Raw genomic sequence first — 57,014 nt, 5'->3', positions numbered from 1 at the left:
CAACTTAAATGTATCATGTGAAACACGGTACACGCTTCGCGGGCGGGTGTGTGGGGCCCTCGTGTGGCGGACAACTCGTAATTGTCTGGTCGTGGCGGCCCCGCCGGGATTTGAACCCGGGACCTCCGGCTCCGCAGGCCGGCGCCCTAGTCCAGGCTAGGCCACGGGGCCCTCGGTGAGCACTCTATGAAGCTAATAAATCATTTCACGCGCTCGCTGAGCTCGTACTCTGTACCCTCCGGCAGCTCCCCGGCTTTCCCGCCGGGACAGCCCTCGCCGACCCTTATCGGCTTCCCGATTCTAGACAAGAGGACAACCCTGCTGGACCTCTGTTCGTCGACGACGTCGTATCCTATTTTCTCTGCCAACCTCTCCGCGAAGCTCCTAACCTCCGCGTGGGTGGGCATGTTCTCCTTCGTGAGCCTGTACCTAGAGTAGCCCACGTTCATGTAGGCCTTAACTTCCACGTACGTCGGGTAGCCCCTCTCCACCAGCTTGGCCAAGCCCTCTAACGCCCTCTCGTGGTCATTAAAGCCCTTTACCAAGGTTATTCTAATTACTGTTGGGGAGGAGAAGCTCGGCAAGATGTCTAAGCTCTGAAGCACCGCGCTCCACAGACCCGGCAGTACCGGACGGTTGAACTCCTTGAAGCTCTTCTCGTCCCAAGCTTCCAAGCTTAGGTATAGCTGCGTGGGCTCCGGGTCCAGCTCAGCCAAGGCGTCGGGCCTCACGCCGTGGGTTACTAAGAACGTGGTCATGCCCCTCTTGTAATACTCTTCGATGAGTTCTGAGAGCCTCGGGTATAGCGTAGGTTCTCCAGATAAGCTTATGGCTACGTGTTTCGGGTTCATCGCTTCTTCGAACATCTTCGGATCTACCTTGGGATGGCCCTTGTAGCCGCTGATTATCTTCCTCTGCTCCTCGATGCTCTTCTCAGCTATGAAGGCCGGGTCGTCCACTGTGGGGAGCTTGGTGTCGTCCCACTGGAGGCCCAAGTCTCCGGGCTCGGCCCTCCAGCAGTGCAAGCAGCGGAGCCAGCACCATATGACGGCCGGGGTCATTTGTAGACAGCGATGGGAAGCGATGCCGTAGAACTTACACTTATAACAGAACCTCCTCTCGGTCAAGGCTACGTGAGTCCAGTGGCACTTCTTTACTGCGCTGTGCGAGCCGACTATGTGATAACCGGCCTTCCTCAACCGTTCTAATATCGTCGACACTACGTCAGCTCTTAACAATCTTCCGCGCCGTTGTAAGCCCACGCGTCCCTGGACTTTTTAGTTAATAGGCTCAACGGTACTTACTGTTCTCTTTATAATTTGTGCTAAAGGATACCTAATGGGCCCGAAGTTGACGGTCAAGTGTCCTTATGGCGAAAAGAAGGGTTTCGCCGTCTTCTGTAAGCTAATAAACAAGAAGGTGTCGCCGCTCAAGTACCCTTGTACTTCCGACCACTATCAGAAGTGTCCGATATATCGGCAGTACGCGGGAGCGAAGGAGGAGAAGGCCGAGGTCGCTGAGACGAGGAAGGAAGCAGAAGAAGCGCCCCCGCGTCGAGAGCCAGTTAGGGAAGAGGCGCCACCGCCCGCCGGAGGTTTTAAGAAACCTGAGGAGGCCCGGACGTGCCACGAGTGCATATTCTACTCGGAGTTGACCAAAATGTGCTTGAAGCTGAAAATAAAGGTAGATGATCCCAACAATCCGCCTTGTAAAAGAGGAGCTTAGATAGCGCTCCTCTTCACCTCTTCTGCCAACCTCTCGTACCTCAGTATGTCTTCTCTCTTCAAGCTTGGCCTTACCGCCTTCATCGCCCTCTCGAAGTGCTTCATGGTTACTGGGACCGGCTTCATGTTCTCCCTTAAGGCGATCAACGCCGCTTCCCTGCAGAGCGCCGCTATGTCGGCGCCAGTGTAGCCTTGGGTCATGTCCGCCAACTTCTCCAAGTCCACGTCGTCCGCCAGCGGCATCCTTCTGGTGTGGACCTTGAATATCTCCAACCTCGCCTTCTTATCTGGCGGCGGGACGTAGATCAGCCTGTCGAACCTCCCGGGCCTCAGCAGCGCAGGGTCCAAGAGGTCTGGCCTGTTGGTCGCGGCTATTACCGTAACCCTCTGGAGCGGCTCTATGCCGTCCATCTCGGTTAGCAGCTGGTTGACTATTCTGTCTATCACGCCGCTTACGTCTTTGCCCCTCCTGGCCGCGATGCTGTCTATCTCGTCGAAGAACACTATGGTCGGGGCCGCTTGCCTGGCCTTGCGGAAGATCTCCCTTATCGCCTTCTCGCTCTCGCCTACCCACTTGCTCAAGATCTCCGGTCCCCTGACCGCTATGAAGTTCGCTTGGCTCTCCGTGGCAGCCGCCTTGGCGAGCAAGGTCTTACCGGTGCCGGGAGGACCGAAGAGGAGTATCCCCTTCGGCGGCTCTATGCCCATCTCGGTGAAGAACTCGGGGTGCTTCAGCGGCCAGACGACGGCCTCCTTCAGCTGTTGCTTCACGTCCTCGAGGCCGCCTATGTCTTCCCAGTGTACCTCTGGCACCTCTATGTAAACCTCTCTCATGAGCGTCGGTTGCACAACCTTCATGGCGGCGAGGAAGTCGCGGAAGGTCACCTTCAGCTTCTCCAGTTCGCTCGCCGGCACCTTCTCAACCTTGGTCAAGTCTATTCCTTTCTCTTTGAAGAACCTCCTCAGCGCGTTCATTGCGGCCTCTTTTACTAACGCCGCCAAGTCCGCTCCGGTGTAACCGTGGGTCATCTCCGCTATCCGGTCTAGATCTACGTCCTCGGCCAGGGGGACGTTCCTCGTGTGAACTTCTAAGATGGCCTTCCTAGCCCTCTTGTCCGGCGGCGGGATCTCTATTTCTCTATCAAACCTCCCGGGCCTCCTGAGGGCGGGGTCTATGGCGTCCGGCCTGTTGGTCGCACCTATTACCACAACCCTGCCCCTCTCTTGGAGGCCGTCCATCAAGGTCAACAACTGAGCGACGACCCTCTTCTCGACCTCTCCGGTTACCTCCTCCCTCTTGGGGGCAATTGCGTCTATCTCGTCTATGAATATTATGCTCGGAGCGTTCTTGCGCGCCTCCTCGAAGATCTCCCTAAGCCTCTGCTCGCTCTCGCCGTAGTACTTGCTCATTATTTCTGGTCCATTTATCGCTATGAAGTATGCGCCTATCTCGTTGGCTAGGGCCTTGGCCAACATGGTCTTACCGGTGCCGGGGGGACCGTAGAGGAGCACTCCCTTCGGGGGCTCGATGCCCAAATGCCTGAAGATCTCCGGGTGTTTCATGGGCAGCTCGACTATCTCCCTCAGCCTTTCCTTAGCCTCCTCGAGGTCGCCTATGTCCTCCCAAGTTACCTTAGGCACGCCCCTGACGGCTTCCTCCTTGACCGGCTTCTTGCTTATCTCGATCTCGGTTTTGTCAGTTACGTAAACTCTCGGGCTGGGCTGGGTGGCGGTGACTATCAGTTCTATGGTGCTCCCGAAGAACGGTATCTGTACCTTCTCTCCCCTCATTAGGGGCTTGCCCATTAATATCCTCTTTACGTAGTCGACGAAGTCGGGGCCGAACTCCAAGGGCTCGGTGGGGGCCAACACCACTCTGGTAGCTTCTTCTACCTTAGTCTTCCTTACGGTCACGTAATCTCCCACGCTGACGCCTATCTGGTTCCTCGCGTAGCCGTCCATCCTGATTATGTCCTTATCTTCGTCTTGGGGGTAGGCGGGCCAGACTTGGAGTACTATGCTGCCCTTAGGACCCTCTACTTCGACGAAGTCTCCAGTGACTACGTCCAACTCCCTCATATTCTTCCTACTGATCCTAGCGATCTTTCTCCCGACGTCCCTCTGTTTTGCCTCAGCGACCCTCAGTCGGAGTTCCTTCGCCAAGACTCTTACCGGGAGCAGAGCCAAAAGGCGAAGTTAAGAGTTAGGACACTGCCGTAGCTCCTCTCTGACCACGACGAGGCGCGCTATCCTCGACATAGCACGTTCTATCTTGACGAACACGGGACCTAAGTTGCCGGGCGCCCCGGGAGCCTTCCTAAAGGTCAAAGCTCCCTTCTCAACTACCTTCCACTCGTCCCCCACGAGCCCCTCCGCGGCCCTCGCTAGGTCGTCGTTGTGCTCCTTCAAGGCCCTAGCAACAGTTGCGTAAGCGTCTCTGAAGGTCAATCCTTTGTTCTTGACTAGGTACTCGGCGAGGTCGGCCGCGAGCAGCGGGTACCTCAAGAATTCCTTCGCCCTTTCCTCGTTGACTTCCATCTTCCACAAGAAGTCTGTTATCACTATTACTGATTTCCTAAAGGTCTTGAAGGCTTGCCACAAGAGCGGCGTGAGTTGTTGTAAGTCTAGGTTGTAGCCGGACGTAAGTCCCTTTAGTATGCTGAACGCGGACACGTAATGGCCTAGGAGCTTTGACAGCTCTGCCCTAACCACTTCCAGCGTCGCCGGGTTCTTCTTGTGGGGCATTATCGAAGAGGTTCCGGCGTGGTCCAAGGGAACCCTTATCAAGCTGAAAGGTGGGGTGGCATAAACGAACACGTCTTCGACGAACCGGAGCAAGGGTATCGAAAGGCTAGCTAGAGCTCCCAAAGAGACTAGCGCGAAGTCCCTCGAAGTGGTGGCGTAAAGCGTGTTATATGCTAAGTCTTTGAAACACAGCTCTTCACACCTCCTCCGGCGGTCTAGGTCTACGGTGCTTCCCGCGGCGGCCGCGGCCCCTAAGGGGCACTTGTCAGTAATTTCTAACGCGACTTCCAATAGTCCGAAACTGTCTACTATTTCCTCAGCGAAGTTGGTTAAGAAGAGCCCGAAGTTGGCCGGCTGGGCGGGCTGTAGGTGAGTGAACGTCGGAAAGAAGACTTCTTCGTGGAGTTTGGCCTTCGCGTATAGAGCCTTTAAGAGGTGGTACAGCGCGGTCGCGGACTCCAGAAGCTCCTCCCTGACCCTTAACCTTATGGCGGTCGCAACTTGGTCGTTTCGGCTCTTACCGAGGTTTATCTGCTTGGCGGCGCCGGTCCTTTCAATTAAATAGTACTCTATGGCTTCGTGTATATCTTCGTAGCCGTCGAAGTCGGCCGAACAGTCGAACTGCTCCAGCAACTCCTTTAAGGTCTTTGCGTCTTCGGATGAGACGTAACCTTTCCTCTCCAACTCGTTGATGTGCACTATTAACACGTCTATAACGTAGGGACAGATATCTTTGTCAAAGTGGAGAGAGCTAATGAAGTCGGCGAGCCAGCGCGGCTGTGAGCCCAAGGCGTAGCCTCGGTACCCCAACCCCTCACTCCTCCGATCAGAGTTTTTGGGGTACCTAATGTTAGCAACCAAATGGAGGTGTTAGAGCGAGTGGACCCTTGGATCAAGGCAGCCGAAGACTTCTTGTGGACTGCTGAAATACTTATGACTATGGGGCGCTACGCGCAAGCGTTCATGTTGGCGTGCCACGCCTTGAACTTATGTAAGAGGGGAAAGGCTCCCTTTGAAAGGGCACCCAAGGAGTGCGTCGAGTTGATATTCCCACGAGGCGACCTTACGCCCGAAGACTTGGTAACCCAAGAGCTTGCGGAAAGAATAATAAAGGAGACAAAAGAGTGCTTGGGACTATGAAGAGGAATCCGGGAGCCGAGCGGCTTCGGCCGCTGTGAAGATTTGTGCTCGCAGCTGAGCGTGGAAGCCTTGGTATCAGGTATTATAATAGAAACGTCGTTCCTTATGTTTATACCTCTAGTTCTCTTCTTCGACTACTTGTACTTCGCCGGGCTTAGGGCGTGGCTAGAGGGGCTCAGCAAGGGGGCGCGGCTTGCCGTCCTAAGCGGGGTGGCGCTGTTCTGGATAGCATTCGTGCCGGGCCCACTTACCTTCGTGGGAGCCTTCGTTGTCTCAATGGCGTTGGGAGTGTTGGCGTTCTTCCAAAACGTTAAGGAAGGGATTAAGACGTTGTTAGTTGTGCTTTCGCCAACAAAGGCGCGCGCCCTCTTGGTAGAGGGTTGCGGGAGCGAGCGGGGTTGCTTCGTTAGGTACTTGTTCGCCTGGCCCGCCTTGGCGGCCTTGGCGGCAACGGCAGAGGCCTTAATGGGCCCCCTCACTATGTATATCATAGGTTTAATGACAAAACCCCCGTCTCTAAAGGGCAAACTCGCTGTACTAAATAAACTAATATCAATAGTCATCATAATTGTCGCTTGGGCCTTCGCGTTCATTAACATACTCAAAAACTTGATCTTACCCCACTGGTTGCTTCTTCAAGAGTACGCGGTCAGCGGGGAGGTGTCGAAGCTTCCCCTCACGGCGCGACTGTTGGCAAAGGTTCTCGGGAAGGAGGCGGCTTACGTTTACGTCACCATGCTGGTGATCCTCGCGGCTTATACTGCGATCAGAGTGCATACGGCCTTAGACCCCCGGCGCCGGAGGGAAATCATGGCGGCGATCTCCCCCTTCGTGGCCTACGCTGTTTCAATGAACAAGCTAGGGGAGCCGCTCACTTCAGTGGCTTACGCGGCAGGGGTCACCTCTGCCTACTTCATGAGGTCTAGGAACATAGATGTGCCCGCCACACTCGTCGACAAGGTTATGGCAGCCTTCGCCAAGCTCGGGAGGGCTATCCTTGAATACTCGGCGCCGCTGGGGCCTCTACGGAGGCTGTTGGCTTGAGTGACGACGAGGGGCTGAAGGCGCTAGAGAGGGTCGCAGAGATACTCAGAGACATAAGCTCGTGTCGAAACTCCTACTTGGCTAAGGCCCTCAGTTCCTTGACGCTGTCTTTAGGGGGAACCCTGACGGCCCTTACCGCTGCGCTCTTCCCAAGCGTTTTCGTTTCGGACTACAAGGTTGGCTCTGCATTACTCATGACGTTGTTGTTATTCTTTAGCATAATTATGTTTTACACGTTTAAGAAGACGTTTAAGTATACATTTAAGATCGCTAGCCTCAGGGAGGGCGACTCGCGGGCGCCGGACTTCTTGTTGTTCCCCGTGATGGCGGCGGTTACGCTGGCGGCGCCCGTTTGGCCCGGCCTACCCTACGCCACTATGGCGATCCCCTTCTTCTTGATCTCGCTCATCAAAATACTTATGATGAGGCGGGAAAAGGCAGTAAGCGGGGTAGTTTTGGCAAGCTTGAGCATGTTGAGCGTAGCCACCAACCCCATTGTAATTCCGGTTACTCTTTCTATCTCGTACAGCGTGAGTACCCTCTTCGAAGTGTTGATAAACTTAGAGGAGGCTGAAAAATGTGTCGAGAATAAAGGATATGGACATAATAAGGGAATTAGTAAATAAGAAGCTGAACTTGACGAAAATAGCTATAATGGTATACTTGCTCAGCAGGGGGTCGGTGACCTTTAAGGAACTTTACGAGGACTTGGGGCTCACGCCGGGCAACGCGTGGTCGCACTTGGAGAAGCTGAGGAAGGAGGGGCTGGTCAATATAAAGAAGGAGTTAGGGGAAGGGAGGCCCAGAGTAGTGGTGGAGCTCACGCAAAAGGGCTTGAATGAGGTGGAGTCCCTCCTAGAGGTTTTTGACATACTTTCCAAGTTTAGGGAGTTTCTCCCGGGCGCTGGCGAGGGTCCCGAAGGCTCTGAGTGAGATCAAGTTTACTTTAGTTCCACACGCCTCTTCCACGTACAAGAGGGACGAGGAGAGTAGTTTGACCCCTTCTAGAGTCGTCCTAAATATGGCCACCTTGAGGTCCGGGTCGAAGTAAGCCAACTTGGGGTCGGTCAGAGCCAAGCCGATGGTCCCATAGGCCCTCTTTAACGACTCTATCACTGCGCCCTCCACGCAGCCCTCCTCAACCTCCTCAGGTCTCTCGGATAACACGAGCACTAAAACGTACCTCCTTATCTTCTTGGCCCTCTTCTTGGCAAGTTTCTTTTCTATTACCTCTATCTCAACGTCGTTAGCCTTGTAGAGCGCTACGAGCGCCGTCACCAGTGCCGCGGCCGCTAAGACCTCACAAATCAAGGCTCTTCCTCGACGCATACTGGCTGAGGGGCTTCAAGACCTAGGAGCTCGCGGGCCTTCAAGAAATACTCCTCCGGCCTCCCCACTTTTTCGACACAGAACTTAACAAAGATGGCTTCTCCCATAATCGCTTGGACCTCTGCGCCTTCGAGCCTTTCGGAGAGGAGGTCCGGAGGTCCTTGGATTATCGGTTGACCGCGCGCCCCCCTCTTATAGACGTCTACTACCACTAAGTTACAGTCGTTCCCTTCTAGGACGAGGACCCTCCAGTGGTCGTTACATAAAAACTTCTTCAATGCTCTCACTCATTGAGGGAAATTACTGGAACGAGCTTGGTCCTGCAGTAGGGACACCTTCCGCCCAGCTCCCTGTACTCTTCGGCACAGAAGTAAACGTTGTACTTCGGAGTACACTTAGGACACTTGTACACGGGCTCCTTGCTCACGTCGGCGTAGCGGGCGTGTATAGCACACCTAACAGTAATCCAGCCCTTATGCCCTTGGGCGTTGACCCCGTACATCCCGCCGTACGACACTGTGCTCCCCGGCGCCGTGACCCTCAAAAGACTTTATAACAATTAGGATGGGGTTCTGAAGCCATGGCAAACCGCGTCCGATGTAAGGCCTCTCATTCAGACGAGAGGACTGTTGTGTGTTTGGTCGCTAAGAACTTCGACGATCCGAGGAGGCTACCTCTGTTGGCCGTGAAGGTCTCTACGGGGAAGGCTCAAGAGAAGGGTATTGAATACTACCTTAAGAGCGAGTGGAAAGAGGGTTGGAGCAACTGGCTCAAGGAGGCGAAGGACTCCTTCCCGAGCGTGTTGGAACATTCGGTCTTCACGTTTTTCATTGAGGGGTGTTCCAGGGTTTGCTCTCACCAGCTAGTGCGCCACCGGCTGCTGAGCGTGACCCAAGAGAGCCAGCGCTACTCGGAAGTCAGGATATTGAAAGCCTTCAAAAAAGCTTTCGGAAAAGAGTTGGGGTGGGACGAAATAATTAAGGTATTAAACGCGAGTTCGCAAGACTTAAGTGAGTTTGAAGAGAGGTTAATTATAAAGGATTTAGAAGAAAGAGGTATAGGCTGTAAAGAATTGTCTAAAAAGTTAGAGGAGATAGTAGGAGAGCTGTTCGTTATACCGGAGAGCGTAGAGAGGGCGACTGCCGTACTCTCAATGATGCACTCCCTCTACTCCTACGCCTTGTGTCGCTCCTCCGCTCCCATGGAGGACTGTCGCTTCTTGCTCCCTCAAGCTATAAGGACGTCAATGTTGGTTACCGCTAACTTGAGGGAGTGGCTCCACATAATAGAGCTGAGGGACCACCCTAAGGCCCAGTGGGAAATAAGGGGCGTCGCTAGGGCGGTGAAGGAGCTGCTAAAGGAAGAGGTCCCCGAGGTCTTAGCGTAGCGTTAAGGTAAAGCTAACGAAACCCAAGTTGACCGCTGCGAGGTAGACCGATATTAGCAACGATATTGTGGCCAACGGGAGTACCACTTTCCTGGGATCTACAACTTTACCCCGGTTAACTATGATGAATATCACCGTCGGCGCGGCGGCATATATCATCGCGTATGCACCCCACATAATCAAGTTGTTGCCTATTAGAGAGGCCGCGCTCAAGAAGGCTCCCAGCACGCAAGGCGAGGTCCCCACGCTCCCGGCCAGAAGGCCTAAGACTGCCGGCGAAGCCCTCTTGAGGACTAGAGAGTTGAGCGTTGACGACGCCCAAGCGGTCAACGACCTTATCTTCTTGTTCGGTTTAATTGAAGATACTATTACCATTAAGCTCACGATCGCCCCTATGACGGGGTAATACGGCGAGGCCGGCACGAGGGAGAGCGCGACGCCGAGCGCGACGTGTGTAAACGTATAGGCAACGACGAACGCCAAGGCGTCCCAAGAACACCTCTTCTTCACGTTCTTGCAAGCCAGGATATAGAACGTGAAGACCATGAGTCCCACGGGGTTTAGGGAGTCCACCAAAGCCAAGATGAGGACGGGGCCGTTAAGCGCGCGGGCGGAGGGCCTCCACGTGCCCAAGAGCTTCTGACCTTCGTAAACCCTAGTCACGTTCGTACACTTCATGACCTCCTCCAACCAGAACGTCGAGTTCTCTACGTCCCCCACTACGACCGCAACCAACTTTCTCCCGCAGTAAACCCCCGTTATCGGGACGTAAGGTAAGCCGAAGTCCTCGGCTACACTTACTGCCGTCGCGTTTTTCGGCACTCCTTTGCTCACGGAAACCCAAACAACTTTGAAGCCGTATAGCTCTGAGAGGTCGCTGAGGAACGTCCTCAACTTAATACAAGGAATGCCTTCATCAATGCCGTATATCACTAAAGTATAGTTGGAGTAGTCCTTCAGAACCGCTTGTACGAAGGGAGAAGGGAGACTTGCGCCGACGCTGACGTTGCTACACGCCAACGCGAAGAGGAGTTCTATCATACAGTTCCCTGGAGGCGTCTGAGCGCGTAGGTGATATAATTAACCGACCAGACAATAAAGTGGAGGTCAGCAAAGAGCGCTATGATAAAAGAAAGCGCGAACGATAAGTGTAATACTAATAACAAACCGTCCTTGATAAAGTAGTAAGCTACGCCCGAGAGGAAGGAGCCCAACATAAGCGCCTTTCTTAAGCTCCTACCGAAAACGAGAGATATGAACGCAAACGCGAGCGCAGTAAGGCCCCACACTACGTTTTCTCTCGCCATGTAGTTCGGCAGAGCGACGATCCAATTATTGAATGTTAATGAGGTCGTTAAGAAGTAGTAGAGCAGGAATACGAAATAGTAGTCCTTATATCGTCTCGGAATGAGGAGAGATAGGAGCGCGAGCGGGGCTAACTCTAACAAGTGTGTTCTGAGTACGTACGCGTTCGTCCGACACGTAACGTGAACTATTATGAATGCTACCACTATGAAATGCGCTATCGCCCAAGCCGCTAGCTTACTGACCAAACGGTACCCCTTAGGTCGTAGAACGTGGCGCCTTCAATTTTAACTACTATCTCTTCCCCTAAGGAGCTCTCCTCCCTTAGGACCACCGGCGTGTAGTTCCAGAGCCTCGCCACAAAGGTCCCGTGCTTCTGGTCGTACTCGTCCACAAATGCCTTAAACTTCCCGCCGACGTACCTCTTGTGAACCTCAACGCCTACGGCCTCTATCACGTTCATGGCCCTCTTAACGCGCCTGGACTTAACGTCCTCCCTTACTTGGGGCATCCGGGCCCCCAAGGTTAGGGGCCTCGGAGTATAGGCGGCTAGGTGAACCCTCTCGAAGGCCAACTCCCTCAACGCCTTAAGCGTCAACTCGAAATCGTCCTCTTCCTCGCCGGGGAAGCCGACCATGACGTCAGTGGCTATAGTGGGGTCGTTGAAGGCCTTTCTCACCTTGTTGACTATCTCTACAAACTCCGAGTACGTATACCTCCTTCCCATTAACCTCAACACCTTGTCGCTGGCGCTCTGGAGCGGTAAGTGAAAGAACTTGAAGACTCTTGGATCCCTCATGACGTCTATAGTTCTATCCATTACCTCGCGAAAGGTGTCTGGACTCATCATGCCTACCCTGACGTATACATTTTCCGGCAAGACTTTCAACAATTTCTCTAACAGATCTGGCAATTCTAAACCGATCTCCTTGCCGTAGGCCGCTACGTCCGGCGCCGTCAACCAGATCTCCTTGGCGCCCCTCTTGACGCCCTTGAGCGCGTATTCGATTATGGAGTCTGGCCTTTGGCTTACAAGCCGCGGCCTGGCCACTTTGGTTATACAGAAAGTACAATTGCCCAAGCAGCCGTCGGCGATGGGGATTACTACCCTAAAGCCGCCGGGCGTTACGCCCTTGAGCCAGTCCCTGGGCCTCTGCCCCTTGAGTAGGTACTTCTTCTCCCCCTTTAAGGCAAGCTCAATTTCGTGTAACGAAGAGTTAGAGACGATGGACGCCCTGGGACAGACCATCTTCACTAGTCCCGGTTGGGCGCTGGCGAGGCAGCCAGTCACGATCAACTTCTTGCTAGCCTTGCAAAGCTCCTTTATGCGCCATGCCATCCTCTGTTCGGTTTCTGACCTCACTGTGCAAGTAAATATTATGGACGCGTCCGCCTCCTCGGGCCTCCCTACAACTTCGTATCCTTTGCTCTTCAGCTCCTCTAGCACCCTCTCGGCTTCGCCGAGCATCACTGCGCAGCCGTAGGTCTCGTAGTATATCTTCATTGCAGGCTAGTAAAAACGAGACGCGTTTAAAAATTAGCGTACGGCGAGCTCCGGGCTTAGTTCGACGCTCACCCTCAACGGGACTTTTCCTCTCATAACCTCGACGTCCTCTGAGACTTCCAAGACTAGTTTGTAACCCTTAGTGTTCCACCTCTTTTCGGTAACGAAGCTCACACACTCTTTGAACGGCAACTTATCTATTACAAAGTTCTTTTTCGCTACTACCTCGTCCGGGGCGAAACTCAAGTCCTCCACAACCTTTAAGGAGGCTTCCAGCGGGGGAACCTCAGTTCTGGGCACCACTTCCGGCAACGACGCACAGCCCGTGACCACCTCTCCGGGCCCAACGGCCTTTAGCGCTCTGCCCCCGGAGCGCCATTCTGACTTGACGTTCTGCTTAACGTAGTAGGTGAAGTAGTCGTACACTGGGACGTAATACAGTGCAGTCCCGTTGATGGAGACGTAGAGACCTCGGACGGCTACGGCCGGCCCGCCCAAGGGGCCCAGCAAGTTTACTGCCACGAGTTTGGGAACCGTGACGTTTATCTCCCTCTTCTCGTTGGACGCTAGGACGAAGCTAGCGAGGTCGAAGTCGGCGAAGTTCTCAACGTCGACCTTAACGGTGACGTCCAACGGGGTTCCACAAGAGTTGGAGACCGCTAACTTCACGTGCTCCCCGATGAAGGGGTACGTAACGTTGGAGTTGACCTTCAGACAGCGCGTCAGCTCGGAACCTCCGAGCCTCAGAACCCTTAGGTAGCCAAGCCTCTCGAGTTTTACTCCGTTCACCTCTACGTCGGCATATATTCCGTTCACGTTGTTGGCATTTATAACCACGTCGTAGGACCTCTCAGTCGTGCTCGGCCTCTCGCCGAAGTAGAGTAAGACGTCCTTACAAGCCTTGCCGCGTTGGGTCTTCAAGATGGCTTCGTAATACTTCGGGGCCCCGAAGGCGTCGCCCCTTAAGGTTAAGTGGACGCTGACGTCCGAGGAGCTCACGACACATAACTTGAGCGAGTAGTAGCCCTTCGACCCGTCTACGAAGGTCATTACGTTGTTCTTCTCGTCCAGCCAGTAGACGCTAACCGTCGTGGCGGCGTTTAAAACCGCTGAGAATACTAGGAGGAACACCAAACTCCACTTCAAGCCCTTCATCTCCTAGTGCTCACCTTGAGGGAAGGCGTATTAACATAACGCAAAACTTTAAAAGGGTACCCGGTCCTGGCAGACCGGGGTTCGGGGCCGTCGTCTAGCCCGGAAGGACGCCGCCCTCACACGGCGGTAGTCCGGGGTTCAAATCCCCGCGGCCCCACCACGCGTTCCTCGCGCATTTGCTCAGCCTCCAAGCCTTGCCGTTCCCCTACGACGCCTATCTCTCGAGCTCCTCTCGAGAGCCCTCGCAGTTTTTATACCATAGAGGGCAGCTCCGCGGGGGCCAGAAAGGGCATGCCAATAGAGGTCGTTAACGTTTACGAACACCCTCAATACAAGAATGTGTACGTCGTAGAGCTGGAGGATGGCAGCGTGCGCTTGGCGACTAAGAACTTGACGCCCGGGCACAGAGTCTACGGCGAGAAGCTCTTCCAGTGGCAAGGCGAGGAGTACCGCGAGTGGAACGTCCAGCGTTCAAAGTTAGCAGCCGCTTTGGTCAAGGGATTGGAAGAGCTTCCGATAAAGCCCGGCGACTCCATACTCTACCTAGGGGCCGCGACCGGAACTACTCCCAGCCACATCTCCGACATTATAGGTGAAGAGGGAAGGCTCTACGGCGTAGAGTTCGCTCCTAGAGTTATGAGGGAGTTCGTAAACTTGGCCGAAATAAGGAAGAACATCTTCCCCATACTGGGCGACGCGAGGAAGCCGCGCGAGTACCGTCACTTGGCGGAGCTGGTCGACGGCCTGTACGCGGACGTGGCCCAGCCCAACCAAGCGGAGATAGTCGCCGATAACGCGGACTTCTTCCTAAAGGATGGAGGCTACATGTTAATGGCAATAAAGGCCAGAAGCGTTGACGTCACCAAGAGCCCGGAGGAGGTGTTCAAGAGGGAGATAGGAGTGCTGAAGTCCAGGGGCTTCGAGATCCTAGACATAGTGCACTTAGACCCCTTCGACAAAGACCACGCAATGATATACGCGAGGTTCCATAAGAAGTCGAGCGAAGGGTGAACTTCATAACCCAAAAGGAGGACCTTAACACTTAACCACTTTTAGGAACCCGGCGGCCCTCCTAACCCTCTCCAACGCCTCCTCCACCGTGGAGCCGGTCGCTAGTAACACTCCCATCCTCCTCTCCTTGTAACTGCGCGGCTTGGCGAACCACCTCAGCTGGACGCCCTTCACCTTAAGCGCTTCGCCGACCCCCTTCAAGCAGGGGGGCTCCAAGGCCTCCTCTGCCAGCACCACTCGAGAGGCCGCGGGAGTTAGTAACTTGGGCTCAGGGACGGGGAGGCCGAGGACCGCGCGGGCGTGAATTGCGAACTCACTCAGCTCCATGCTAGCTAAGGTGACCAGGCCGGTGTCGTGAGGGCGGGGAGAGACCTCGCTGAACAGTACCCTCCCGTCCTTGGTAACTAATATCTCAACCCCGAAGATGCCTAAGCCCCCTAACTCGTTTACCACCTTTACTGCTATGTCCTTAGCCTTCTTCACCACTTCGTCGTTGACGGTAGCGGGGTGCCAAGACTCGTAATAGTAGTAGATGCCCTTGGGCCTCTTGTGTTCTACTGGGGGAAGGGGGACTGTTTCTATTCCATTACCCGTGTCGTGCCTGTACGTTAGGGCGGTGAGTTCCCTATCTATTTCAACGAACTCTTCTACTATGGCCCTCTCGCTCTTGCCCCGGGCCTCCTTCAAGGCCCTCTTAAATCCCTCCCGGGCCTCCTCCGGCGAAGAGGCTAAGGTGTGTCCGTGGCCGGAGGAGCTCATCTCGGGCTTTATCAAGCACGGGTAGCCGACTTTCTCGCAAGCTTCTGCGGCCTCGTCTTCGTTGTGGGCGAACGCGTAACGAGTGGTGGGAACCCCTACCTTTTCTGCCGCTAGCCTCCTCAGCTCAATCCGGTTCATGGTTATCTTTACCGCCCTCGCGTTAGGGACTACGAAGTAACCTTCCTTTTCCAAGTCCACGAGGGCGTCCGTGTTAATCGCCTCCACTTCGGGTATTATGACGTCTGGGCGCTCCCTGCGAACCACGTCGACCACTTGGTCGTAGTCTAGCATGTCTATTACGTACCTCCGATGGGCTACGTGCATAGCTGGGGCGCGGTCGTAACGGTCTACTGCAACTACTTCCACGCCCAGCCTCTGAAGCTCTATAACTACCTCTTTGCCGAGCTCTCCCGAACCGAGCAATAGGGCTTTCTGGGAAGACGACGTGAGGGCAGTACCCAAAACTTCTCTCAAGGTTCCTCATGAAGGAAAGCGGCCGTGAGGATAATATTTTCCCTCAGCCCAGCCCCGCACTCACCTCACCCTCCTCGGACTTTTCGGGCTTCCTCATTGGGACAACTACCTTTACTATCTTACTTTTTCCCGGTATCCTTTCCATTATTTCCTCTTCTCTGAGCCCCTCTATCGCTCCCTTTAGCTCTGGCTCCTTCAGCTTGTTGGTCCAGAGCCTCTTCAGCTTCTGGGCGACCTTCCTCTTCTCCACGTCCCCAGGGACCAAGACGGCGTAGGCGAAGCTCCTCTCCCTCACTAGCTCTTCGGGCCCCACAATTACGCGCGGGCCCCCTTCGACCATTTCCACGCCTAGCGCCAGCCTCAAGGGAACGTCTCTGACGTATTCTCTCTTACCCTTTATTATGAAGGCTCCCTTGGCGACGTACTGTCCGGGAGGAGGACTCTTGCTCACTTGCGAGCCCTTGACGTAGAAGACGTCCACGGAGCCCCTTCCCTCTTTCCACGCCTTGGAATAACACGCGGTCAGGAAAGCGGCCTCCCTCAAGTCCTTCTCGGTCACCTCCTTTCCTTCAGTCTTTAGGACCACCGCCGGGGCTCCTTGGACCTCCGCGTGCATGAATATGTCGTCGTCTTCCAAGTACCTCCTCACCACCGCTTCGTTCTGGCTCGCGTCCTTGCCTCCTATCGCCAACAGCCCGGAGCTCGTTATCAACCAGTGGTACTTCTCGTACCACTCCCTCCTCCTCGACTTAGCTATCTCCTTAGCTATCTCTTCTTTTACCTTCTCTTCGACTTTGTCCATCTCTTCTTTGAGCTCTTCGTACGCCTTGAGGGCTCTCTTGTACTTCTTTTCATATTCCTTAGACTTAGAGAACAACGACCTAATGTATTCGTCGAGGTTCGTGTCGGGTTTCAACACGATCTCCTTGTCCTCGAACTTCATAATGTATTCCTTGCCGTCCTTTAATACCTCCTCTATTTCAGCGTAGTTGGCCGCCAACTGAGTGGCGAGCTTCTCGTAGTTTTCTGAAAGCTTCTTGTACTCTTCCGCCAAGCGGAGCTGCTCTTCCATAGCTTTCCTCAGTTTCTCTACTTCCTTTCTTACCCTCTCCTCTAAGGTTTCTTCCAGCTCTTCGCTCTTCACGTTCGCAAAGTACTCGTCTATTATTTGATCTAGGTCGCCTTCCGATGCGTGATAACCTTGGGAAATAAACAGCCGCGGCTCGAAGGGCTCGAAGGCCACTGGTTCGCTCTCGGCCCTAACGAGGTATGCCCTCCCTTTCAGCGCCTCTTCGTACACTTCCCTAATTTTTGCTTTAATCCTTTCCAATTCTTCTAGGCTTACCTCGCTGGGCTTTTTGTCCTTAGCGACCCCAGCTCTGAACAGCACTTCCTCGGCTACGTCTCCCGGCACCTTCTGACCTATTACCAGCCCCCTGACTACGTCCTTACCCTTCTTTATCCTTTCTCCTAACTCCTCCAAGTCGTTGAAGGGGTCGAAGGTCGGCCCTGGAGGTGGCTTGTATAACTCACCCCTCTTTATCGATCTATCCCTCATCTCTTTGTATTCGTTGGCGTAGAGTATTTTGTTCTCGGGGTCAAGAAGGGCAATAACCCCTCTGGGCACCAGCTCTATCATCAGTTTGTAGACCTCACCCCCCTTGGAGAAGTTCATCTCGACGACTCTGTCGTAACCTACGGTCTTGATCGAAGTCAACTTGGCGGATTTCAAGAACTTGCGTAGCCCCCCGGCGAAGGGGTGAAGCCTCTCCGGGGCTTCCGGAGGAGAGGGCGTTAGGTGGATCCTCCTCCCCGGCTCCGCGATCAACGCCTTAGTGCCGCTCCCCTTTCCCTTCAGCTTCATCCACATTAGGCCGTCCTTGTAGTAGACGTTTTGGACTGTCGACCCTATTAGATCTTCGTTCTTCCTTATCCAAGCTACGACGTCGAGATAGTTCATGCTTGCCTTCTTTTTCATCTCGAGAGGCCCGCGCCGGGCGAGGTTTTAGCTCAGATAGGCGTTTGCTGCGCCAGTAAGGCCTCTACTACGTCTCTCAAGCTCACCACTCCTAGGACTCTGCCTTCTGGCGACACTACGGGCAAGTGCCTAATCCCGTGTGCCAACATTTTCTGTAGTGCGCTCTCCAAGCTTTCCTCCGGGTTCACAACTATAGGGTTACGCGTCATGAAGTCGCTGACAAGGTCTTCGGGCTTAGCCCCCTCGTCGAAGGCCCTTACTAGGTCCCTTTCGGTGAAAATGCCCACGAGCTCGTCGCCGTTAAGTATCAAGACGCTGCCGACGTTGTGAGCCCTCATCTTGTGTACGACCTCTTTTAAGGTGCTATTAGGAGGACACCAAACTATCTCTCTCCCTACGAGGTCCAAGACCCTCAAGGCACTCGAGCCCGGGTTCTAAAGAGCGAATGGAGATTTTTGTGTGGAAGGGACAACAAAAGGTTAATAGACGTATGCGATAGCTATTCCGCCTACCCTCTTCTGTATGGCCTCCTTATGGGTCATCAGTCCTTGGGAGGTGCTTATTATCAGAATGCCCACGTCCTTGGACGGCAAGAACCTCCTCAAGTGCTCCGGCAAGACCAGTAGGTCTCTGTAGCTCACGGACACCCTGGGCTTTATTGCGCCACACTTGTTAATCCTGCCCAGCAGCCTCACCCTTATCTTGCCCCACCGTCCGTCGTCTATGTATTCGAACTCGCCCACGTAGCCTTCCTTCTGCATTATCCTTAGTACGTTGGCGATCAACTTGGAAGCGGGCATTATTATTGCTTCTTTGTTGCCCCTAACTTCGTTGTTGTATATTGTGGTGAGGGCGTTCGCGAGAGTGTCGAGCATCACCATTGCTCTCACCTGTACTTCTTAAAGCCTAGAGTAGGAGCTACCTCTCGGAAGCATTGCCTACAGAGGTACAATCCGTACTTAGTTATGACGGCGTCTTGGCTACCGCACCTCTGACATCTCCTTGCTCCACGCCCAAACCTCCTATACTTGGGAGGCCTAAACTTGGCCATTCTTCACACCCCCTCTTGCGCTCCCGCGTTCTTTTTTAACCCTCGATCTTTACGCCGAACTCCTTGGCCAAGAATACCATACTCTCCTCTTTGGTGACCCTGTGCCTCCGGGGGATCTTGGACCTAGCCCTCCTCCTCCTGGCCACCCTGTAGCCGGGTCTTTCTATTGTCAGAATCACGTCCATGCCGAATATACCTACTCTGGGGTCGTAGCGCGTGCCGGGTATCTGTATGTGCTCCCTTATGCCGAAGCCTACGTTGCCGAACTCGTCGAAGCTGGAGGCTTTGATCTTCCACCCGACAGCCTCTAAGGCCTTCTTTAGGAATTCCACAGCTCTTTGTCCCCTCAAGGTAACCATGACTGCTATGTTCTCCCCTCTCCTTATTCCGAATTGCCTTATGGTCTTCTTGGCTTTGCGCTTAACCGGCCTCTGGCCGGTTAGCTCCTCTAGCAAGTTGTAGGCCTTCTCTAAGCGTTCGCCGCTCTCGCCCAGGGCGATGTTGACCGTCACTTTGGCTAACCTGGGCTTCAGCATAGGCTGTTGTTCCCACCTCTTCAGTATCTCTTCAACCCTTTCGGGAGGGAGGGGAACCTCTAAGCGCTTAACTTCCAACTCCGCGCTCATTTCCAAGCACCCTCCGGCAACTTTATCAAGGGCTCTTCCTTCCCTATTGGGAATACGTACTCAGCGACGGTGTAAAACACTTCGTCGTGTACGTCCCTCATCTTAACTAGAGTCTTCTTCCGTCCCATCCCTTTCACGATTTCCTCTATCCTCCCGACCCTTCCTACGTTCCTCCCAGACTTCACTATTGCGATTACTCCCTCCTCGAAGGGGACGTAGTCCAAGATCTCTTGCTCGGGCACCGTTATGAGTAAGCCGCCCAAGGTCTTGTACTCTTGGGCCTCTACGGGGTTGCGCGGGTCTTCTACCCTTATCAACACGTTCCTGCCGTCGTGTAAGTTCAACTGGACGTGACCGCCCTTAACTGTCACCTTGTTTTCTATTCTACAGATCTTCTTCTTGGCCTCTTCTGCATCTATCCTCATGGGTACTAGGTACTTGACTGGGTACGGGATCATGCGGTAGTACTCGTCGGCCCCTACGATCTCTATTACGTCCATGGCGCCTACGGGGAACTTGTAGTCCTTCCTTACTCTTCCATCAACCTTTATTCTGCCCTCTGCTATCAACTTCCTCGCTTCCCTAGAGGTCTCGGCGTATCCGAGCACGTCCCTGACGAGTATCAGTAGCGGTATGCTCTCCTCTATGGGGTGGGGACCCGGCCGGGGCTTTACCGCCCAGACGGCCTCCTTTCTATGAATGGGCCAGAAGGCCGGGGCGGCGAGCCTCTTTAGGTGCCTTTTACCTCCACCTACCCTTGCCACTTTACTTCACCTCCTTCTTCCTCCTCTCTATTATCTTTTGCCTTACCTTGTCGACCTCACCTAGCTTGGTTATAATCACTTTCGAAGGGTGGATGGGGTAGAACCTCTGCTCGCCCCTCGAGTTCTCTATCGTTGCGCCGTCTACGTATATCCTCGCTTTCTTTAGGTCTACCTTGGCGACCGTTCCTTCGTGGCCCCTGAACTTCCCTCTGACGATCTTTACGGTGTCGCCCTTTCTCACCGGCAACCTCTTGACGCCGTACTTCTCCCTCAGCTCCTTGCTGAGGGGGGCGTTCATGAACTTATGCCTCAAGTGCAAGGGAGCGTTGTAGAGGAACTTCCTCTGCTTGCTGGGCTTCTTGGACTTGGGGATAGGCACGGCGCTCACCTCACACGACTATGCTGGCCACGTTGCCTATCCTGGGCCACCTTTCCACCGCTTCGCGGGCGACCGGTCCCCTTATCTCCGACCCCCTCGGCGTGCCGTCTTCGCTTACGATGACCACCGCGTTGTCCTCGAAAGCAACCCAAGTGCCGTCGGGCCTTCTGAAAGGCTTCCTCTGCCTAACGACTATCGCTCTAACTACCTGGTGCCTCATTTCGGGCGTTCCCTTCTTTACAGTCACTACCACCATGTCGCCCACGCCCGCCGGAGGAATCCTCCTTAGCCTGCCGTGGTAGCCGGGCACGCCGATAATCATGGCGACCTTTGCCCCGCTGTTGTCCGTAACCTTCACGTAGCTGCCCACTTGGAGGCCGGTTACTACCTTTCTACGCGACTTGTTCGCTGACGCCTTTACCATTACTCTTCACCCCCTGCCTTCTTGCCGAGGACTACGAAGCTTATACTCTTAGCCAGGGGACGCGTCTCTCCAATAACTACGACGTCGCCTTCCTTTATCTCGTCCGCGAGGCAGGGCGGCAAGCGGGCGTGGATGTTACTCTTCCTCCTCTCGTACCTCTGGTACTTCCTGTTGTAGTACAAGTACTCGTGGCGTACTACCACAGCCTTATTCATCTTCTTCTTGACTACTACACCCTCCAAAATGGTGCCCCTTACCTTTAGATGTCCGTGCCAAGGACACTCGGGGTCGTTGCACGTACCGATCGGGGGCTTGACCCCCCTTACTCCCACGTGCCTGAAGTTTACCGACAAGGCCTCCGCTCCCACCGCGGGGTCCCGTGGACCATAATAAAGCTCGCTTGAGGCTTTGTAGTTGTGGGAGGGAATGGATAAGTGGTAGCCGGGCGGGGATTCGAACCCCGGTCACGGGGGCCAAAGCCCCGCATCCTTGGCCGCTAGACGACCCGGCTCCGGGTTCTGCTCTCGCGAACATTATAAAAGCTTATCGCACGGTGTGCGTGCTACGCTTAAAATACCTTTCGTCGCGTGTTAAGGTTACGGTGCACCTCAATGGAACGCTATCCCGAGATAAAGGTGAAGAGAGTGGCGTCGTGGCTCGTCGACTCGGCCGAATTTACCGGGATAAACGACGACGTCTACCTTTGGTTAGACGTTCGCAAGGCAATTAGAATTAACGACTTTATTGATGGCAATATGTTGAAAGTTTCTGGCATTACGCTAAATTTCGGTAGGTTCTTCGAAGACATAAAGTGGCCCTTCGTCTCCGTTGCAGGAGACTACGAAGGGTACTTGAGGTGGTTGTCCGAGAAGGTCCCGCCCAACATTAAGGTAGTGTTGAACTTCTCTGGGGGTAAGGACAGCGTCGCGGCGGCCAAGGTCTTAAGCGACTTGGGCGCCGACGTCACGCTCCTCTATTCCCATGTAAGCTACCTAGAAAACCCACGAAACGTGGATTTCGTCGAGAAAGTTGCGAACCGACTAGGCGTCAAGTTAGTGGTGGTAGAAGCTGACAGGGAGATCATGAGAAACATGTTGAAGCAGGGGATGCCCTTCAGGGGGAACAGGTGGTGTACTACACAAAAAGTAAAGCCGATAAGGAAGGTATTGAAGGAGATGAAGGACTACGTGAGGGCTGACGGCGAACGCATGTTCGAGTCCATCAAGAGGTTCAAGAGGCTGTCTTTCCACTCTCCTACGACCCCTAAGGTGTTCGACTTCAAGAAGGTGAGGCCCATATTCCTACTGACCCTTATCGACGTGGTCAAGATAGTTAGGGAGGTCAACGCCGTCCACCCAGACTACCTAAAGGGCCTCCCCCGCGTGGCGTGTACTTTCTGCCCTTACAAAACCCTCCACGAGTTGGACGAGAGCGTTTGGAATGAGGTCGAGGACCCGGGTATAATAGAGGAAGCTATCAAGGCTTCTTACCGTCGCTTCGAGTACGATATGCCTTGGGAAGACTTCTTCGAGAGACACATGTGGAGGTTCTCGCCCAAGCTGGCGAACGTGCTATACAAAATTCAGCAAGAGTTGGAGCGCAAGCTCGGGGAACTAGAGATCGTCACGTCAGAGAGGGTAAGGAGCGCTTACTCGAGCGTGTGGACGGAAGAGCTGCCCGCAGTCCCCGAACTCCCCCCTGAGAGGGCTTACAAGATCTTCGTAAAAGTGATGATGAAAACCTACGAAAGGATGTTAGAGTCTTCAAGGGAAGGGGGATGACCCAAACTTAATAATCCTAGGTGTGACCCGCACTGTGGAGCGGGGGTGCCCGAGCCAGGTCGAAGGGGGCGGGCTCAAGACCCGCTGGCGTAGGCCGGCGTGGGTTCAAATCCCACCCCCCGCACCACGCCCCCGTTCTCCTTACACTGCCAATGAGGACTCATGCCCGGTAGCAGGACCTCAAATGACTGAGGAAAAGCCAGCCGAGGTTATACGCCCCGGGCGTAACCCCTTGGGGCACTCCAATGGACTTGTGGTTGTTGGACGTCTACAGAACAGCGTTGGCGTTGGTTGTTCTGAGTTACGCCTCGTACCTCGATTGGAAGACCAGAGAAATACCGCCGAAGCTCTGGGCGACCGCAGCGCTTCTCGCGCTCCCGGCATCCCTTTACGAGGCGGTTACCCTGAGTTCCGCCGGCTTGGGGGACTACGTAGTCTTTTCATTCTTGAGCGGAGCGATAATAATTCTGGTACTCGCCCTTCTAATGTTAAGGAACATGATGGGCGGGGCTGACGTACTCGCTTTCCTATTCATAACGGTAGACATGCCTTGGTACCCCTTCGCGTTGGGCGGCCCTAGGGCGCTGCTGCCAGTACCTCTGCTAACCTTGCTTTACTCAACGATCCTGGCCGCCTTGTGGGTCCCCTTGAGGTTGATTTCCAACCTGTTAAACGACGACTTCGTCTCACACGCGAAGGAATTAAACGTTACAGGCTTAAAGCTCTTGCGCCTAGCGACCTCAGCTAGAGTAGTCAAAGTGAAGGATTATTTTAAAATGAAATTCTGGTTCCCGCTGGAATTGGTACAATATAAAGACGATAAAGTAGAACGCCTCCTCCGAACCACTTTCTCTATAGACGAAGAGTACGAAGATCATCAAAGGAAGATTAAAGAGTTCGTGGATGCTGGCTTCTTGAGCGAGGACGAGAAGATATTCGTCACTTATGGTATACCTTTCATTATCTACATCACTGGGGGACTCCTAGTGGCGCTGCTCATAGGAGATATACCTATTCGTTGGTTGCTAACGAGGTGAGGCCAGGTGTTCGACGTACTGTGGACGCCGTGGAGGATGCAGTACGTAGAGAAGGCCGGCAAGGAGGAGGGGAAGTGCGTGTTCTGCGAGCTTCCGAACATGGACGACGAGGAAGCTCTAATACTATACAGAGGGAAATACAACTACGTGGTGTTGAATGCTTTTCCCTATAACACGGGTCATCTCATGATAGTCCCTTATCGACATGTAAGCGACGTAACTGAAATGGACGACGCCGAGATCCTCGAGATGGTGAAGCTATTCAAGCGTTCGGTCGAAGTCCTTAGAAGAGAGTACAGGCCAGAGGGCATCAACGCGGGTTGGAACTTAGGGAGGGCGGCCGGCGCGGGCATACCCGGTCACTTACACCTACACGTGGTCCCCCGGTGGTGCGGGGACGCGAACTTTATGACCATAATATCGAGGACGAAGGTGCTTCCCGAAGCTCTGAACGAGACGTGGAGAAGGTTGAGGAAGGGTTTCGAGGAGCTGGGTTCCTAGAGTTTGTTTCACGTACAAAAACTTGCCCCCGCGCGGTGGCCGCTTGATAAACTCATCTCTTAACCCTCTCGTAGACGTACTTCGCTATTTCGTCTCCCACATTAATACCCGTAGCCTTCATAAACCCTTTAAACTCCGGGACGCCGTTCACCTCGTTCACTAAGTATCCTTCCTTCCCTTCAAAGATATCTATCGATACCACTTCTCCCTTCAGAGCCTCCGCGGCCTTTACCGCCAGCTCGCACGGCTCCGTCGAGTCCTTCAAGGCCCTCACCTTCCCTCCGAGGGCTACGTTGGACCTCCACTCGCCCTCGCTGGGTACGCGGTAGATACAGCCCAAGCAGTTACCCCCAATTACGAAACACCTTATGTCTCTGTTCTCCGGCATTTTGACGTATTCTTGAACTATGTGTACCTTCATTTGGGGGCTGTTCATCATAGATCTATGTTCTATTACGATCTTGGCTTCGTGCCAGTCCCTTACTAAGCTCACCAGCCTCCCCCAGCTCCCTATAGGGGGCTTGTCCACGAGTGGGAACCCCACGCTGGCGTAAGCCTTTTCGGTAGAGTCCCCGTTGAGGGCTATCACGGTCTTGGGTATGGGTATCCCGTGAGATGCCAGGGCTGAGTACGTTAGAACCTTGTCTCCGGAGAACATGATTGTGTAAGCACTGTTTATGGGTTTCATGCCGTTTGCTTCGAGGACAGCCGAGGTGTAAGTAGATCTGAACATGCTTACGGCTCGTACTATTGGTACGTGTTCTTCTATGCCTTGTAGGGGCAACGGCTCCTTGGTTACGTTGACGGGAACCGTCTCAAGTCCGTGGGACTCTAACGACTTTATTATCAGCTTCTCTTCGACACGGGGCAAATCATAATAGACCTTCACAACGAGGTGGAACCACCTCACCTCCACCCCCTGCTCGCTACTGGCCCCAGTCCTCTCCCACTTCTTCGGCTACCTTCAGTTCCACCTTGTCCCCACTCTTCTTGACCTCCAGGGTGGCGCCGCATTGGGGACACTCCACTATCTCTCCGTCCATGACGTCGTCGGGGAGCTCTATCTCGGCGCCGCACACGGGACACTTCGCCTTCAAGGCTTCCCTCCCGCAGACGAGCGGGGCAATTCTATTTAAATACTTTATTTCCAGTAGTGAGGGATCCTCAGTCGAATAAGGCTTCTAATTGATGATCCTTTAACAAAGGACGTCGCGAGTCGGAGCCGGGCTTAAAACACTTCGATCGCTAGGGTGCTCCCCCCTCCAGTTCCGTGACAGAGGGTCGCGACCCCCCGGCTCTTGTTGTGGGTCTTTAGAGCGTTAATCAAGGTTACTACTATTCTGGCGCCGGAGGCGCCCAAGGGGTGGCCTATCGCTATGGCGCCGCCGTGTACGTTCATCCGCTCGTAAGGTATTCCTAAGAGGTGGTGAGGCAACCACAAGCTTATTGCAAACGCCTCGTTGACCTCGTAGAGGTCCCAGTCGTCTGGCTTAACGCCGACCTTTTCTGATATCCTCTTTATTCCGGGAACTGGCGCCTCCACGAAGTCTTCAGGCTTCAAACCCACTATGTCGTAGGCTAGGACCCTAGCTACGGGCTTGAGGCCGTACTCGTTCACGACTTCTTCTGGAGCCATTATCAGAGCGGCCGCGCCGTCGCTCAGTTGGGAGCTGTTGCCGGCTGTGTGTACCCCGTCGGGCGTGAAGGCCGGGGGAAGCTTGGCTAACTTCTCTGGGCTGGTGTCCCTCCTAATCCCCTCGTCGCTTTTTATCGTTACGACGCCTTTCTTAGTCTTAACCTCTATCGGCACAATCTCCTTCTCAAAAATTCCTTCGTCGGTCGCTTTGGCCGCCCTCATGTGGCTCTGATAAGCGATCCAGTCCAGTTCTTCCCTCTTCGCTCCGTACTTCTTAGCAGTCATGTCCGCTTCTACGCCCATTAGCTGCCAGTTCCAAGAGTCGGTTAGTCCGTCCAGTACCATGGTGTCTATGAGCTTTGCCTCCCTTCCTACCAAGTGCTTTATCCCGCTCCTAGCTTCGGGAGGCAGGCAGAGGGGAGCCCTGCTCATACTTTCCATGCCGCCTACGAGGGCTATTTTCGCGTCTCCGGCCTTGAAGGCCCTTATAGCGTCTATCATTGCCATCATTCCCGAAGAACAGACCAAGTTTACCGTATGGCCGTCCACTTCGTATGGGATGCCCGCTAACAACGCGGTTCTGCGGGCGGGGTTTTGACCTACAGCCGCCCCTATCACGTTACCGAACGCGTAGAAGTCTACGTCCTTGGGCTCTATTCCGGCCCTCTTTATTGCCTCTTTAGCGGCTATGGCGGCTAAGTCTGGAGCGGGGATTCCGCTCAGCGAGCCGAGGAACTTGCCTATCGGCGTCCTCACGGCCGAAATTATGTATATTTCGCTCACTGGAAGCCCACCCCAAGCCGGGGCGCCCGAGTGCATATATCGCTTATGCATGTTTAGACATGTGATTGAAGAAGCTTTAGTTATACTATATAAACCCCCTTTGAAGCCTTCAGACGCGGGTCCTATTGAGATGTCGAGGGGATAAGGCGTTCTTAGTGCTAGAGGACCTAAGCATATTCGAGGGCTGCGCGTTCGGTGCCCGGGCCGTTAGGGTCGGGGAGGTAGTCTTCACCACCACGATGAACGGCTACCCAGAAGCGCTCACGGACCCTTCCTACAAAGGTCAAATACTGATTATGACTCACCCCATGGTCGGCAACTACGGCGTGCCCGACCCCAACATTATTGATCCAAAGAGCAACTTACCTCTCCACTATGAATCTAACGGTATAAAGGTAGAGGGCTTCGTAATAGCTAGGTTGACCAAACCCAACCACTGGGCGTCGGTTAAGGATTTGGACGAGTGGTTCAAGGAAGAGGGCGTGCCGGGCATTCAAGGCGTGGACACTAGGATGTTGGTCAAAAAGATAAGGGAAAAAGGAGTGATGATGGGCGCCATTACCACTACCGGAGACGTGGAAGATGCGATAAGGGCACTGGAAAGCGCGCCGAGGTACGACGAGGTTGATTACGTCTCCTCAGTGCGCCCCCCTAAGGTGATGGAACACGGCTCGGGCGAGCCGGTCGCGCTCTTGGATTGTGGAGTCAAATACGGAATCGTAAGGGAGCTCGCTTCTCGAGGCCTCAAGGTGATCAGAGTCCCTTGCGGAGAAGGGCTAAAGATACTGGATGAAGTTAAAGGAGTTGTGCTCGCCAACGGCCCTGGAAACCCCACGATGGCGATGGAGAAGTATAACTTACACAAGTTCGTAGAGGCCGCATACGAACTCGGACTGCCCATCCTAGCCATATGCTTAGGTCATCAAATCCTAAACATGACCTTCGGAGGCCGGGTTTACAAAATGAAGTACGGTCATAGGGGGGTTAACAAGCCCGTCAAGGACTCAGAGGGGAGGTGCTTCATAGTTAGCGAGAACCACGGATACGCGGTGGACCCGAAAACTATAGACAACGTAAAGTTTAGGAAGTGGTTCGTGAACCCTGATGACAACACCCTCGAGGGGGTGATAAGCAAGGACCCGAAGAGGCCAGTTTTCAGCGTCCAGTTCCACCCAGAATCCTCCCCGGGTCCTCACGACACCTTGTGGATTTTCGACAAGTTCGCCTCTGAGGTGAAGGCTCAATGAACGACTTGAGGAGCGTTTTGATTATAGGCTCCGGCGCAATCAAGATAGGCGAGGCGGCCGAGTTCGATTATAGCACGAGCCAAGCGCTGAAGGCCCTCCGCGAGGAAGGTATAGAAACCATACTAGTAAACCCTAACGTGGCGACAGTTCAAACCACCAAAGAGATGAGCGACAAGTTGTACTTCGTTCCGCTGAGGAGGGACATACTAGAAAAAATAATTGAGGCCGAGAGGCCCGACGGCATACTCATAGGCTTCGGCGGACAGACGGCCCTCACGTTAGGGGTGGAGCTCTGGGAAAGCGGCGTCTTGCAGAAGTACGGCGTGAAGGTGATAGGAACGCCCATAGAGGGTATAAAGAAAGCCACCGACAAGACTCTGTTTGCCAAGACTATGAAGGAAAACGGAATCCCAATGCCCCCTAGCGAGGCGGCGAGTAATGTGGACGAAGCGTTGGAGATAGCGGAAAGGTTGGGATATCCGGTAATAGTGAGGATAGCGTTCACCTTGGGCGGTAAGGGCAGCTTCATTGCATGGAATAGAAGAGAACTCGAGAAGTGGGTCGTGAGGGCTTTCGCGCAGAGCGCGGTCGGGAGAGTGCTGGTAGAGAAGTACCTCCACCATTGGAAGGAGATAGAATTTGAGGTGGTTAGGGATGCATACAACAATTCGGTAGCTGTGGCGTGCTTAGAGAACTTAGATCCCATGGGGGTCCACACGGGCGACTCAGTGGTGATAGCGCCTTGTCAGACGTTAACCAACAGAGAGTACCAGATATTGAGAGATGCCTCAATTAGGGTGGCAGAAGTCATTGGATTAGTTGGGGAAGGGAACGTCCAGCTGGCCCTCGACCCGCGCGGCGAGACTTATTACGTTATAGAGACGAACCCCAGGATGAGTAGGTCGAGCGCCCTAGCGAGCAAGGCTACCGGATATCCGTTGGCGTACGTCGCTGCGAAACTGGCGCTGGGCTACAAACTTTGGGAAATCCTGAACAAAGTCACCGGTGCCACGTGTGCTTGCTTCGAACCCAGTTTAGACTACGTCGTGATTAAGGTTCCAAGGTGGGATTTGGATAAATTCGAAGGCGTTGAAAAAAGTCTCGACAGCGAGATGAAGAGTGTAGGGGAGGTAATGGCGATTGGTAGGAACGTTGCAGAGGCCCTCCAGAAGGCCTTTAGGATGTTAGACATAGGGGTGGAGGGGATAACAGACTTTGAGCCAATAAAGGTAAAGAGTAAGGAGGAGGCCTTAGAAAAGCTCCGGAAGAGGGAGCCGTATTGGCCCCTGTACGCTGCTAAGGCGATATACGAAGGGGCCACGCTGGACGAGGTACACGAGGCGTATGGGGTAGACAAGTACTTCTTACATTGGATAAAAGAAGTGGTAGAACAGAAGAAAGAGATCGAAAGAAGCGCTGCCGACTACGAGTATTCGAAGATACTTGGCTTCAGTGACAAGGAACTGAAGGTGGATATAAGGACTGGTCTATTACCTAAGGTTAAGAGGATAGACACCCTAGCGGCGGAGTGGCCCGCGGTAACTAACTACTTGTACTTGACTTATGACGGCACTGAGGATGACGTGAAATTCACAGACAAGAGGTACAAGACTATGGTACTCGGAGCGGGAGTCTTCAAGATAGGGATCTCAGTAGAATTTGATTGGGCCGTGGTATCGTTAGTTAGGTCGTTAAGAAAGTACGGCGCCGAAGAAGTGATAACGCTCAACTACAACCCCGAGACCGTGTCGACCGATTGGGACGAGAGCGATAAGCTATACTTCGAAGAGATAACGGAGGAGACGGTCTACAAGGTAGTTGAGAAAGAAAGGCCGTGGGGCGTAATAGCGTTCGCCGGGGGTCAGATAGCCAACAAAATATACAAGAAGATAGAGGCGCTGGGCGTTCCCTTACTGGGGACACCCGGGAGGAGCGTGGACACGGCGGAGGACAGGAAGAAGTTCAGCGACTTGTTAGATAAACTTAACATCAAACAGCCTAGGTGGGTCAGCGCTTCTAGTATGGAGGAGCTCAAGAAGTTCGTCGATGAAGTCGGATTTCCTGTAATTGTTAGGCCCAGCTACGTTCTAAGCGGCTCCGCGATGAAGGTGGTGTGGAGCTGGGAAGAGTTAGTAGAGTTCGTGAGGAAAGCGAGTGAAGTGAGCAGGGAGCACCCGGTGGTGGTGTCGGAGTTCTTCGTGGGCGCTAGGGAAGCCGAGGTGGACGCGGTCTCCGACTCGGCAAGCGTAGTGGCAGTTCCCTTAAGCCACGTGGAGCCGGCCGGCGTTCACTCTGGGGACTCTACGATGGTCACGCCAGCGAGGCTGGAGGACGAGGTAGTAAACAAGATGCTAGACATCTCGTTAACCTTAGCTAGAGAGCTGGAAATAAGGGGCCCGTTCAATATCCAGTTCTTAGTAAAGAACAACGACCCATACGTGATAGAGCTGAACTTGAGGGCGAGTAGGAGTATGCCCTTCTCCAGCAAGTCTAGGAACGTCAACCTGATGGAGCTCTCAGCGAAGGTCGTGGTAGAGGGAACCTTGGGGTTGGGAGAAGGCGTGTACGTCCCCCCGACCAAGGTATGGGGAGTCAAGTCGCCCCAGTTCAGTTGGACCCAACTCAAGGGGGCTTACCCGGACTTGGGTCCCGAGATGCGCTCCACGGGGGAGGTGGCGGCGTTCTCGAGGAGTTACGAGGACGCGTTAATATTATCATGGCTGTCGGCAGTGCCCAACGATATACCCAACAAGGACAAGAAAGTGTTAGTTTACTCCCTCGAGGTCTTTGATGAAGACAGGACTAAGGCGAAGGAGGCAGCTGACGCGATGTCCGAGTTGGGGTACCACGTGATAACGCTAGAAGGAGTGGAGGTAAAGGGCTATGAGCCCTACGATTCATCAAAGATAAAAGAAATGTTGGTTAAAAGGGAAATAGGCTTAGTAATCACTTCAGGGAGCAATAGGAGCGTGGACTACGTGGTCAGAAGAACTGCAGTGGACATGAATGTACCCTTGGTACTTAACTCCTACTTAGGTGCTGAGCTGTCAAAGGCCTTCATCAAGGTTTACGAGAAGTACGGCGCGTTGGACCCGGCCCGACTCGAGATAAAGGAATATGGTGAATTGTTAGGGTCATGACCCGAAACCGTCATCATCCCCTTCAGCCAATCCAGCTAGACGTCATCCCCGGGCTTCACGGCAAAATACCTTTTCCAAAAAAGCTCTTCGTGACTACGTCTACGGCGAAGAGCATTAACAAGGCTGCCAGTATGTAATTTATTAGAGTGAAGTTGGCCACGCTGCCACCCAAAGCCGCCAGCGCAGCTAACCAGACGTAATCCATCCACACGTGCGATAAGTACATAGCAACGAAGGTGGTTGTGCTCAGCGACGCGGCCTCGACCAGCGGGAGGCCTACTGTTACCCACCACAACAAGAAGTAGGCGTTAAACGCTGTGAAGACAAACCCCGCCATCAGAGCATCGTTGACAGTAACCTTCGGCATGTCGGGGCTCTCCAAGAGTCCTTTTGCGAAGAACAGCGCGAAGGCGAAAACCACCAGAGCTAGGACTTTATTGTACTTATCTAAGACATTCTTAACCTTCCCCAAAGTCTTAGTTAACAAGAAGACGTAAGGGAGTTCGAAGAGTACGTGCCCGGTCGCTACTGCAATCCCCCCTAAGACGCCGCTACCCGCTCCCGCCGCCACCGCGCTGGCTGAGAGGAGGCCCGGACTGAAGGCCCCGCTCGGCGTGACCAATAATGTCATTAATATTACGTCGCGCACGTTCCCCAAGGGTCTTATCCCCTCTTAGGAATTTCCAATCGGAGCTTCTCCACGTTGTCATAAATAACAATCATGGCTTCTCTCACGACCTTATCGACCTTCTCGGCGGGCAAGTAGCGAACGATGTACGTGCCGTCTTCCAACTGTTTCTCTTCGGCCACGGCGTACTCCCTCCCTAGCACGTCGCTCAATTCAAAAGCTAAGTCCTCGAAGTAGTCGTACGCCCCGCACGTGAAGCATATGTGACCCTTAACGTGGACAACTATCTCATCGTTCTTTACCTCAATCAACTCGCTCTCTGCTCCGTATTTCTCATTAAATCTCCTAATAGCTTCTCGAACCTTGTCCAAATCTACCATGGGTTGTGCGCCCCCGACCCAACTCCCCTCAATGATCCTTTATGAGTGGCGTTAACCGTACTACAATAAAACAGAGGCCGGCGCGTGGGTGTCGGGAAACCTCGGAATGGCGCGGAAGAGCAAGAAAAAGAAAGACCCCTTCGTGTGCCCGAAGTGTGGCACTAGGGTTAGTGAACCCAAGAAGACGTGGCAGTTAGTCTCGCCCCTTCCGGACTCCAAAGGAAGGATAACGGTAACCGTAATGGGCTCTTTTGAGTGTCCCAACTGCGGATATAAGTGGAGGGGCGTAGTTTCCAAGATCAAGATAGGAAACGACGAGGTCGAGGTCGAAGCCAGGGGCAAGAAGAAGGAGATAAAAGACGAGGTCAAGCGGAAGTCGGAAGTACAAGAAGCTCGGGAGGGCGAAGTTATCGAGCTAGACTTGGACGAAATAGAGAAAGAATTCGAGGGCGAGGGCGTGTAGATACACATTACTATAAACTCCCCCTCCAGCGTTAAAGTAAATGATAGCATGACGGACGCGAACGGAGTAGTAAGAAACGTCATCGAGGAGTTCCGATCGATCAATCAGAGCGTGCCCCAAGAAAGGGTACTACTCAAGGCCGCTGCCGAAGGCAGGAGACTCATAAAGCTAAGGGACGGGAGCGAGCACTTAATGGATACAGACGAGCTCAACGAGATGATAAACTTATTACCCTCTTGGATGAAGTGGGTCGTGAGAGTACCTCTGCTACTGGCCTACGAGCCGCTCACGGGGGTCGTGAAGGTACTAGGTTCCGAATGGGATGAAAAGGCCGTGAGGAGGCTCGTAGGCATAGACAAGGAAGAACCCTTACGGTTATACCACTTGGAGAGGTTAATAACTCGATTCTCCAGCTTGGTTTTCATAATATTCGAGGTAGACGTGGCCCGCCTCGTGGGGGTCGGTGAAGATGTCCCTCCGAAAGGATTTGGTTAGGATCGTGGAGAAGTATAAATACATAGAAAACGGAAAGGTGAGCGACGTAGTCGTGAGGTCCAACGACGACGTGTTCGTAGTACTGGGTGTGGAGAACAGCGCAAAGGTAAGCAAGAGAAAGGTAGGGACGCTGACGATGTTGGCGAAGGGTATAGGCGCGAAGCCCTTGCTGGTCGCCAAAAAGTCCGGAGACGAGGAGCTCTTAGAGGACGTCGTTTACGAGAAGTACGGAGTCGCGGTGGTGAATTTAGAGACGTTCGAAAACATACTGAAGGGGAACAAGATCTACATAAGGAAGAAAAAATCTATCTTCACGGTATCTATAGACAGCAAGAGGTTGAAGGAGTTATGTGAGGAGATGGGGATAAGCATGGGTGAGTTGGCCAACTACTTGGGGGTCAGTCGGAAGTCCGTGTACGACTACATAAGGGGTAACAAGGACGTGAGCGTAGACACCGCCATAAGACTAGCAGAGCTCGTAGGAGACGAGGTGTTAAAGCCCGTAAACCTTGAAGAGTTCCAAGGTATCGAGCTGAAGGTGGAGCCCCATACCCCGCTGGAGAGGGAGTTGATGGAGGTGACGGACTCAATTCACGTTCCAAAGGGAAACGTAAGCGTGGGGGGCGAGGCGAGAGGGGTGAAGTTCACCGCGGTAGTCCCGCACGGCGACGAGGAGCTCGAGTGGTTCGCCGAGTTAAGCGAGATCATCGATAGGATGTCCGTTGCTGTGGGTTACAGCGACGTCCCGAAGACTCTGGAGAACTCCAAGGTAAAGGTCACGGAAAACTTACAACAATTCCTAGAGGCGCTCTCCGGGGAGCCAGTTGAACCTGAAGGAGATATATGCTCAACTGACAGAGGACGACATAAAGGTTCTCAAGGCAATTGAGAGGAGACTTAAGACGCATGAGTTCGTCCCGGTGGAGATCCTCGAGAAGGAGACCAAACTCCCCCTTCACAGGTTGGAGAGGAGTCTCTACCACCTCAACAAGCTCAAGCTCTTGAGGAGGATGAGCGGGAGCAGTTTGGGATACAGGCTCACCATTTTGGCCTACGACGTCTTGGCCATTCATACCCTCATGAAGAGGGGGGTCTTAGCCGAGATAGGCGACAAGATAGGGGTCGGGAAGGAGAGCGACGTATATCTCGGAATAGCCCCCGGCGGAAAGAGGCTTGCGGTTAAGTTTCACAGGGTCGGAAGGAAGAGCTTTAGGCACGTGGCAAGGAACAGGCCTTACAAATTGGAGGACAGTTGGCTCCTCCAGTCTAAGGTGTCGGCTAGCAGGGAGTTCGCGGCACTCAAAGAGTTATATCCTAGGGGCGCGAAGGTTCCCAAACCTGTTGATAAGAGTAGGCACGTAGTGGTCACCGAACTGATAGAGGGGGCCGTCGAACTTTACACCAAGCCCGACATCCCCGACCCTTTAAAGGCACTTGAGGACGTGCTGGTTACAATAGAAATCGCGTACAAAGACGTAGGTATAGTGCACGGCGACTTGAGCGAGTATAACATAATAGTAGTTCCCTCTACCTCTGAGGCCTTCATAATAGATTGGCCACAGTACGTAGAGAAAGATAGCCCGCTAGCTGAGAGGTTGTTGAGGAGGGACGTAGAGTACGTGGTAAGATTTTTTAAGAAAGTATACGGTATCCCCTTAGATGTTGATGAGGTGGTCAGAAGGCTCAAAGAATTGCCCAGTGGTAGCGGTTGACCTAGAGCCGGGCTCTCCGCCGGGGATTAAGGGAAAGTTCCACTTGGTGTTAGTCGACTGCGACGGGAAAGTAATCATAGATAAGAGGGTTGACATTAAGAAGCTCATACGCATACTCTGGGAGTTCAGGCCGAAACTGATTGCCGTCGACAACTTAACGGAACTAGGTGAGAACCAGAGGGAATTGATCAAGTTCTTGAACTTGATTCCCCCAGAGACTGAAGTGGTACAAGTAACTCGGGTGGACGGGGAGTTCGTCGACCTAAGGGAACTCTTGAAGGTTCACGGAATGCGTTTCACCTCGGAGAAGCTCACGCCCCGGGAAACGGCGCTGGCACTGGCCTTTTTGGCTCTCAAGGGCGTAGGCACAAAGGTCAAAGTTTTCGAAGAGAAGACCAAGATCATTGTGACGAAGGGTCGAACTCCCAGAGCCGGCGGGAGCAGTATGAATCGCTTTGTAAGGGCCACTAGGAACGCGGTAATCGAGACAGTGAACGAAATAAAGTCAACCTTGGAAAAGGAGGGACTTGACTACGACCTCTTCATAAGGAAGAGTGACGGCTCTATAGATTCTGCAACCTTTATCGTCTACGCCCCGCGAAAGTCCCTAGAGGGGCTCGTTAAGCCGGTCAGCAGCAGCGCGGTGCGCGTAAAGGTTAGACCGGTCGTCACGCGCAAATTTATGTTCGAAGACGAAGAACAAAGGACAAAAGAGCTACTCGTCGTAGGCATTGACCCCGGCATAAAGACCGGACTGGCTATATTGAACGTAGAAGGCGAGGTCCTCTTCTTAGGCTCGTTCAAGAATGCAGATAGGGGCGAGCTAGTATCTCTGATAAACAAGTTCGGACTACCTATAATTATTGCTACTGATACTAGTCCCCCCTCCCACACCGCGAAGAAGCTCGCCGCGACGCTCAACGCGGAGTTATATTATCCTAAGAACTCCTTAAGCGTCAAGGAGAAGGAGAGGATAGCGGAGGAGTACCGGGCTAGAGGGGTCAACGTGGAGGACAGCCACCAAAGGGACGCGTTGGCGGCGGCGCACAAGGCCCTCAATGCGATAAAGGGTAAGATAGAAAAAGTAGAGAACTACTTGGAGAGAATAGGACTCGACGTCGATAGAGATAGAGTGCGCCTCAGCGTCTTGAAAGAAGGACGTTCGATAGCGGACGTGGTTGAAGAAGAGATAGGTGAACTTATAAAAGAAGAGGGGGGCGAAGAAGACGTCTACCCTACAGCTCAACAACCTAAGAGGAACGACCTCGAGGGCGGCGGCCTGAAGAGCGCCTTAAAACTAGCGTACCTAGAGGCCGAGAACGTTAGCCTAAAGCTAAAGATTAAGGAGTTAGAAGCTACAATTGAGAAGCTAAACTTGGAACTGAACCTAATTAGGAGACAGATAGAGGACGAAGTGGAGAGGAAGGTATCCTCGATAAAGGAGAGTTACTCCCAGCTGACGCGTAAGGTTGAGGAGCTCCAGAGGATTAACGAGGAACTGAGCTCGTTGTTGGAGAAGGCCGGGGAGGCGGCGTTAAAGGTCGAGAGAGGTGAGGCGTTCGTAGCCTTGTACTTGGACGACATTACTTTTACTTCCAAGTTCCCGGAACACGAAATAGAGGAGCTACCCACGAGGGCGATCTTAGCGAACAAGGTGGAAGCGCTAAACGAAGACTTCATAGAAAAGATATTAGAGAATAATATAATGTTATTTGCCTCTGAGATAAATGAGAAGACTAAGAAAGAATTAGAGGATAGGGGGATCCCCGTAATAACGGCGTCGGGCGAGGTCTACGGTAGGTATGCCGTCCTTCCCATTGACCTTAAAGACGAGTGGAACGAGAGAATGGAGAAACTGAAGTCTATGAGGCAGATGCAAGTAGAAGACCTCGAAAAACTCTTACAAGAGTATAGGGCCTCCCGTTGGAAGTGAGCTTTATATTAAGGACCAAGTTACAAAGGCTCGGTTATGAGAATGAAACTGCCGGAGCCGGACTGGGACTCTGTTAGGAAGAGGATAGTAGGGTGGCTGAAGGATTTCTTCCAGCGAACCGGGAGGGTGGCCGTAATAGGGCTTAGCGGCGGGGTTGATTCCGCGGTTACTGCGGCGTTACTGAGCGAGGCTTTAGGCCCCGAGAGGGTGCGAGCGCTTATCTTGCCCTCCGCCTCTACACCAGAGAAAGACGTGGAAGACGCCAAGCGCGTCGCCCGGCTCCTCGGCATCGAGGACGTGAGAGTGATTGACGTAGAGCCGGCCCTCCGAGCTTTCGACGACCTACTAAAGGTCGACGACAGGGTCGTGAGAGGCAACACCCTAGCAAGGATAAGGATGACCATACTCTACGCCGTAGCTCACAAGGACGGCATAGTCGTAGGCACCGGGGACAAGAGCGAGTTCTTGTTGGGCTACTTCACCAAGTGCGGCGACGGCTGTGCGGACGTCTTCCCCATAGGGGACCTTTACAAGACCTGGGTAAGGAAGCTCGCGTTGCACATGGGCTTGCCGGAGGACGTGGCATTGAAGCCTTCGAGCCCCCGCCTCTGGCCCGGCCATTTGGCTGAGGAGGAGTTGGGCTTTAGTTACGAGGTAGCCGACGTGGTCCTCTACAATCTCGTTGAGAACGGTATGAGGCCCCAAGAAATAGTGGAGAGGTTAGGAGTAGACAAAGAAATCGTGGACAGAATAATCCAAAGGATAAAGTTAAATAAGCATAAACTCATAACTCCTCCAATCGTCAAAGTAACGAGAAGGACAGCCTTCGAGTTCGTCGAGGAGGCGGATGCGCTGCTAACTTAATAAGGGGAAGCCGCTGAGCTCACAACGCCGGGGTGCCCGAGCGGCCCAAGGGGGTGGGCTCGAGACCTCCAGCGCCCGAAGCGACCGAGAGACCCACTGCCCCAATCAGGGGCGCGCGGGTTCGAATCCCGCCCCCGGCGCCACGAGTTGACCACTCACTCTAACACCTCGGAGATCAACTCTACCTCGACTTCGGCGCCCACGTCGTACCCGGTCTCGCCCTTGAGACCCGCCACCAAGATCCCGTTTCCCTTGAGTAGTGACGAGAGAATACCCGAACCCGTGAGCCTCAAGGGCTCTACGACGTACTCCTCACCGACCTTCCTCACGACTACCCTGTAGACGTGGACCATGTTGGGTTGGACCGGCAGCCTCCTAGCCAGCTTCGCCTTAACCTTGGGCCTCGGGGGCTCCTTGAGACCCCAAGCCCTCTTTAGGATGTTCCACACGACGACCTCAAGCTCGCTGAGCGCGGCCACGGGGTAGCCGGAAAGGGCTACCAACAGCTTGCCGCCCTCGCTCACCCCCACGGCGAGGGGCCTGCCCGGGGTGAGGGCGACGCCGTGAAGGCTGAACTCAGAGACCTCTTTCAGCGCGGACGAGGTGAAGTCGACGCGACCGACGGAGGTCCCCCCGGTGGTCATTACAATGTCGTAGCCCTCCTTCACCTTCTTCTCGAAGAACTCTCTTATAGCTTCTTTGTCGTCTTCAATTATGCCGAAGTAATCCACTTTGATGCCCATCCTCTCTTTAAAGAAAGAGGAGGCCAGCCACGCCGTGGTGTTCTTCACGCCTTCCCTCTCCTCCCACGGCTCTACCAATTCCGAACCCGTGGCCGCTAAGGCTATTTTGGGCGCTACCACGTCTACCTCGACTACCCCTTGAGATAACAAGGCGGCCACGTGCCAAGGCCTGAGGTACGTTCCTTTCGTTATTATTGTGTCCCCAGACTTTAGGTCCTCCCCCCTCTTCGCTATCGCGTTGCCCGGCGGGAAGGGGCGGAAGACGTATACCTCGCCGTCCTCGACCTTACAAGCCTCGATGGGCACTACCGTGTCAGCTCCCGGCGGCAAGGGGTTACCCGTGTTGACCGGGACCGCACAGCCGCCCTCAGCCTCCCCACACAACTTCAACTTACACGGCGACGTCTCGCTGCAGTCCTCTACGAATTCGCTGTTCACCGCGAACCCGTCCAAGACGGCCTTGTCTTCTGGAGGGACGTCTTGTGAGGCCCTCACGTCTGAGCCCGAGAACATGCCCACTGATTCTACTGTCTTGATCCTCTCGAGCGGTGCGGGGCCCAACCTCTTGCTTATTTCGTCAATCACGTAGGGGACGGGGTGTAGCTTCTTCAAGCCGGGCAAAGCCTCTCCTTCCCGCTTTGAGGTGATTGGGCGGGAGGTTTAGTGGGCCCGGGGGGATTTGAACCCCCGGCCTCCCGGTTATCAGCCGGGCGCTCTGCCGGGCTAAGCTACGGGCCCGCCGAAGGTGACTACGATCACCTTATAAATTTTGAGAGCTACGCCTTTATTGAACGATGAAGTCCGCAGGGTTGGCTGAGACCAATGATGAAGAAAAGCCGAGCTGAGTTCGTGTTGCCCGTGTGGCTGGAACGCTCCAAGAGCAAGTCCGGCAAACACGCCTTCTTGAGATTGGCCTTCGTAGTGGATCACTCCGGGAGGGTAGTCGCCGAGTACCAACCACCGGAGGGCAAGCCCGAGGTCTACTCGCGGGGCCGAGGGGGAGAGGTCAGCGTCCCTTACAAGGGGGAGGAGGTGGTTGTCGTCTTAGAGCTCAAGAAGAACGCGCGGGACCGAGTCTCTGGTTCGGCGGAGGTTTACGACAGGGGCAAACTGGTTTACAAGGCCTCCTACCGGAAGCTCAAGCTGAGGTCCTCCTACGGCGACCCGGCGTACCACTACTTCGTCAGCAGCGTCTTCAAATACTTAAACTTACCAGTTAAGAGGGAGAACCCGTTTGCCCACCTCGGCGGGAGTAGACGTAGGGACGAGGGGCATACGAGCGGTCTACGGTAGGTGCCCACACGTCTTAGGGTACCTCGAGTTCTCTAAAAATGAGATCGAAGAGGCACTGAAGTTCTTAAAGGGTATAGGGGTAAAGGAGCTCTGCTTGGCGGGGGGCTATCAGTGGAGAGAGGTTAAGGACCACGAAGCCCTTTCCAGGCTGTACGACGAGGTAGTGCCAAACGCCGGGAGAGAGGAGACCCACGGCCTTCGAAGACTCTTGACCGCTGCGCTCGCTTACTTCGAAACGACCTTGCTCCCCTCCGCCGGGGCCTCGGGCGAGGTGCCCGAGGGCCTTTTGATAAACGCCTTGGACAGCGGCACCCCTGACAAGGTGGCTAAGGCAAACTACTTGATACATAACGGGAAGAGGACCTTCACGATGGTAGATAAGGGTTGCTTTGTGAGTATACTGTACGTGGAGGACGGAGCTATCACGAAGTTCGTGAGCGCAACTAGAGGCATGCCCGGCCGTTGTTCGCCAGGGTTGGTGGACGCCGAGCTGTTATTGATCTATAAGGAATGGCCCAAGGATAAGGGCTCCATACTGCGCTCCGGCGTTGACGAGAGGGTCGTGGAGGCGTGGCTCGATTTCTACCGACCAACTTTCGTGGGAGAGGAGGTACTCTGCCCCAGCGAGGCTTGCGGGAAGTACTCCGGAGCGCTGGGCGCCTTCTTGTGGTGTTGTGGTAAGAGGCCGAAGCACTTGTTCTCTGACTCCTTTACCCGTTGGATAACCTTGAAGGATTAGGGGACCAAAAGGGCCAAGACCGCTCTCTGAGCATGGAGCTTGTTTTCAGCTTGATCCCACACGACGCTTCTGCTGGACTCCAAGACCTCTTCGGTTACCTCCTCGCCCCTGTGCGCGGGTAAACAGTGCATGAATATGTAGTCCTTTCCTACGCACTTCAAGAGCTCTGAGTTGACTTGGTAAGGTCTTAAGTCCCTAAGCCTCTTCTCCCTCTCCGCCTCGAGACCCATGCTCACCCACACGTCAGTATACACGACGTCTGCCCCTTTCACCCCTTTACAAGGGTCGTACACGAGCTCGAAGCTCCCCCCGCTCCTCCGGGCCCTCTCCTCAGCGGCTGCGATCACCGCGTCCAGCGGCTCGTACCCGGGAGCAGTTACTATTCTTACGTCGGCGCCCAAGCTGGTCGCCGCTAGGGCTAGGCTGTGGGCCACGTTGTCGGCCCCGTCTCCCACGAAGGCTATCTTTACCCCGCGGACTCTGCCCAACTTTTCCAGTATGGTCATCACGTCTGCTATCGCTTGGGTCGGGTGGAACTTATCGCTTAGAGCGTTTATGACTGGGACGCCCGAGTGCTCGACCAGGGTTTCTAGGTCTTCGTGCCTCTTCACCCTGGCCGCTATAGCGTCTACGTACCTTCCTAGGACCCTCGCGGCGTCCTTGAGGGGTTCCCCCCTTGACAGCTGGCTGTCAGACTTCGTTACGTAGCTTACGCTCATGCCCAGCTGACTCGCTGCGACTTCGAAGGCCACTCTGGTCCTCGTGCTGGGCTTTTCGAACAACAAGGCCAAGTGACGACCTTCTAAGAGGCCCCAGTACCGCCTCCCGGCGTAGTTCTCCCTCTTCATCTGCAGGGCGGTATCTACGATGAATTTTATTTCGTCCTCGGCGAAATCCAGCAACGTCAACATGCTGCGGCCTTTCAGATGCAATCTGCGCCTTCCCGCTCCTCGCCGCGTCGCGAGAGCCTTAACACTTTCGTCTAGCTACCCTCTCCCGGTACAGAGTGTACCTACTTGTTAATTACTATATCTCAAAACAAATGCACGGAGAGCGATATGAGGTTGGTGTGGGACTACGAGAACGGGGTAGTGATAGATATCGAGACCGGAGAAGTCGTCGATTATATCGTGGACTTTTACGTTTCGGAGGAGCGCTTCGCCGACAAGAGGGTTGGTAGTAAGATTAGTGAGGAAGAGAGAGCGCTTCTCAAGGGAACTGAGATAGTGAAGGAACTCAACGAGAGGGGCTACAGAGACGTGCGCGGCACCTTTGTTCAGTACAAGTTAGGCCTCACGAATAAGACCGTGAAGAGCTTGGAAAAGGTCGAACGTTTGCCGGAGGTACCAGCGGAGTTGAGGACGGACTTCGAATATTATCTCAAACTAATAGAGAGGGACCCAGTCTTGTCTGCGAGGCCTAAGAGGAGCAAGCACTTGATGGCGTTGGTATGTGCCTACGTAGTCAACGGGAAGAACGTCAGGGAGGTGAGCAAAAGGTATAACGTCGGAGAAAAGACGCTTAGGAAGCTGCTCGCGCTCGCTCGGGAGAGGATCATTCGCACGTAATCGTAGAACCCTTGGGGGTCCTTCTAACGTGACATGCGGAGTCGGCAATATCCATCATCTCTCTGTCGTGAGTCACAACTATCATTTGGGTCAAAGAGGGGCCGACGGCGTACGAGATTATCTTCTTCAAAGCTTGCCTCCTTTCGGAGTCCAAGTAGGCTGTTGGCTCGTCCATTATCAAGAAGGATATCCTCCCGCGAGAGAGGAGCTTCGCTAACGAGAGCCTCAGAGCCAAGGCGACCCCGACCCTCTCGCCTCCGGAGAGGGAGTCCACGGTCACCCTCGCGCCGCCGTCTAGTACCGCCCTTATCGTCCACCCCTTCTTCCTCTTTTCAATTATCTCCTTTATCTCCACCTTCTTTACGTTAAGGTCGAACATATCTAATATTCTGTTCGCTTCCTCCTCCCACGCCTTTCTGAAGCTCTCAGTCAGTTTGTCTATAATGACGGTGGAGAAGGTTTTTCTGAACTCCTCAAGGAAGATGGCGTATTGTTCGTACGCCCTAAGCTTTTCTATCTCATTCTGGTACCTGTTTAGCTCCTCTCTCAGCTTCGCTACGTTCCGCCTAGTTTCCATTATTTTTGCCTCCGTTTCTGATATGTTGCGGAGGAGGGCGTCCCTCTTCCTTTCCAAGGCCTCGACCTCTCGCGCTAGCCGTTCTAATGAGGCTTCGTCGAAGCCCAGCGAGGCTAACTCTCTCTTCAGCTCAGCCTCCTCTCTCCTCTTGAGCTCTGCTGCGGCGCTTAGCTCCTTTTTCTTGGAGGCTAACCTCTCCAGCTCCGCTATTCTCCTTTCGAGCTCTTCTGGTGAGCCAAGCACTTCCAACTCTTTCTTTATTTCGCTCAAGCGCTTCTCTACCTCTTCTTCTTTGCTTGCGTCTACTCCTCGTAGCTCTTCTAGCTGATGTTCTATTTGTCTGAGCATCCCCTCCTTCCTTTTTAGCTCCTCTAGTTGGGCCGTCACGGCGCTTAGCTCTTCCTTAACTTCTTTGACCAGCTTGTCGTAATGCTCGACCGAAGCCCTAGTTCGCGATAATTGTTCTTTCAGTTCGTTAAACCTCTTTTTCAAGTCAGCTAAATAAAGTCCTAATGCGTCTAGGTCTTCGAAGCCTAGGCTCTCCAATCGGGCGCGCGCCTTGTCCAAAGCCCTCTTGAGCTTCTCTAGCCTAGACTCCAAGAGCCGTGCTTCCGTTTCCAACCTCTTCTCTCTAGCTTTCAACTCGGTCAGCTTTTCTTCAAACTTCGCGACTTCCTCGGCGTAGCGCCTTATGAGGGACTCCCGCCTTTCGGGAGGGAGTGGGGACCCGCAGACCGGGCAGGAGTCCCTCCCCCTTAGCATCTCTATTGCGCGGCGCCTTTCGTCCAACATTACTTCGACGAGCCTTCTCTCGTTAGTGACCTCCTCTAGCTCTTTCTTGACGTTCTCGTACATCTTTTCGAGCTCTGTAACCCGTTGCTCGAGGTCGCTGATCGTAAGGCCGTCCAACTCCCTCTCCAACACGACATAGTTCTTCTCAATCCTTTTGATTTCTTTCTCTATTTCCTCCACCTCTTTTTCAAGCGTTCCCAACTTCATGACGAGTAATTGACGCCTTTCCAACATTTCGTCTAACTTCTTTGAAAGCTCATCCCTTCTCCTCTCCAAGTCCTTGAGCTTGCGCAGCTCGGATTTAACGGCCTCTCTTTTGGCTAAGAGCTCTTTCTTACTCTTTATGGCTTTCAGTTCGTTTTCGAGGCGCTCTTTAATCAGGCTTAGGTCCTTAACCTTAACTAGCTTGGACCTCAGCAAGTTTAGCTCAGCTTCGTCGAGGTCGCTAAGAGCTTCAAGTTCTCCAATTAGCGTCCTCAACTCCTCTTGGACTTTCATTAGTTGGGCCTTAACCTTTTGGTATTTGGCCTTCTTCTCTTTAAGCTCGTTAAGTTCAGACCTTAAGTCGTTCAGTTTGTCCTCGACCATGCGGAGCTCTTCCTTGAGCAACGGCAGCTTCTCTTGTAATTCCTTTATCCTGTTCATTTCGCTATTCAACTCTTTCTTATACTTTTCATACGTCCTTTGAACGTTCACCAAGTTGGATGCGGTGCCCTTATAGTAGTTTATTATTTCTCTCAGAGAAGCTTCGACGGCTTCCTTGTCTCTAACTCCCAGCAACTCTAGAACCTTGTTCTTCAATTCCGAAGGACTCAACTCCACCAACTCGGTCAATTTTCCCTGGGGTACGAAGACGGTTTCACGCAGCGCTTTGACGTCTCCGAATCCCAATAAGGAAGCTATGGCTTTGTTTACGGCTTGAGAGCCCGAGGCGTATAGTTTGCCGCCCTCCTTTAGGACGGCTTGTACAGAGTTTCCAACTCCTATAGCCCTCTTCACTTCGTATACCTTATTTGACGCGGAGAAGGTAAGGACCACCTCGGCGCTCTTGGCGCCGTAATTAATCAGCTCCTTGTTGGTGACCTTTCGGCTCACCGCGGCGCTCGTCAGGGCGTAGGCTATGGCGTCCACAAAGCTGCTCTTACCAGCGCCGTTGGGACCCACTACGACTACCACGCCTTCCGGTATGCGCACTTCTAAGTTCTCGTACGAAAGGAAGTTTCTTAACTCTAGCTTCAATAATTGGGCCTTCATAACTATCTACCAGTCGCCCGACGCGTTCGTGCGACTCTGGCGCCGGGGGCGGGATTCGAACCCGCGCGGGGTTTCCCCCACCGGCTCTCAAGGCCGGCCCCTTGGGCCGCTCGGGCACCCCGGCGGTAGAGGAGCTCGCTGACGTTCTTTTAAGATTTGAGAGGACTGCTCCAGTCAAGGGTTTGCGATCCTTCTCAAAACCCGAGACCATTAAGACGTACTTGAGGGGTCACCATGGTCGAATATAAATCTCCTCTCATCATTGAATGTATGGGGGCAGACCAACAATGCTAGTATTGGTGACGCCGACGTGCAGAGGGTCTGGTAGCAAAGTGCTCGCACTGGAACTGGCAATCCACCTAAACATAGAAACCAAGAGGCCGGTGATCCTCATAGACCTATCCACAGATTTCACTTCGTTCGACATGGAGACAAACTGCCTCACGGCATACTTCAACAACATCATTCACACGGCGCAGGCGACGAGGAGGTTCGAAAAAGCTCCCGACGTACTCATAACAAAGATCATAACTGAGGAGTGTATGAAGATAATAGACGAGAGGAAATTCATAAAAAACATCTTCGGAGGAGGTTTGAGCGCGCAGCTCGCGGAGTTCGTAAACTACTTGTTACACAAGGACTTCGGCGTGATAGTTTACGTACCTCCCGACATGATAGGGGAGTACCTCCTAGAGAGGGCCTTCGTAGATACGGGACTCGTGAACAGGGCAAAAATCGTGATCACTAGCAACGAGAAGAAGAGCTGCATAGACCGGCCCCGGATGATCTCCAGCAACGACCTCCTCTCGAGGAGAGTGGCCTCGATAATAATAAACAAGATACCCATGGGTGTTCTGGACGGCGTCCGGGAAGACGTAAAGGTTAGGTTGCTCAAGAAGACCGCCCCTAAGGGCTCCCCCCTCTTAATAGGTCTAATACCGCTGACCATGCAGTTGTACTATCGTGACTTAAACTCTTACCTTCCCCTCCTCATGAAGGCCGAGTATAATGAGCACGCGAAGAGCATAAGTAAACTGCTGACTATGGTAGTAAGAAACATCTTGGGGGTCGAGAAGGAGTCTAAGATACTCACTGTGGTTAGGGGGATGATTTCCGAACAACGCCTCGGCAGCTTGGTCCACTAGAGCCCACACCTTTTATAAATCCTTACCCTTAGCCCTACCGGGCAAGAATATGCCAAAGTACAAACATGTAGAAGACATTTTGAAGATAATGAGAAACGTAGAGCAAGTGAGGAACATAGGCATCATAGCCCACGTGGACCACGGCAAGACCACGACGAGCGACGCGCTTTTGGCCCACGCGGGGATACTCAGCCCTAAACTGGCGGGAGAGGCGAGGGCGCTAGACTACTTGGACGTTGAGCAGCAGAGGGGAATAACCGTAAAGGCGGCTAACGTAAGCTTGTACCACGAGTACAAGGGTAAGCCCTATGTAATAAACTTGATAGACACCCCTGGCCACGTCGACTTCAGCGGTAAGGTCACCAGGAGCTTGAGGGTACTAGACGGAGCCATACTGGTGGTCGATGCTGTAGAAGGGGTAATGACTCAGACCGAGACCGTCTTGAGGCAAGCTCTAGAAGAGCTGGTAAGGCCGCTTCTGTTCATCAACAAGGTCGACCGCCTCATCAAGGAGCTCAAGCTCAGCCCCCAAGAGATCCAACAGAGGATAGTCCAAATCATTAAGGACGTTAACGAGCGCATATTGACTTTCGCGCCCGACCCAGAGATAGCCAAGAAGTGGTTGTTGGACCCCGCCAAGGGCCATGTGGCCTTGGGCAGTGCCAAGGACAAGTGGGGCATTACGATACCTATGGCCCAAGAAAAGGGAATAAAGTTCAGTGACATAGTAGAGGCCTACGCAAAGGGAAGCAAGGACGCTATAGAGGAGCTCTTCCACAAGGCCCCCTTACACGAGACCTTGCTAGACATGGTGGTCCGCTGGGTGCCCAACCCCAGAGAGGCCCAGAAGTACAGGGTGCCCAGGCTCTGGAAGGGCGACATAAACAGCGAGCTAGGCAAGGCCATGCTCAACTGCGACCCCGAGGGCCCCTTGGTAGTATTCATAAACGACATGAGGCTAGACCCCCACACTAAGAGGCTCGTCGCCACCGGCAGAGTCTGGGCCGGTACCGCGACCGCGGGCAAGGAGGTCTGGTTGGTCAACGCCCAAAAGCCGGGCAAGATACTGCAAGTTTCGATTTACATGGGTCCCGACAGGGAAATAGTGGACTACGTGACGGCGGGCAACATAGTTGCCATGCTCGGTCTGGACGACGCCAGGGCCGGCGAGACCCTAGTCGACATAAACTACAAGGACCAAGCAGCGCCCTTCGAGCAGCTCCACTACGTCAGCGAGCCCGTGGTGACCGTGGCGATAGAGCCCAAGAACCCCAGGGACTTGCCCAAGCTTATCGAGGCGTTGAGGACGTTAAGCATAGAGGACCCCAACCTCAAGGTGACCATAAACCAAGAGACTGGCGAGTACTTGCTCAGCGGCATGGGCATGCTACACATAGAGATTGCGCTGACACAGCTCAAGGAGGTTTACGGCCTTGAGGTCAAGGTAAGCCCGCCCGTGATAACCTACCGTGAGACCGTGAGGAAGCCCGGAGAGAAGGTAGAGGGCAAGAGCCCCAACAAACACAACAAGCTGTACATCACCGTGGAACCGCTAGAGAAGGAAGTAATTGAGATGATACAGAAGGGCGAGATAACTGACGACCAAGACCCGAGGGAGAGGGCGAAGGTCCTTAGGGACAAGGTCAACTGGGACGCCGACACCGCTAGGAGGATATGGGCCGTCGACGAGGAGAACTTCAACATATTCATTGACAAGACCGTGGGCGTCCAGCACTTAAGGGAGGTGAAGGACACCATACTGGCCGGCTGGAGGCTCGCCATGAAGGAAGGGCCCTTAGCGAAGGAGCCGGTAAGGGGCGTCAAAGTGATACTGTGGGATGCCGTGATACACGAGGACCCCGCGCACAGAGGTCCCGCCCAGCTATACCCGGCAGTTAGGAACGCCGTTTACGCAAGCATGCTGACCGACAGCCCGACCTTGCTGGAGCCGTGGCAGAAGCTAGACATAAGGGTTCCTAACGAGTACATAGGCGCGGTGACGGGCGTCATAACTAAGCACAGAGGCAAGATATTGGAGGTCATCGACATGGGCGGGCAAGCCAGAATAGTGGCGGCGGTACCCATAGCTGAGAGCTTCGAACTCCCCATGGAGCTGAGGAGCGTAACCGCCGGTAGGGCGTTCTGGGGCACCGAGTTCTACGGGTGGGAGCCAGTGCCCGACCAGCTCCTACCGGAGCTCATAAGGAAGATCAGGGAGAGGAAAGGCCTACCCCCAGAACCACCCAAGGCAGAGGACTTCCTCGGGCCTTAACGGGGAAGGGTACAGAAAGAAGTTTTATCCCTCTATTGTTAAGTAACTACTAACAACGCCTCTGTTTTCAAGCTATTGGGAAGCCCTCGCCAAGGCGACGTCGGAGGGTCATAGTGCCGTTGCCTCGATAGTTCCAGAGCCCCATAGCCGGGATGGACCTTTGGTAACTTACTCCTTAAAGCTCCAGGAGACACGGAAATGAAAGATGATGAAAGAGACTGGAGGTTAGTAGTAGTACCATATGCTCTTGTAGTCCTCCAAGTCCTCTCCGAAGACTTCCTTCAGCTTGTCTAAGTACATCCTAATAGACACTATATCGGTGTAGATGTACGGCGCTACCAACTGGATGTTCTTCTCCCACGGGTGCCACAAGTACACCCTCCTGCCGTCGGGCCTTATCATTATCAGCTCGTGGTCTTGCCACGCCCTCAAGTGGTTCTTGCCCAGCCTGGGGACGTTGAAGACGGGCTCTTCCGTCCTAAAGGTGCCCGGTAGGACCCTCGCCTCTTCCTTCCTCTCTTGGAGTATCCTGGCCACGGGCACTAGGTAGTCCTTCGTCTCCCACTTCCCTTTGGGGTAGAACGTGTAGTACGGGTCGATGCCTATGCTCTTCAGCGCTATCCTAAGGGCAGAGGTCTCGAACCGCCTGCTGTTCCAGAAGGTGAACACTTGCTGGTTATAGACGTATATCTTGTTCTTGCGCAAGTTGGTCACGGCCTCGGCCATCTCCGGAGTTACCTCATAGGCGTGTTCTACGTGAGTTACCACGTGGATATTCCTCTTTCCGGGCTCGATGTAAGAGCCGAGCATTTCGGCGAACTCCGGCGTTATCCTCATGGGAACGGTAACTGGAGTTCTGGTGCCGAACCTTATCATCTTGACGTGGTCCAACTCGCTCAGCCTCTTCACTATATGTTCTATGTCTTCGTCCCTTAGTATGAAGGGGTCGCCGCCGGTCACCAGAACGTCTATTATATTGGGGTGTTCGGCGAACCAGTCTATGGCTTCATCTATAGTCATCCTGGTGGGGATGGCCTCTTTGTCCATAGCAGTCATTATCTCCCAGTTCCTCTGACAGTAGACGCAGATCTGGGGACACGTGTGGGCGGCCTTTAGTATCGCTACCATGGGGTACCTCCTAGTTATCAACGGATGCGGGCTGGTGTCGTGCTCTCCCATGAAATCGAAGTAGTACTCCCTCTCGTCCAGGTGAGCAACCATCTCCTTAACGTAGTGGAGAGGCGGTAGCACTTGCCTCCTCACCGCGTAGTCGTGCTTCCAGCCCTCATCAAAGTCGAAGAGGTGTAAGTAGTACGGAGTTATCCCGAAGGGGACGTTGTACTTGACGGCGTCCTCCAGCGCCTTCCAGTCTTCCTCACTCAACCCCTTTACGAGCTCTTTCAACACCTTTATTGCCCTCTTACCCCTTAGCGCGTTCTTGTAGTGCCACTTGTAGTCCTTCCAGTCGTCTTCGCTTCCTCCCAAAACTTCCAATATCTTCCTTCGGTTCTCCTTTCTCTTCTCTATTACCTCCGGGTCGAGGCCGCTGGGGTAACGCTTTATGTACTCCCAGACCCGTGAGGCCAACCTATCCAAGTATTCGCTCCGGGCTATGCCGGCTTGGCGCCCCTTCAACTTGGAGAAGTCGAAATACCCTAGACCTTCCGCGTACTTTGCGGGGTATATGTCCGGCTTTCCATAAATCGCCTTGAATAAGTGAATGAATTCCAGGACGAAGCCCTCGTCGACTTCTTCAATGCCCTCATACCTCGCCAGTTTGTACAAGTACTTCAAGGCGGAATAACCAGTCAGCTTCTCGTTCAGAGGGGCAATGACGTTCTTGAATACCCTTATGGCTTCAAGCGCTTGAGCCCTTATCAGCGGGTGCACTTCCACTTCGCCGTACATGTACTTGGTTTCCATTTCGCTGAGCCACTGGTACAAGGCCTTGCGCGCCTCCTCTACGTCCCTCGCCTCTACTAGGATGTACTTCGCCTCCCCGGCGACCTCCCATAGCTTGTCCACGAGCTCTCTGGTCGCCGGCTTCTCTATTTGCAGAGGAACGTCCGTCTTCTGTAGGACTACGGTCAATGTGATCTACCCTACGGGGGCTCGGGACAACACTAATATGTTAGGACGTTTAGAGTACTAATCGACGCTCGTCTCGCTATTCGAGCCTCCAACTTACTAAACGTTCGTTCCGCTCGACACAAAATTTATAATCTCTTCCGGAGTCTTCTAGCGCCTTTAGGACTTCAATTGGGTCCTCCACCCCTACGTCCCTGAGCTCCGGCACCAACGCAGCGATCAAAGCTTTGATTTTATCGTCCTTGTCTTCGAGGGCTGAGAGGATTGCAGAGGGGACCGCGGCCTCCAAAGTGGCCTTACGGCCGTCCCACTTGAAGGCTATGTAGCCCTTCCGGGCGTTGGCGGGATAAACCTTTATTTTACCGTTTTCCACTACTACTTTTACTAGCTTGGAGCTAGGTGAGGAGAGCTTGAGGGTTATGCTCTCACAGTACTCCTCGTCCTCCTTACGCTTGAACTCGCACTGGAACCCCCTCGCCCTAAGTTCGTCGCAAAGAGCCTCGAGGTCCTCTCCGAAAACCTCTATACCCAATAAGGCCAGCAAGGAGTCCGGCAGCTCGCCTTCCAAGGCGTTCTTAGCTTCTTCTACTAGCTCATCCTCCAGTGCGGCCTCCAACCTTATGCCGCTGCTACACTCCTCGTAGAACAAGTAGGGCTGTCCTTCGAAGTCCTCTATTTCGAGTTCAACCTCTGGGTAAGTCTTGTACTTCAGCAGCTTCATATTGAGCCCCGAGCGCCGGGCGGTCACTATTTAATGAATTTTGGATAAGTGTTCAGCGGTGCGAGTCTAGTGCCCTTTGCGACGGGCTTCTTCTTAGTCGCCCCTAACTATAGGGGCACAGAGGAGTACGCGAGGATCGCCTCCCAGTTGAGGGAGTTAGGTTTTGAGATATACGAGACGGATAATCCAGCTTATTTGATATTCTATGTAGAGGCGCCAGACGTAAAGAGCTTAGAGAGGGTAATAAAGACCGGCGAAACGATCGAGGGCGTTGCGAAGGCCTTCGTGGTATGGGGGTTCTTGGCGGACGACGACGCGAGGAGAGAGTTGGAAGAGATGTTGGAAAGGGGCGAGATATCTTTATCTGATGAAGCTCGCAAGTATTTCGAGGATCTGTTGCGTTCCCTCTGAAGTTCGAGGGACCTCTATTTTATTTCAAAAACAATGCGTCCCAAGTTTTGAAGCATGTACTGACAAGACGAGGGAGCACAACCCGACTTTCGGCCCTCCCATATACAGAGAGCGTATATTAGCTCCTGGAATGAGGCTAGTATCGGGTGCAGTGTCTGCCTTGCCGAGTTCTACCAGAAGGAGCTTACTAAAGGCCCTAGCCCTAGGAGCCGCTATGGCAACCGCGAGCAAGGCGGCGAAGGTCATCAACAAGGAGCTCGAGGGCGAAGTCAAGGCGTCGATAAACTCTGTCCTAAACATGCAAGGTCCTAGAAAGATGACCATCGTTCCCATAGGTCCGTGCCGATTCTGTGGGACCGGTTGTGGAGTCCAAGCGATGGCCATCGTCGACCCCGAGACCGGCCTTAGCAGCTACGGTAAGGTCTACGGAATCCTCGGAATGCCCGGTTACCCGGTCAACCACGGTGCCATGTGTACCAAGGCCTTCTACATACACAAGGCCATGGGTTGGGCTGAGCCCAACGCTTGGAAGAGGAGGCTCAGGAAGCCAATGGTTAACAAGGACTGGATAATCCCAGACCTCAACAGGCCGCCTATCAAGCCGGAAGAAATACCTCTGGCCCCGAGGGTCAAGAACAAGCAAGTCAACAAGAACGTCGACGCGAAGATACCCATAGACGACTGGGTCTACGGAGGCAATTACGTCGAAGTGGACTGGGATACCGCAGTCAAGTTCTTCACTGCAATAATGAAGTATGCCCTACAGAAGTACGGTCCACACAGCTTCGCCTACTACGGGAGCGGCCAGTTAGGGACTGAGGAGAGTTACGTCATAAACAAGCTAACCAAGGGCGGTATCCACACCAACAACCTAGACGGAAACCCGAGGATGTGTATGGTCTCCGCGGTCGGTGGCTACATAACTAGCTTTGGCGCCGACGAACCGGAAACCAGCTACGACTTGATAGACGTCCCAGAGCCTAACACCGGCGTTCACGCGGACACCTTCCTCTTAATAGGTACCAACACTTCCGAGGCGCACCCAATAGTCTTCGGTAGGATAGCTAGGGTTAAGGAGAAGCTAGGCGACAAGGGCAAGATAATCCTCGCGGATCCCAGGAAGACTAGGACCGGAGTAGTCAGCGACCTCTGGCTACCACTTAGGTGGTCAATGGACGTCGCTTTCATGAACACGTTGATACACATACTGCTCTTCCGCTTAGCCAAGTGTAAGGCCGACCCCGAAGCCGGTAAGGTAGAGTGCGAGAACCCTGAGTACATAGACATAGACTGGCTCAAGAGGCATGCTGACTTTGCCGTAATCAAGCAGTCCCAGAAGACTTGGGCGTTGAAGGATTACAATACCAAGTACAACAACCTAGGCGAGGCAAACAAAGTATGGGACATGGGTACCACCGCTAGCATTAACTCCAACTACGCCATGTACCCCAGCGTAGGGAAGGAGTACAAGAACGAGGACGAGGTCGAGAAGGACTGGTGGAAGGGCTTCGCGCTCTTCGTCAAGTTCTTCGAAATGTATAAGCCGGAAGTAATGGTGAAGTTGCTCTTCGGCGACGAGAAGCCACTCATTAAGAGGAGCTTGGCGGAGAAGCTCATAGCGAGCGGCGAGCTGGAGCCCACCCAAGTCAACTTGAGCGGTAACGACCCCTTCGTCGAAATAGAGCCCGTGAAGGCCATGGAGCTCGCAGCGAAGTGGTTGGCGGAGGGCAGGCCGCTAGTCCTCTGGACGATGGGTATAAACCAGAAGATCCAAGGCGTTCACAGCATAAACGCAATAATAGACTTCTTGGCCTTAGCTGGCAAGATAGGCAAGTATGGTAGCGGCACGCTCAGCCTGACCGGCCAGCCTAACGCGTGTGGCGGCATAAGGGACCAAGGAGGCCTCGCCCACGTGCTCCCTTACGGTAGGCTAATAGCCAACAAGGCTGCGAGGGAGGAAGTGGAGAACATCTGGAGGAACGTGACCGCGGAGCTCATGAAGGACTTAGGTTACTCCGAGGCCGAGATACAAGACACCATGAAGAAGATCTACGTACACCCCGTCCCCGGCCCGCACGTGATAGAGCTGTTCCGCAGGGTCAACGCCGGCCAGATAAAGGTTGTATGGATAGCCGAGACGAACCCCGGCCAGAGCTTGCCCAACCTCTACAAGTTCAGGCTAGGCATGGCCAAGCCCCACGACGACGACCCGGCGTTCCCCTTCGTGGTGGTCAGCGACATCTACCCCACTAGGACCACCGACTTGGCTGACTTGATATTGCCCGCGGCCGCCTACGGCGAGAAGGAGTTCTTCTACGGCTGTACTGAGAGGAGGTACTCCATCGCACGCTACCTCGTCAAGCCGCCAGGGGAGGCGGTTGGTGACCACATAATCTTCGCCATGTTAGGCAAGGCGTGGGAGGACGAAGGCCTGGTACCGAAGGGCATAGTGAGCGTGTTCTTCCCCGAGAGAGTCGACGAGGCGGCGAAGAAAGCCGGGACCAGCTGGGTAGACTACGTAGTGAAGAAGAGCCACGACTTGAAGTGGCACATGAAGGTGCTCGATAGGATATGGAACTACGATATCAGGGCGCTTGCGAAGAACACCTACTACGACTTCAGCTACCCCGACAGAGAGACCTTCCGTAAGAGGACTTGGGAGCAGCAGCGCGCCTTCCGCTGGCCGTGGCCGTGGACTTACGCTTACAACCCCAGCGTGAAGAAGAGGTATGACACTTACGAGAGCGCTATGAGGTATGTCTATCCGTACGACGCGTTAATGCCAGATCCAGAGGTCATTAAGGACTTGTATAACAAGATTAAGGACTTGGACGATCCGGAGAAGATACACGAAGTAATAATGAACTACGACGATACGAAGCTCCACCCGATACACAAGAAGAAGTGGCTCGGAAAGTTGTGGCACAACCCGCCGTTGCTCAAGTGGATATTGAAGAACATAGTCGAGGAGATAGACGACAAGGAGTACAAGAGGAAGAACAACTTGCCGGAGGACTGGTACAACGTCATCTATCCGAAGCCCACCGGAAGGGTCACCATGTGGACCAGGCCGTGGTTGCCAGTGAACATAGACCACAAGACCGGAAAGATTACCATAAACAAGACTGTGCTAATAACCGAAGAGAAGTTGGACGCCGACGCGGCTTTCAAGGGCAAGATAAGCGTGTTCTCCGAGCCGAAGGGTCCGTTTAGGATAGTAAAGAAGTACGAAGCTGAGCCAGCTGACGGCGACCCCGAGAGAGGCTTGCAAGTGCTGGAGGAGATGAGCTGGGGCGAGGCACTGAAGGCCTACAAGGGCGACGTCGCCGCGATATTCCAGATAGCGTTGGCCCCGGCCGAGGCGCCCGGCTTCAACTTGAGGTACAGGACGAAGGACGGTAACATAATATCCGTGAGGGACAGCAACGAGTACCCGCTGGTGGCGACCACCGGAAGGGTGATAGAGCACTGGCACACGTGCACTATGACTTGTAGGGTGCCGGAGCTCTACCGCGTCAAGCCCACCGCTTACGTCGAGATAAACTACGAACTCGCTGAAGAGCTGGGTATAAAGTCTGGCGATTGGGTCGTGGTGGAGAGCCCGAGAGGGAAGATCGTAGTCCCGGCAAGGGTACTCAACCCCAAGACCGGCCTGGGAGGTCCGAGGAAAGACTACGTCTTCATACCGTGGTTCGACCCCAACAAGCTAGCCAACGCAATAACTCTGGACAACTACGACGTCCAGCCGTACTTCTTCCAGCCGGACTTCAAGACTTGTGCTGCTAAGATAAGGAAGGCCAGGCCCGACGAGATTCCGGAGTCCGTCACCGCGCCGGTGCAGACTTCGGCTCCCAAGTACGACATAAACCTAAAGGACTACTGTCCGGACTGTAAGACCGAGCTAGCCTAACACACGTTTTTATTTTTTATCTCCTCAATGAGGGCTTGCGTCCCTACTCTACCCATCTTTTCGTATCGCCCTCGCAATGTAAATGTCCTCGTTATTAGGTTCCGCTTCAGCGGAACGCAGTGGGTCGCGAGGCTTTGAACCCCTCGAGACGCAACCTCATTAAAGGGCTGTTGATCTCCAGCGCGGCCATACCGGCTATAACTAAGACTGCCCCCATAGCGGAAAAGGTGCTAAAGGAGCTCGAAGCAAAGGAGAATGAAGAACATAATGACGAGTGCTACGGTTATTACTACGAACCGTGGGTGCTCGAGAGCCAAGAGAAGATAAACTATTACAAGGCGCTAAACTTAGTAGAAGAGGTAAATGGGAAGTACTTAGTAAAGAACCCGCTTCTACCCGACAAGTGTCAGACCTACACGAAGGAGTACAAGTACGACAAGTACGAGCTGTTGCCCCCCGGGGCGGACGAGAACTTCTATTCGAAGTGCGTAAGGTGCGGGCTCTGTTATACCGCTTGTACTCACATGAACTACCACACTTTGAAGTTGAGGGGCTTGGAAAAGGGTCTTAAGTACGTCGGCACGCCGGTGGTATATGACGTAATGAACTACCCTTGCGAGCTGTGTATGCGCTGTACAGAGGTCTGCCCGACGGACGCCCTCAAAGAAGTTAAGCCCTCCGAGGTTAAGATGGGCGTTGCCCTCATAGACCCGGACTTGTGTTGGGCGTGGAACAGCGGCGACTGCAAGAGCTGTGCCTCCGCGTGCCCCAGAGGCTCGGAAGTGTTCGACTTCCACTTCAACGAGTGGGGGGTTCACACCCGAGTGAAAGGTGAGGAATGCAACGGCTGCGGGCTTTGCGTAAGGGCTTGCCCGGTCCCCGGAGCGGCAATTCACGTCCTACCGAAGGAGGAGTACGAGAAGAGGATCAAGAACTTCAAGAACACCGGAATGACCTATGATGAGTACTTAGAGTTAATAAAGAAAGCGGAGGAGACGGACCCCTTCACCGCTACTATAAGGTCGTCCCTCAACGCGGACTACCTACTTAACGTCCGCAAAGCGAAGCCCTTGGAGAGCAGCGGCCTAGGTGAGTGAGGTTGAAGGCCGTCGGTAAGGTGAAGAAGTGGCTGAGGGGCAGGCCGCCTAGAGGGAAGTGGACCCTTCTAAGACGCTCCCTCCAGTTGTTCATCCTAATAATGTTCTCTATACAGCTGTTCACCGGAGGAGTGCTCTTCAACGGGAGCTTGGCCTCGAGCAGGCCAATAGATATAGTACTCAACCAGACCATTGCCTTGCCGGGAATGGAGGTAAACGAAATATACATCCCAATGTTGGATCCAATAGCGTTCTTAGAAATGCTCGCGGCCACCCACTACGCCACGATAGAGAGCTTAACCGCCGTGCTGGTGGTCGTCGCGCTGTACTCCGTTCTGGGCAGGTTCTTCTGTGGCTGGGTGTGCCCGATGGACCTCCTCTTCAGCATCTTCGAGAAGAAGCTGAACTTGCCTAACCAGCCGAGGCACTCCACCTTCCACACTCCTACCAAAGCAGAGAAGGCGGTACCGATAATCGCCTTAATAGCATACGTCCTGCTCTCTTGGGCTTTGGGCTACCCCTTCTACACTACGATATCTCCCACTTCGAACGCGTCCAAGCTAGGCAGCGCGGTGCTCGGCGTCATAGCTAACGTGCCGGGGGCCGCGGCAGGAACCGCCTTGGCGTACGGAGCCTTCGTAGTCTTCGCCTTGATAGTCAACGTAGTGGCCGAGAAGGTCTTCGGTATAAAGAGGGCTTGGTGCAGGTTCGTGTGCCCCATCGGCGCCCTCTACGGCTTCGTCATGAATAAGTATGACCCGTTTAAAATAAAGATAAACGACGTGAGTAGGTGCACCAAGTGTAGGCTCTGTAGCATGGTCTGCCCTATGGGTATAGACGTTATGGGCGACTACGTTTTAAAGAACAAGGACGTGACCGATTACCGCTGCTTTAGGTGCGGGCGCTGCGTCGAGGTCTGCCCTACCAACGTGATCTCGTTGGGCTTTAGATTAAAGAGGACTAAGTAAACCCCAAGGTTTTGTTTACCTCTTCCAGCGTCCTCTT

General features: G+C 53.8%; 57 protein-coding genes and 7 tRNA genes (1 of these 64 cut by a window edge). 30 read left to right on the top strand and 34 right to left on the bottom strand.

Annotation, left to right across the window (positions count from 1 at the left end):
* Positions 1-92: 92 nt before the first annotated feature.
* A tRNA-Arg gene (locus tag IGNI_RS07440) sits at positions 93-171 on the bottom strand.
* A gap of 29 nt (positions 172-200) precedes the next feature.
* Positions 201-1,238 (bottom strand): 4-demethylwyosine synthase TYW1, encoded by a 1,038-nt coding sequence (twy1, locus tag IGNI_RS07435; protein WP_238374092.1) that lies wholly within the window; start codon positions 1,236-1,238, stop codon positions 201-203.
* Positions 1,239-1,338: 100 nt separating this feature from the next.
* Between twy1 and IGNI_RS07430 the strand changes: the two genes are divergently transcribed.
* Positions 1,339-1,725, top strand: coding sequence for a hypothetical protein (locus IGNI_RS07430; RefSeq protein WP_012123572.1), 387 nt, complete (start codon positions 1,339-1,341; stop codon positions 1,723-1,725).
* On the opposite strand, the gene IGNI_RS07425 is transcribed toward IGNI_RS07430, so the two are convergent.
* Together IGNI_RS07425 and argH are read right to left on the bottom strand one after the other, a co-directional pair.
* On the bottom strand, positions 1,722-3,887 hold the full coding sequence (locus IGNI_RS07425; RefSeq protein WP_148202297.1) for a CDC48 family AAA ATPase: 2,166 nt from the start codon (positions 3,885-3,887) through the stop codon (positions 1,722-1,724). The two genes, IGNI_RS07430 and IGNI_RS07425, sit on opposite strands and share 4 nt — an antisense overlap.
* Positions 3,888-3,920: 33 nt before the next feature.
* A complete protein-coding gene (gene argH / locus IGNI_RS07420) occupies positions 3,921-5,279 on the bottom strand; it encodes an argininosuccinate lyase (RefSeq protein WP_012123570.1) in 1,359 nt (452 codons plus the stop codon).
* A gap of 51 nt (positions 5,280-5,330) precedes the next feature.
* On the opposite strand from argH, the gene IGNI_RS07415 reads away from it, so the two are divergent.
* From IGNI_RS07415 to IGNI_RS07615, 4 genes are all read left to right on the top strand, one after another.
* On the top strand, positions 5,331-5,609 hold the full coding sequence (locus IGNI_RS07415; protein WP_052570422.1) for a hypothetical protein: 279 nt from the start codon (positions 5,331-5,333) through the stop codon (positions 5,607-5,609).
* Between the two features lie 69 nt (positions 5,610-5,678).
* On the top strand, positions 5,679-6,653 hold the full coding sequence (locus tag IGNI_RS07410; RefSeq protein ID WP_148202296.1) for a hypothetical protein: 975 nt from the start codon (positions 5,679-5,681) through the stop codon (positions 6,651-6,653).
* The gene (locus tag IGNI_RS07405; protein ID WP_012123567.1) at positions 6,650-7,279 is read left to right on the top strand and encodes a hypothetical protein; all 630 of its coding nucleotides are present in this window, start codon (positions 6,650-6,652) and stop codon (positions 7,277-7,279) included. The genes IGNI_RS07410 and IGNI_RS07405 overlap by 4 nt, the downstream gene beginning before the upstream one ends.
* Positions 7,233-7,586 carry a transcriptional regulator gene (locus IGNI_RS07615; RefSeq protein WP_202943256.1) on the top strand — a complete coding sequence of 118 codons (354 nt, stop codon included), beginning with the start codon at positions 7,233-7,235 and terminating at the stop codon, positions 7,584-7,586. Before IGNI_RS07405 ends, IGNI_RS07615 begins: the two co-directional genes overlap by 47 nt.
* On the opposite strand, the gene IGNI_RS07400 is transcribed toward IGNI_RS07615, so the two are convergent.
* Genes IGNI_RS07400 through IGNI_RS07390 form a run of 3 tightly spaced genes read right to left on the bottom strand, consistent with a single transcriptional unit; the run spans position 7,509 to position 8,499 of the window.
* Positions 7,509-7,964: an Rpp14/Pop5 family protein gene (locus IGNI_RS07400; protein ID WP_012123565.1), complete on the bottom strand. Its 456-nt coding sequence runs from the start codon at positions 7,962-7,964 to the stop codon at positions 7,509-7,511. The genes IGNI_RS07615 and IGNI_RS07400 overlap by 78 nt on opposite strands.
* The gene (locus tag IGNI_RS07395) at positions 7,961-8,260 is read right to left on the bottom strand and encodes a hypothetical protein (protein WP_052570420.1); all 300 of its coding nucleotides are present in this window, start codon (positions 8,258-8,260) and stop codon (positions 7,961-7,963) included. Before IGNI_RS07395 ends, IGNI_RS07400 begins: the two co-directional genes overlap by 4 nt.
* Before the next feature lie 5 nt (positions 8,261-8,265).
* A complete protein-coding gene (locus IGNI_RS07390) occupies positions 8,266-8,499 on the bottom strand; it encodes a hypothetical protein (RefSeq protein WP_012123563.1) in 234 nt (77 codons plus the stop codon).
* A gap of 63 nt (positions 8,500-8,562) precedes the next feature.
* Here IGNI_RS07390 and thyX point away from each other — a divergent pair, with 63 nt between their 5' ends.
* A complete protein-coding gene (gene thyX, locus IGNI_RS07385; RefSeq protein WP_012123562.1) occupies positions 8,563-9,369 on the top strand; it encodes an FAD-dependent thymidylate synthase in 807 nt (268 codons plus the stop codon).
* On the opposite strand, the gene IGNI_RS07380 is transcribed toward thyX, so the two are convergent.
* The 3 genes from IGNI_RS07380 to IGNI_RS07365 all read right to left on the bottom strand — a co-directional run bounded on the left by IGNI_RS07380 (position 9,361) and on the right by IGNI_RS07365 (position 13,324).
* The gene (locus tag IGNI_RS07380) at positions 9,361-10,410 is read right to left on the bottom strand and encodes a hypothetical protein (protein WP_012123561.1); all 1,050 of its coding nucleotides are present in this window, start codon (positions 10,408-10,410) and stop codon (positions 9,361-9,363) included. The two genes, thyX and IGNI_RS07380, sit on opposite strands and share 9 nt — an antisense overlap.
* A 496-nt stretch (positions 10,411-10,906) precedes the next feature.
* Positions 10,907-12,178 carry a tRNA (N(6)-L-threonylcarbamoyladenosine(37)-C(2))-methylthiotransferase gene (locus IGNI_RS07370; protein ID WP_012123559.1) on the bottom strand — a complete coding sequence of 424 codons (1,272 nt, stop codon included), beginning with the start codon at positions 12,176-12,178 and terminating at the stop codon, positions 10,907-10,909.
* 33 nt (positions 12,179-12,211) lie between these two features.
* The gene (locus IGNI_RS07365; RefSeq protein ID WP_052570417.1) at positions 12,212-13,324 is read right to left on the bottom strand and encodes a hypothetical protein; all 1,113 of its coding nucleotides are present in this window, start codon (positions 13,322-13,324) and stop codon (positions 12,212-12,214) included.
* Positions 13,325-13,416: 92 nt separating this feature from the next.
* Here IGNI_RS07365 and IGNI_RS07360 point away from each other — a divergent pair.
* Together IGNI_RS07360 and IGNI_RS07355 are read left to right on the top strand one after the other, a co-directional pair.
* Positions 13,417-13,493 (top strand) — tRNA-Val (locus IGNI_RS07360).
* Between the two features lie 131 nt (positions 13,494-13,624).
* Entirely contained in the window at positions 13,625-14,344 is a 720-nt protein-coding gene (locus tag IGNI_RS07355; RefSeq protein ID WP_012123557.1) for a fibrillarin-like rRNA/tRNA 2'-O-methyltransferase, read from the top strand.
* 24 nt (positions 14,345-14,368) lie between these two features.
* On the opposite strand, the gene purT is transcribed toward IGNI_RS07355, so the two are convergent.
* The 11 genes from purT to IGNI_RS07305 form a co-directional block, all read right to left on the bottom strand.
* Positions 14,369-15,577 carry a formate-dependent phosphoribosylglycinamide formyltransferase gene (gene purT / locus IGNI_RS07350; protein WP_012123556.1) on the bottom strand — a complete coding sequence of 403 codons (1,209 nt, stop codon included), beginning with the start codon at positions 15,575-15,577 and terminating at the stop codon, positions 14,369-14,371.
* A gap of 43 nt (positions 15,578-15,620) precedes the next feature.
* Entirely contained in the window at positions 15,621-17,555 is a 1,935-nt protein-coding gene (locus tag IGNI_RS07345) for an Rqc2 family fibronectin-binding protein (protein ID WP_012123555.1), read from the bottom strand.
* Positions 17,556-17,587: 32 nt separating this feature from the next.
* Positions 17,588-17,971, bottom strand: coding sequence for a CBS domain-containing protein (locus tag IGNI_RS07340; protein WP_012123554.1), 384 nt, complete (start codon positions 17,969-17,971; stop codon positions 17,588-17,590).
* Between the two features lie 63 nt (positions 17,972-18,034).
* Complete coding sequence (locus tag IGNI_RS07335) at positions 18,035-18,436, bottom strand: 30S ribosomal protein S8 (protein ID WP_012123553.1); 402 nt, start codon at positions 18,434-18,436, stop codon at positions 18,035-18,037.
* A gap of 5 nt (positions 18,437-18,441) precedes the next feature.
* A complete protein-coding gene (locus IGNI_RS07610) occupies positions 18,442-18,606 on the bottom strand; it encodes a 30S ribosomal protein S14 (RefSeq protein WP_012123552.1) in 165 nt (54 codons plus the stop codon).
* Positions 18,607-18,641: 35 nt separating this feature from the next.
* The gene (locus tag IGNI_RS07330) at positions 18,642-19,232 is read right to left on the bottom strand and encodes a 50S ribosomal protein L5 (protein WP_052570585.1); all 591 of its coding nucleotides are present in this window, start codon (positions 19,230-19,232) and stop codon (positions 18,642-18,644) included.
* The gene (locus IGNI_RS07325; RefSeq protein ID WP_012123550.1) at positions 19,229-19,996 is read right to left on the bottom strand and encodes a 30S ribosomal protein S4e; all 768 of its coding nucleotides are present in this window, start codon (positions 19,994-19,996) and stop codon (positions 19,229-19,231) included. Before IGNI_RS07325 ends, IGNI_RS07330 begins: the two co-directional genes overlap by 4 nt.
* A 1-nt stretch (position 19,997) precedes the next feature.
* Positions 19,998-20,375 (bottom strand): 50S ribosomal protein L24, encoded by a 378-nt coding sequence (rplX, locus tag IGNI_RS07320; protein WP_012123549.1) that lies wholly within the window; start codon positions 20,373-20,375, stop codon positions 19,998-20,000.
* Positions 20,376-20,385: 10 nt separating this feature from the next.
* Entirely contained in the window at positions 20,386-20,799 is a 414-nt protein-coding gene (locus IGNI_RS07315; protein WP_012123548.1) for a 50S ribosomal protein L14, read from the bottom strand.
* Positions 20,799-21,167, bottom strand: coding sequence for a 30S ribosomal protein S17 (locus IGNI_RS07310; protein WP_012123547.1), 369 nt, complete (start codon positions 21,165-21,167; stop codon positions 20,799-20,801). Before IGNI_RS07310 ends, IGNI_RS07315 begins: the two co-directional genes overlap by 1 nt.
* A 67-nt stretch (positions 21,168-21,234) precedes the next feature.
* A tRNA-Gln gene (locus IGNI_RS07305) sits at positions 21,235-21,310 on the bottom strand.
* Positions 21,311-21,410: 100 nt separating this feature from the next.
* On the opposite strand from IGNI_RS07305, the gene IGNI_RS07300 reads away from it, so the two are divergent.
* The 4 genes from IGNI_RS07300 (at position 21,411) to IGNI_RS07285 (ending at position 24,118) form a co-directional block, all read left to right on the top strand.
* Positions 21,411-22,580, top strand: a complete 1,170-nt coding sequence (locus IGNI_RS07300; RefSeq protein ID WP_012123546.1) for a phosphoadenosine phosphosulfate reductase family protein — start codon at positions 21,411-21,413, stop codon at positions 22,578-22,580.
* Positions 22,581-22,619: 39 nt separating this feature from the next.
* Positions 22,620-22,707 (top strand) — tRNA-Leu (locus tag IGNI_RS07295).
* Between the two features lie 118 nt (positions 22,708-22,825).
* On the top strand, positions 22,826-23,617 hold the full coding sequence (locus tag IGNI_RS07290; protein ID WP_012123545.1) for an A24 family peptidase C-terminal domain-containing protein: 792 nt from the start codon (positions 22,826-22,828) through the stop codon (positions 23,615-23,617).
* 6 nt (positions 23,618-23,623) lie between these two features.
* Positions 23,624-24,118, top strand: coding sequence for an HIT family protein (locus IGNI_RS07285; protein ID WP_012123544.1), 495 nt, complete (start codon positions 23,624-23,626; stop codon positions 24,116-24,118).
* Between the two features lie 52 nt (positions 24,119-24,170).
* On the opposite strand, the gene lysX is transcribed toward IGNI_RS07285, so the two are convergent.
* The 3 genes from lysX to IGNI_RS07270 form a co-directional block, all read right to left on the bottom strand.
* A complete protein-coding gene (lysX, locus tag IGNI_RS07280) occupies positions 24,171-25,028 on the bottom strand; it encodes a lysine biosynthesis protein LysX (RefSeq protein ID WP_012123543.1) in 858 nt (285 codons plus the stop codon).
* A 16-nt stretch (positions 25,029-25,044) separates the two neighbouring features.
* Positions 25,045-25,215, bottom strand: coding sequence for an alpha-aminoadipate/glutamate carrier protein LysW (lysW/argW, locus tag IGNI_RS07275; RefSeq protein WP_012123542.1), 171 nt, complete (start codon positions 25,213-25,215; stop codon positions 25,045-25,047).
* 131 nt (positions 25,216-25,346) lie between these two features.
* Positions 25,347-26,537, bottom strand: coding sequence for a thiolase family protein (locus tag IGNI_RS07270; protein WP_012123541.1), 1,191 nt, complete (start codon positions 26,535-26,537; stop codon positions 25,347-25,349).
* Positions 26,538-26,662: 125 nt separating this feature from the next.
* Between IGNI_RS07270 and carA the strand changes: the two genes are divergently transcribed.
* Positions 26,663-27,784 carry a glutamine-hydrolyzing carbamoyl-phosphate synthase small subunit gene (carA, locus tag IGNI_RS07265; RefSeq protein ID WP_012123540.1) on the top strand — a complete coding sequence of 374 codons (1,122 nt, stop codon included), beginning with the start codon at positions 26,663-26,665 and terminating at the stop codon, positions 27,782-27,784.
* The gene (carB, locus tag IGNI_RS07260) at positions 27,781-30,924 is read left to right on the top strand and encodes a carbamoyl-phosphate synthase (glutamine-hydrolyzing) large subunit (protein ID WP_012123539.1); all 3,144 of its coding nucleotides are present in this window, start codon (positions 27,781-27,783) and stop codon (positions 30,922-30,924) included. The genes carA and carB overlap by 4 nt, the downstream gene beginning before the upstream one ends.
* 55 nt (positions 30,925-30,979) lie before the next feature.
* Here the strand turns inward: carB and IGNI_RS07255 are convergent, their stop codons facing one another.
* Entirely contained in the window at positions 30,980-31,573 is a 594-nt protein-coding gene (locus IGNI_RS07255; protein WP_238374136.1) for a LysE family transporter, read from the bottom strand.
* Positions 31,574-31,587: 14 nt separating this feature from the next.
* On the bottom strand, positions 31,588-31,863 hold the full coding sequence (locus tag IGNI_RS07250) for a hypothetical protein (protein ID WP_148202294.1): 276 nt from the start codon (positions 31,861-31,863) through the stop codon (positions 31,588-31,590).
* A gap of 175 nt (positions 31,864-32,038) precedes the next feature.
* Between IGNI_RS07250 and IGNI_RS07245 the strand changes: the two genes are divergently transcribed.
* The 7 genes from IGNI_RS07245 (at position 32,039) to IGNI_RS07215 (ending at position 37,542) form a co-directional block, all read left to right on the top strand.
* A complete protein-coding gene (locus tag IGNI_RS07245) occupies positions 32,039-32,395 on the top strand; it encodes an RING finger protein (protein WP_012123536.1) in 357 nt (118 codons plus the stop codon).
* Positions 32,396-32,443: 48 nt separating this feature from the next.
* Entirely contained in the window at positions 32,444-32,890 is a 447-nt protein-coding gene (locus IGNI_RS07240) for a DUF61 family protein (protein ID WP_012123535.1), read from the top strand.
* Positions 32,865-33,779: a helix-turn-helix domain-containing protein gene (locus tag IGNI_RS07235; RefSeq protein WP_148202293.1), complete on the top strand. Its 915-nt coding sequence runs from the start codon at positions 32,865-32,867 to the stop codon at positions 33,777-33,779. Before IGNI_RS07240 ends, IGNI_RS07235 begins: the two co-directional genes overlap by 26 nt.
* Positions 33,715-34,602 carry an RIO1 family regulatory kinase/ATPase domain-containing protein gene (locus tag IGNI_RS07230; RefSeq protein WP_012123533.1) on the top strand — a complete coding sequence of 296 codons (888 nt, stop codon included), beginning with the start codon at positions 33,715-33,717 and terminating at the stop codon, positions 34,600-34,602. Before IGNI_RS07235 ends, IGNI_RS07230 begins: the two co-directional genes overlap by 65 nt.
* A gap of 46 nt (positions 34,603-34,648) precedes the next feature.
* On the top strand, positions 34,649-36,535 hold the full coding sequence (locus IGNI_RS07225) for a DUF460 domain-containing protein (protein ID WP_238374135.1): 1,887 nt from the start codon (positions 34,649-34,651) through the stop codon (positions 36,533-36,535).
* Positions 36,536-36,577: 42 nt separating this feature from the next.
* Positions 36,578-37,399, top strand: a complete 822-nt coding sequence (locus IGNI_RS07220; protein WP_202943255.1) for an NAD+ synthase — start codon at positions 36,578-36,580, stop codon at positions 37,397-37,399.
* A 26-nt stretch (positions 37,400-37,425) separates the two neighbouring features.
* A tRNA-Ser gene (locus IGNI_RS07215) sits at positions 37,426-37,542 on the top strand.
* Between the two features lie 12 nt (positions 37,543-37,554).
* Here the strand turns inward: IGNI_RS07215 and IGNI_RS07210 are convergent.
* Both IGNI_RS07210 and IGNI_RS07205 read right to left on the bottom strand, forming a co-directional pair.
* Entirely contained in the window at positions 37,555-38,763 is a 1,209-nt protein-coding gene (locus tag IGNI_RS07210; protein ID WP_012123530.1) for a molybdopterin molybdotransferase MoeA, read from the bottom strand.
* A 43-nt stretch (positions 38,764-38,806) separates the two neighbouring features.
* Positions 38,807-38,880: transfer RNA gene (locus IGNI_RS07205), tRNA-Ile, on the bottom strand.
* A gap of 84 nt (positions 38,881-38,964) precedes the next feature.
* Between IGNI_RS07205 and IGNI_RS07200 the strand changes: the two genes are divergently transcribed.
* Both IGNI_RS07200 and IGNI_RS07195 read left to right on the top strand, forming a co-directional pair.
* Positions 38,965-39,435 (top strand): hypothetical protein, encoded by a 471-nt coding sequence (locus IGNI_RS07200; RefSeq protein ID WP_012123529.1) that lies wholly within the window; start codon positions 38,965-38,967, stop codon positions 39,433-39,435.
* On the top strand, positions 39,377-40,174 hold the full coding sequence (locus IGNI_RS07195) for a DUF1464 family protein (protein ID WP_012123528.1): 798 nt from the start codon (positions 39,377-39,379) through the stop codon (positions 40,172-40,174). The genes IGNI_RS07200 and IGNI_RS07195 overlap by 59 nt, the downstream gene beginning before the upstream one ends.
* Here IGNI_RS07195 and argF read toward each other — a convergent pair.
* Positions 40,171-41,106, bottom strand: coding sequence for an ornithine carbamoyltransferase (gene argF, locus IGNI_RS07190; protein ID WP_012123527.1), 936 nt, complete (start codon positions 41,104-41,106; stop codon positions 40,171-40,173). The two genes, IGNI_RS07195 and argF, sit on opposite strands and share 4 nt — an antisense overlap.
* Before the next feature lie 126 nt (positions 41,107-41,232).
* On the opposite strand from argF, the gene IGNI_RS07185 reads away from it, so the two are divergent.
* Positions 41,233-41,742, top strand: a complete 510-nt coding sequence (locus IGNI_RS07185) for a hypothetical protein (RefSeq protein ID WP_012123526.1) — start codon at positions 41,233-41,235, stop codon at positions 41,740-41,742.
* Here IGNI_RS07185 and IGNI_RS07180 read toward each other — a convergent pair.
* Positions 41,729-44,365 (bottom strand): AAA family ATPase, encoded by a 2,637-nt coding sequence (locus tag IGNI_RS07180; protein WP_012123525.1) that lies wholly within the window; start codon positions 44,363-44,365, stop codon positions 41,729-41,731. The two genes, IGNI_RS07185 and IGNI_RS07180, sit on opposite strands and share 14 nt — an antisense overlap.
* A 37-nt stretch (positions 44,366-44,402) precedes the next feature.
* Positions 44,403-44,489: transfer RNA gene (locus tag IGNI_RS07175), tRNA-Ser, on the bottom strand.
* A 163-nt stretch (positions 44,490-44,652) separates the two neighbouring features.
* On the opposite strand from IGNI_RS07175, the gene IGNI_RS07170 reads away from it, so the two are divergent.
* Positions 44,653-45,510, top strand: coding sequence for a hypothetical protein (locus tag IGNI_RS07170; protein WP_012123524.1), 858 nt, complete (start codon positions 44,653-44,655; stop codon positions 45,508-45,510).
* A 49-nt stretch (positions 45,511-45,559) separates the two neighbouring features.
* Complete coding sequence (locus IGNI_RS07165; protein ID WP_012123523.1) at positions 45,560-47,782, top strand: elongation factor EF-2; 2,223 nt, start codon at positions 45,560-45,562, stop codon at positions 47,780-47,782.
* Between the two features lie 225 nt (positions 47,783-48,007).
* Here the strand turns inward: IGNI_RS07165 and IGNI_RS07160 are convergent, their stop codons facing one another.
* Together IGNI_RS07160 and IGNI_RS07155 are read right to left on the bottom strand one after the other, a co-directional pair.
* Entirely contained in the window at positions 48,008-49,873 is a 1,866-nt protein-coding gene (locus tag IGNI_RS07160) for a KamA family radical SAM protein (RefSeq protein WP_012123522.1), read from the bottom strand.
* A gap of 76 nt (positions 49,874-49,949) precedes the next feature.
* Positions 49,950-50,591, bottom strand: coding sequence for a hypothetical protein (locus IGNI_RS07155; RefSeq protein ID WP_012123521.1), 642 nt, complete (start codon positions 50,589-50,591; stop codon positions 49,950-49,952).
* 69 nt (positions 50,592-50,660) lie between these two features.
* Between IGNI_RS07155 and IGNI_RS07150 the strand changes: the two genes are divergently transcribed.
* The 4 genes from IGNI_RS07150 to IGNI_RS07135 all read left to right on the top strand — a co-directional run bounded on the left by IGNI_RS07150 (position 50,661) and on the right by IGNI_RS07135 (position 56,977).
* A complete protein-coding gene (locus IGNI_RS07150; protein WP_012123520.1) occupies positions 50,661-51,002 on the top strand; it encodes a nitrate reductase subunit D in 342 nt (113 codons plus the stop codon).
* A gap of 214 nt (positions 51,003-51,216) precedes the next feature.
* Positions 51,217-54,912 (top strand): molybdopterin oxidoreductase family protein, encoded by a 3,696-nt coding sequence (locus IGNI_RS07145; protein ID WP_238374089.1) that lies wholly within the window; start codon positions 51,217-51,219, stop codon positions 54,910-54,912.
* Positions 54,913-55,046: 134 nt separating this feature from the next.
* Positions 55,047-56,009, top strand: coding sequence for a 4Fe-4S dicluster domain-containing protein (locus IGNI_RS07140; RefSeq protein WP_012123518.1), 963 nt, complete (start codon positions 55,047-55,049; stop codon positions 56,007-56,009).
* A gap of 2 nt (positions 56,010-56,011) precedes the next feature.
* On the top strand, positions 56,012-56,977 hold the full coding sequence (locus IGNI_RS07135) for a 4Fe-4S binding protein (RefSeq protein WP_012123517.1): 966 nt from the start codon (positions 56,012-56,014) through the stop codon (positions 56,975-56,977).
* On the opposite strand, the gene IGNI_RS07130 is transcribed toward IGNI_RS07135, so the two are convergent.
* Positions 56,970-57,014: the 3' end of a Mut7-C RNAse domain-containing protein gene (locus tag IGNI_RS07130; RefSeq protein ID WP_012123516.1), read on the bottom strand. It continues 369 nt past the right edge of the window; only the last 45 of its 414 coding nucleotides appear in the window; the start codon falls outside the window, past its right edge — the gene reads right to left on this strand; its stop codon occupies positions 56,970-56,972. The two genes, IGNI_RS07135 and IGNI_RS07130, sit on opposite strands and share 8 nt — an antisense overlap.

Source organism: Ignicoccus hospitalis KIN4/I (assembly GCF_000017945.1).
GTDB classification, from domain to species: Archaea; Thermoproteota; Thermoprotei_A; order Sulfolobales; family Ignicoccaceae; genus Ignicoccus; species Ignicoccus hospitalis.
Note: the sequence above shows the minus strand (reverse complement) of the source record. Positions and strands in the feature narration are given on the sequence as shown.

Bases quoted from the DNA above. Each gene is read 5' to 3' on its own strand.
- IGNI_RS07355 (WP_012123557.1), top strand. From the start codon at position 13,625: ATGCCAATAGAGGTCGTTAACGTTTACGAACACCCTCAATACAAGAAT.
- IGNI_RS07290 (WP_012123545.1), top strand. From the start codon at position 22,826: ATGGACTTGTGGTTGTTGGACGTCTACAGAACAGCGTTGGCGTTGGTT.
- IGNI_RS07240 (WP_012123535.1), top strand. From the start codon at position 32,444: ATGACGGACGCGAACGGAGTAGTAAGAAACGTCATCGAGGAGTTCCGA.
- carB (WP_012123539.1), top strand. From the start codon at position 27,781: ATGAACGACTTGAGGAGCGTTTTGATTATAGGCTCCGGCGCAATCAAG.
- IGNI_RS07315 (WP_012123548.1), bottom strand. From the start codon at position 20,799: ATGGTAAAGGCGTCAGCGAACAAGTCGCGTAGAAAGGTAGTAACCGGC.
- IGNI_RS07370 (WP_012123559.1), bottom strand. From the start codon at position 12,178: ATGAAGATATACTACGAGACCTACGGCTGCGCAGTGATGCTCGGCGAA.
- IGNI_RS07245 (WP_012123536.1), top strand. From the start codon at position 32,039: ATGGCGCGGAAGAGCAAGAAAAAGAAAGACCCCTTCGTGTGCCCGAAG.
- IGNI_RS07430 (WP_012123572.1), top strand. From the start codon at position 1,339: ATGGGCCCGAAGTTGACGGTCAAGTGTCCTTATGGCGAAAAGAAGGGT.
- IGNI_RS07330 (WP_052570585.1), bottom strand. From the start codon at position 19,232: ATGAGCGCGGAGTTGGAAGTTAAGCGCTTAGAGGTTCCCCTCCCTCCC.
- IGNI_RS07610 (WP_012123552.1), bottom strand. From the start codon at position 18,606: ATGGCCAAGTTTAGGCCTCCCAAGTATAGGAGGTTTGGGCGTGGAGCA.
- IGNI_RS07180 (WP_012123525.1), bottom strand. From the start codon at position 44,365: ATGAAGGCCCAATTATTGAAGCTAGAGTTAAGAAACTTCCTTTCGTAC.
- IGNI_RS07220 (WP_202943255.1), top strand. From the start codon at position 36,578: ATGAAACTGCCGGAGCCGGACTGGGACTCTGTTAGGAAGAGGATAGTA.
- IGNI_RS07235 (WP_148202293.1), top strand. From the start codon at position 32,865: ATGTCCCTCCGAAAGGATTTGGTTAGGATCGTGGAGAAGTATAAATAC.
- IGNI_RS07415 (WP_052570422.1), top strand. From the start codon at position 5,331: ATGGAGGTGTTAGAGCGAGTGGACCCTTGGATCAAGGCAGCCGAAGAC.
- IGNI_RS07335 (WP_012123553.1), bottom strand. From the start codon at position 18,436: ATGGTGATGCTCGACACTCTCGCGAACGCCCTCACCACAATATACAAC.
- IGNI_RS07165 (WP_012123523.1), top strand. From the start codon at position 45,560: ATGCCAAAGTACAAACATGTAGAAGACATTTTGAAGATAATGAGAAAC.
- IGNI_RS07170 (WP_012123524.1), top strand. From the start codon at position 44,653: ATGCTAGTATTGGTGACGCCGACGTGCAGAGGGTCTGGTAGCAAAGTG.
- IGNI_RS07185 (WP_012123526.1), top strand. From the start codon at position 41,233: ATGAGGTTGGTGTGGGACTACGAGAACGGGGTAGTGATAGATATCGAG.
- IGNI_RS07380 (WP_012123561.1), bottom strand. From the start codon at position 10,410: ATGATAGAACTCCTCTTCGCGTTGGCGTGTAGCAACGTCAGCGTCGGC.
- IGNI_RS07345 (WP_012123555.1), bottom strand. From the start codon at position 17,555: ATGAAAAAGAAGGCAAGCATGAACTATCTCGACGTCGTAGCTTGGATA.
- IGNI_RS07200 (WP_012123529.1), top strand. From the start codon at position 38,965: ATGATGAAGAAAAGCCGAGCTGAGTTCGTGTTGCCCGTGTGGCTGGAA.
- IGNI_RS07155 (WP_012123521.1), bottom strand. From the start codon at position 50,591: ATGAAGCTGCTGAAGTACAAGACTTACCCAGAGGTTGAACTCGAAATA.
- thyX (WP_012123562.1), top strand. From the start codon at position 8,563: ATGGCAAACCGCGTCCGATGTAAGGCCTCTCATTCAGACGAGAGGACT.
- IGNI_RS07145 (WP_238374089.1), top strand. From the start codon at position 51,217: ATGGCAACCGCGAGCAAGGCGGCGAAGGTCATCAACAAGGAGCTCGAG.
- IGNI_RS07300 (WP_012123546.1), top strand. From the start codon at position 21,411: ATGGAACGCTATCCCGAGATAAAGGTGAAGAGAGTGGCGTCGTGGCTC.